This is a genomic window from Pseudomonas sp. 22490 (assembly GCF_052044465.1).
Classification (GTDB): domain Bacteria; phylum Pseudomonadota; class Gammaproteobacteria; order Pseudomonadales; family Pseudomonadaceae; genus Pseudomonas; species Pseudomonas aeruginosa.
This window is the reverse complement of record NZ_JBQENS010000006.1, coordinates 1-56,108: the sequence shown is the minus strand read 5'-3', so window position 1 is coordinate 56,108 and position 56,108 is coordinate 1. Positions and strand designations below refer to the sequence as shown.

The window sequence follows — 56,108 nt, the reverse complement described above, 5'->3', positions numbered from 1 at the left end:
GGACGCGGAACACGCCGTCGGCGTCCGCCGCGTTGAACAGGCTGTCGCCCTGGAAGTCCAGGACCTGGCTATCCCCAGCGTAGCGCAAGGCGTTGCCGTCTTCGCCGATACGGTTCACCGCCACCACGTAGCAAAGGTTCTCGATCGCCCGCGCCGGCAGCAGGCGGTTCCAGTGCTGTCGACGAGGCGCGGGCCAGTTGGCGGTGTAGAGCAACAGGTCGGTGTCGTGCGGGTCGCGGCTCCACACCGGGAAACGCAGGTCGTAGCAGATCAGCGGGCGCACCCGCCAGCCCTTGAGTTCGAACAGTTCCTGGCGTTCGCCGGGACTGTAGTGCTCGTGTTCGCCGGCCATGCGGAACAGATGGCGCTTGTCGTAGTGCAGCATCTCGCCGTCCGGACGCGCCCAGAGCAGGCGGTTGCGATGGCTGCCGTCGGCGAGCTGGACGATCAGGCTGCCGGTGACCACCGCGCCAAGGCGCCGGGCCTGCTCCAGCAGCCAGGCATGGGTCGGCCCCAGTTCGGGCTCGGCCTGCTCGGCCGAAGCCATGCTGAAACCCGTGGTGAACATCTCCGGGAGGACCACCAGGTCGGCACCGGCGGCGCTCTCCAGCAGGGCGGCGAAATGCTCGCGGTTGGCCTGGGCGTCGTGCCAGACCAGGGAGGATTGGACCAGGGCGATGTCCAGGTCCGGCAGAACCGTCAGATCGCGCATAGCTTTTCCGCTGCCTGACGCAGCGTCTCCTCGCGTTTGGCGTAACAGAACCGGACCAGCCGCATGGCGTCCGGAGCCTTTTCATAAAACACCGAAACCGGGATCGCCGCCACTCCGTGTTCGCGGGTCAGCCACTCGGCCATGGCCACGTCGTCCAGGTCCGGACGGATGGCCGAATAGTCCACGCACTGGAAGTAGGTGCCCGGCGCACGGGTAAAACGGAAGCGAGAGTCCAGCAGCAGGTCGCAGAACAGGTCGCGCTTGGCCTGGTAGAAGCCGGGCAATTGCCGCAAGTGCTCCGGATGGCCGGCCATGTAGTCCGCCAATGCCCATTGCAGCGGCGTGACGCCACAGAAGTTGACGTACTGGTGAACCTTGCGCAGCTCCGCGCTGAGCGCCGGCGGCGCGACCACGTAGCCGGTCTTCCAGCCGGTGACGTGGTAGGTCTTGCCGAACGAACTGACCACGAAGGAACGCGGATACAACTCGTCGTGGGACAGCACGCTGGTATGGGCGACACCGTCGAACACCAGGTGCTCGTAGACCTCGTCGCTGATCAGATAGATATCCCGGTCGCGGATCAGCGCGGCCAGGCGGTCCAGTTCCTCGCGGCTGATCAGCGCGCCGCTGGGGTTGTGCGGGGTATTGATGATGACCAGCCGGGTACGCGGCCCGATGGCCTCGGCCATGCGCTGCCAGTCGATGGAGAAGTCCGGCAGCGCCAGCGGCACGTGCACGCAACGCCCGCCGGCGAGTTGCACGGAGGGTTCGTAGCTGTCGTAGGACGGGTCGAGTACCACCACTTCGTCGCCCGGATGGACCAGCGCCTGGATCGCGCTGAAGATCGCCTCGGTCGCCCCCGGCGTGATGGTCACCTCGCTGTCGGCGCTCACCCGGCGTCCATAGAACTGCTCGATCTTCTTCGCCACCTGCTCGCGCAGGGCCGGCAAGCCGGTCATCGGCGCGTACTGGTTGTGCCCGGCGGCGATATGCCGGCCTACCGCCTCGCGCAGCTCCGGCGGACCGTCGAAATCGGGAAAGCCCTGAGAGAGGTTGATCGCGCCACACTCGGCGGCCAGTTGCGACATGCGGGTGAAGATGGTGGTGCCGACATTCGGCAGCTTGCTCTGAATCATCGGGACTTCCTGCAGAGACTCGCCGGACGACAGCCCGGCCAGACGGGTGGCAGGGCAGGATAGCCGATCCGGGAGCGACGCTGCAGGGGCACGCCTTAGAAAAAACCGCGCCCGCTTCAGGTCAGAGGGGAATATGCGCCAGGCGATGGCGCAGGACGAATAACCACCTCGCGATCATTCGTCGCCACGACAGGGAATCGGCGGTCAACGCCGGCGGCCAGTTCGTCCCGCGGGCTACACAGCCGCGGCCAATGAAAAAGGCCCGACAGGGATACCCGCCGGGCCTTTCGACGAAGGAAACGCCACCCTCAGCGGCGCTTGTCCTTCTTCTTTTTCTCGGCTTTCTTGTGGTGCGACATCAGCCGGCGCTTCTTGTTGACCTGGCGCGCGGTCAGCGAGTTCTTCTTGCCCTCGTAGGGGTTCTCGCCGCCCTTGTACTCGATGCGGATCGGCGTACCGACCAACTTCAATACCCGCCGGTAGGTCTTCTCCAGGTAGCGGGTATAGGCCTTCGGCACCGCGTCCACCTGGTTGCCGTGGATCACGATCAGCGGCGGATTGGCGCCGCCCAGGTGGGCGTAGCGCAGCTTGATCCGGCGACCGTTGACCATCGGCGGCTGGTGCACCTGCACGGCGTCCTCGAGGATGCTGGTCAGGCGGCTGGTCGGCCAGCGGGTCACCGCCGAACGGAAGGACTCCTGGACCGACTTGTAGAGATGGCCGACGCCGGTGCCATGCAGGGCCGAAATGAAATGGATGTCGGCGAAGTCGACGAACAGCAGGCGCCGCTCCAGCTCGGTCTTCACGTAGTCACGCTCGGCCGCCTCCATGCCATCCCACTTGTTCAGGGCGATGACCAGGGCACGGCCGGTCTCGAGGACGAAGCCGAGCAGGTTGAGGTCGTGCTCGACCACCCCTTCGCGGGCGTCCATGACGAAGATCACCACGTTGGCGTCCTGGATCGCCTGGAGGGTCTTCACCACCGAGAACTTTTCCACCGCCTCGAAGATCTTGCCGCGACGCCGCACGCCAGCGGTGTCGATCAGGGTGTACTTCTCCTCGTTGCGCTCGAACGGGATGTAGATGCTGTCGCGGGTGGTGCCGGCCTGGTCGTAGACGATCACCCGCTCTTCGCCGAGCATGCGGTTGACCAGGGTCGACTTGCCCACGTTGGGCCGGCCGATGATGGCGATCTTGATCCCGTCCTTCTCGCTGGGACCGGGAATCCGGGTCGGTTCCTCGCCTTCGGCGACCTCTTCGCTCGCCGGCTCGCCCTCGCCTTCTTCCTCCGCGTTGTCCTTGGGGAAGATCCCCAGGGCTTCCTGCAGCATATGGTTGATGCCGCGACCGTGGGCGGCGGCGATCGGCAGCGCATCGCCCAGGCCCAGCGGGCTGAACTCGGCGCGAGCGAGATCGGGATCGATGGTGTCGACCTTGTTGGCGATCAGGAAGCTGCGCTTGTTCCGCTTGCGCAGGTGCTCGGCGATCATCTGGTCGGCGGCGGTCATGCCGGCGCGCGAATCGACCAGGAACAGGACGGCATCCGCCTCCTCGATGGCCTGCAACGATTGCTCGGCCATTTTCGCATCGATGCCTTCCTCATCGCCGGAGATGCCTCCGGTATCGATGACGATATAGGTGCGGCCCTGCCAGCGCGCCTCGCCGTACTGGCGATCGCGAGTCAGGCCTGCGTACTCCGCCACGATGGCGTCGCGCGACTTGGTCAGGCGGTTGAACAGAGTGGACTTGCCGACGTTCGGGCGACCCACCAGGGCAATAACGGGAACCATGCGGCTCTCCACGAGAATTCAGAAAACACAAAGGCCGCTGACGTCGGACGGCAGCGGCCGGACACTTGAAACCCAGTCTAGCGGATGGTGTAGGCGACGAGCTTGCCACCGTTGCCGAACACGTACATCCAGCTCCCGACCACCAGCGGACGAACCCGCACGCCATCGCTGTCGACCCGCTCGCGACCGACGAAGCGACCGTCCACCTGGCTCAGCAGATGCACGTAGCCTTCCAGGTCGCCGACCACCACGTTGCTGGAGAACACCGCCGGAGCCGACAGTTGGCGACGCGCCAGGGCGTCGTTGTTCCACAGCGAAGAGGCACCGCGCGAGTCCAGGCCTTCCACCGAACCGCTGGCCTGGCTGACGTAGATATTGCCGAAGCCTTCGGCGACGCCGACGTAGCTCGACGCTTCGCGCTGCCAGAGCAGGCGGCCGCTGTTCACGTCCAGCGCCGCGGCACGGCCCTGGTAGCTGACCACGTAGAGGGTGTCGCCGGACAGCAGGAGGCCGCCGTCGATGTCCACCACGCGATCCAGTTCGGAACGCCCCTGGGGAATCGCTACCCGCTGCTCCCAGATCGGCAGGCCGCGCTGTACGTCGACCGCCACTACCTTGCCGCTGGCCAGGCCAGCCAGGGCCATGTTGCCGGCAATCAGCGGCGCGCCGGTGCCGCGCAGGGTCAGCACCGGCACGGTGCTTTCGTAGATCCAGCGCTGGTCGCCGCTGGCCGCATCGAGGCCGATCAGCTTGTCGTCCTGGGTCTGCACCACCACCACGTCGCCATTGGTGGCCGGCGCCGACAGCACTTCGCTGTTGACTCGCTTGGTCCACTTCTTCTTGCCGGTGGCTTCGTCGAGGGCGATCACGTCACCGCGCAGGGTACCCACCAGCACCAGGCCGTAGCCAACGCCGACACCGCCGGAAACCGGACGCTCGAGGTCCTTCTTCCAGAGCACGTCGCCGGTCTCGCGCTGGATCGCCATCACCCGCCCTTCGGCGGACGCGGCGTAGATGGTGGAACCATCGACGGCCGGTTCGAGCAGGTTGTACAGGTCGCCCTGACCATCACCGACCGAGCGGCTCCACTGCTTGCTCAACACGACTTCCTCTTTGAAGTCGGTCAGTTCGGCGGGCGGGAGTTCCTTCTTGCTGTTGCTGCTGCAACCCACGACCGCCAGGGCCAGGGCGAGCAGCGCCGCGTGTTTCCATTGCACCATCTCAGGCCTCTCCCTTGGACAGGTCGTCGAGCTTGATCTGCAGGGCATCGCCGGCACCGTCTTCGGGCAGCGACTGCTTGGCTTTCTCGTAGGCCGCGCGCGCCTCGTCGGTGCGCTTGAGCTGCACCAGCAGGTCGCCCCTGAGCTCCTCGCGGGTCGAGACGTAGGCCTTGTCGGCATCGCCATCGAGCAGCTTCAGGCCTTCCTCGACCTTGCCCTGGGCCGCCAGGACCCGGGCCAGGCGCTGCCGCGCCAGTTCGCCGAGGGTGGCGTCGGCCGGCTTGTCCATGACCGCCTTCAGCTCGGCAACGGCGTCATCCAGCTTGCCGCTGTCGACCGCGACCTTGGCCACGAACAGGCTGCCGTACTGGGCATAATGGGTGCCGCCGAACTCGCTCTTCAGCTTGCCGGCCAGCTCCGCCACCTTCGCCGGATCCGGCTGGCCGGCCGGATTCAGCGCGGTTTCGATCAGTTGCTGGTAGACGATCGAGGCGCCCTGCGCCTGGTTGGTCTGGTACTTCTGCCAGGCCTGCCAGCCGAATACCACTGCCAGCGCGAGGATGCCGCCGGTGACCAGGGGCTTGCCGTTGCGCTGCCACCAGTCCTTGATCTGCGCCAGGTCTTCGTCTTCGGTACGCGATGTCACCCCAATCACTCCTATTCTTTATGTTCTCAAGCCTGTTCCAGACAGGCTGCCAGGTGCTCGGGCAGAGCATCCCAGGCAATGCTTTGTTGCTCGCCCTCGTCACGCAGGGGCTTGAAACCTACCACGCGATTGGCCACCTCGTCCTCCCCGAGGATCAGGGCAAAGCGCGCGCCGCTCTTGTCGGCCTTCTTGAACTGGCTCTTGAAGCTGCCGGCGCCGGCGTTGACCAGCAGGCGTATGCCGGGAATGGCGCTGCGCAACTGTTCGGCCAGGGTCAGGGCGGCCAGCTCGGCCGGTTCGCCGAAGGCGCAGACGTAGAGGTCGGCCGGACGGTTCAGTTCGGCGGGGATCACCCCCAAGGTTTCCAGCAGCAGCACCAGGCGTTCCACGCCCATGGCGAAACCGACACCCGGGGTCGGCTTGCCGCCGAACTGGCTGACCAGCCCGTCGTAGCGGCCACCGCCGCAAACGGTGCCCTGGGCGCCAAGCTTGTCGGTGACCCACTCGAAAGCCGTGCGGCAGTAATAGTCCAGGCCGCGCACCAGCTTCTGGTTGATTTCGTAGCGAAGTCCGACAGCATCCAGGCGGGCCTTGAGACCCTCGAAGTGGGCGATCGATTCTTCGTCGAGATAGTCGTGCAGGGTCGGCGCGCCAACCAGCAACGTCTGGGTGCTCTCCACCTTGCTGTCGAGGATTCGCAGCGGATTGGTGGTCATGCGCCGCTGGCTGTCTTCGTCGAGTTGCTCGAAGCGCTCCTGCAGATAGGCCACCAGGGCCTCGCGATAGCGTGCGCGGGCCTCGCTGGAGCCGAGGGTGTTGAGCTGCAGGGTCACCGCGTCGGCCATGCCGAGCTTCTGCCACAGGCGCCAGGTGAGGATGATCAACTCGGCGTCGATGTCCGGACCGGGCAGGTTGAAGACTTCCACGCCGATCTGGTGGAACTGCCGGTAGCGACCTTTCTGCGGTTTCTCGTAACGGAACATCGGCCCGGTGTACCAGAGCTTCTGCACCTGGCCACCGCCGCTCAGGCCGTGCTCCAGCACGGCGCGCACGCAACCGGCGGTACCTTCCGGACGCATGGTCAGGGATTCGCCGTTGCGGTCGAGGAAGGTGTACATCTCCTTGTCGACCACATCGGTGCCTTCGCCGATGCCGCGGGCGAAGAGTTCGGTGAACTCGAGGATGGGCAGGCGGATCTCGCTGTAGCCGTAACCGTCCAGCAGGCCGGCGAAGGTGCGTTCCAGATAGCGCCAGGCCGGAGTCTGTTCCGGCAGGATGTCGTTCATGCCACGAATGGCTTGCAGGGACTTGCTCACGTAGGGTCCTTAAACGGGTCAGCCGCGGGCGATCAGGCTCGCATCGGCCTCGGCCTTCTCGGCCGCCTTCTGGCGGATCAGCCGTTCCAGCTCGTCCACCAGGTTGTCGTTGGTCAGTTTCTGCGACGGCTTGCCGTCGATATACACCAGGTTCGGAGTGCCGCCGGTGAGGCCGACATGGGCCTCCTTGGCTTCGCCCGGACCGTTGACGACGCAACCGATCACGGCCACGTCCATCGGCACCAGCAGGTCCTCCAGGCGCCCTTCCAGCTCGTTCATGGTCTTCACCACGTCGAAGTTCTGCCGCGAACAGCTCGGGCAGGCGATGAAGTTGATGCCACGGGAGCGCAGGTGCAGGGACTTGAGGATGTCGAAACCGACCTTGATCTCCTCGACCGGATCGGCAGCCAGGGAAATCCGGATGGTGTCGCCGATTCCCTCGGCCAGGAGCATGCCCAGCCCCACCGCCGACTTCACCGTGCCGGAGCGCAGGCCGCCGGCCTCGGTGATGCCCAGGTGCAGGGGTTGCTCGATCTGCCTGGCCAGCAGGCGATAGGCGGCGACGGCCATGAAGACGTCGGAGGCCTTGACGCTGACCTTGAAGTTCTGGAAGTCCAGCTTGTCGAGATGATCGACGTGGCGCATGGCCGATTCGAGCAGGGCTTCCGGGGTCGGTTCGCCGTATTTCTTCTGCAGGTCCTTTTCCAGCGAACCGGCATTGACGCCGATACGGATCGGGATGTTGCGCTCGCGCGCGGCATCGACCACGGCCTTGACCCGGTCCTCGCGACCGATGTTGCCCGGATTGATGCGCAGGCAGTCCACTCCCAGCTCGGCGACGCGCAGGGCGATGCGATAGTCGAAGTGGATGTCGGCGACCAGCGGCACGTTGACCTGCTGCTTGATCTTGCCGAATGCCTCGGCGGCGTCCATGTCGGGGACGGAAACCCGCACGATGTCCGCGCCGGCATCTTCCAGGCGGCGGATCTGCGCGACGGTGGCAGCGACGTCGCAGGTCTCGGTGTTGGTCATGCTCTGCACGGCGATCGGCGCATCGCCGCCCACCGGGACGTTGCCGACCCAGATTTTCCGAGACTTGCGGCGAATGATCGGAGAAGCGCTATGAATGCTCATTGTCCTACCTTCAGACGGGCCGTTTCGCCGCGGACGAAGGGGGTCACGTCCACCGGCTGGCCGTTGTAGCTGACCTGGGCGCCGCGAGCGAAACCGAGGCGCAGCTCCAGCGGGGCCTTGCCGGCCAGTTCCAGGCTGTCGCCCTTGCGCTTCAGCGCGCTGACCAGGACCTTGCCGTTGGCGTCGGTGACCTGGGTCCAGCAATCGGCGACGAACTGTACCTTGACCACCCCCTGGCCCTCGCCGGCCACCACGGGCGCGGCGGCAGGTTCGCTCGGCGCTGGCGGGGCGGCCGGACTGGCCGTCGCTGGAACGGCTGGAGCAGTACCGGGAGCGGGAGCCGTGCCGGCAGGCGCGGCGGTAACGGGCTGCTGGGGTGCGGCGGGGGTGCCCTGGGCCGGAGCGGCGGGAACCTGCGCGCCCTCGCTCGCCACCGGCGGCGCTCCCTCGGCCTGGGCAGCGACTTCCGGAGAAACCTCGGCGGGCGCTTGCTCGCCTTCCTTCTGCGCTTCGATCACCGCCTGGTCTTCAGGCTCGTCCAGGGTATGGATCTCGGTGGTGCCGTCGGCGCTTTCCACTTCGACATGCTCAAGGCTCAGACCGGCGGTTTCCGGCGTGCGCGCGGAATGCTCCTGCCACCAGAAGTAGCCGAAGCCGATCAGCAGGGCGAGCAGTAACAGACTGACGATACGCAGCACGTTGCGCGACAGGCGCACCGGCTCGGCGACCCGTCCCAGGCTCTGTACGGTGCTGCCGCTGGCATTGGTGCCGGTGAAATGGTCGAAGCTGTTGACCAGCTCGGCCTGGTCGAGGCCCATGAGCTTGGCGTAGGCGCGGATGTAGCCGCGCGAGAAGGTGTGCCCCGGCAGCTTGTCGAACGCGCCGTTTTCCAGCTGACGCAGCGAATTCTCGGTCAGGTTCAGTTGCCCGGCCACCTGCGACAACGACAAGCCCTTCTGCTCGCGCGCCTGGCGCAGGGTTTCCCCGGGGTTCTGACGGGAAGCGGTGGCTACGACTTCGGGCTGCGGCGCTTTCATCATTTTTCCGCCTGGAATTCCTGATATTCGGGAGAGCCTGGGTACAGGCGTTTCAACTGCAGGCCATAGCTGGCGGCCGTGTCGCGGTCCTCGAAGACCTTCGCGAGACGAATGCCCAGCAACAGGCTGCGGGCGTTCTGCCCGCCGCCCTGGGCAAAGAGATCATAGTACTGGCGAGCCGGCACGTACTCGCGCTCCTTGTAGAGCAGGTCGGCCATCTCCAGCGCGACGCTGGGCTGGTTACGGTTCAGACGCAGGGATTTCTCGAAGTACTCCTTGGCCTGGGCCGGTTTCTTCATTTGCAGCGAAACCAGGCCGAGGTTCTCGAAGACCCGCGAGCGCTCGGGATAGAGGGTGTCCTGGCTGGCCTCCAGGAGACGCTGATAGGCCTCCTCGTAGCGCTTCTGCTCGTAGAGGAAACCGCCGTAGTTGTTCAGTACCCGGGCATTGCGGCTATCGCTGGCGAGCGCCTTGCGGTACTCCTCGTCGGCCAGCTTGGGCTCCATCTCGGTCTGGAATACCACCGCCAGCGCGGCATGCGCGTCGGCGCTGGAAGGGTCGATCTCGAGGGCCTTGCGCAGCGGCACCTTGGCCTGCTCGGTGTTCCCCCGCTGGAGATAGCCGAGGCCGAGCTGGATATAGGCATCGCGCGCCTCGTCACGGCCCTTGTCGGTTTTCAGGGGATTCTGATCTCCGCTCGTCACGCAGCCTGTCAGCCCAACTGCCAACAGGAACACCAGCGCGGCGCGTACAGTCATCGGAACCCTCCTCTCACTCAATTTCGATTCGCCGCCGACTCGGACTCGGCCAGTTGGCGCACGGCAATATAACGTTCGCTCCGGCGGGTACGATCCATGACCTGGCCGACCAGCTGGCCACAGGCTGCGTCGATGTCGTCGCCGCGGGTGGTACGCACGGTCACGTTGAAGCCGCCCTTGTGCAACATGTCCTGGAAACGCCGGATGGCATTGTTGCTCGGGCGCTCGTAGCCGGAGTGCGGGAATGGATTAAACGGAATCAGGTTGATCTTGCAAGGCGTGTCTTTCAGCAATGCGATCATCTGCTCAGCATGCTCGGGCTGATCGTTGACATCCTTGAGCAGGGTGTACTCGACGGTCAGCACGCGCTTCTCGCCGAGCCGGGAAATATACCGGCGGCAGGCATCCAGCAGCATGCCCAGCGGATACTTCTTGTTGATCGGCACCAGCTTGTTGCGCAACTCGTCGTTCGGTGCGTGCAGCGACAGGGCCAGGGACACGTCGATCACCTCGCCGAGCTTGTCGATCATCGGCACCACGCCGGAGGTGGACAGGGTCACCTTGCGCTTGGAAATACCGTAGCCGAGGTCGTCCATCATGATGTTCATGGCGGCGACCACGTTGTCGAAGTTCAGCAGCGGCTCGCCCATGCCCATCATCACGACATTGGTGATGGCGCGGTCGATCTTGGCCGGAACGGTACCGAACGACTTGTTGGCGATCCACACCTGGCCGATCACCTCGGCGGCGGTGAGGTCGCTGTTGAAACCCTGCTTGCCGGTGGAGCAGAAACTGCAATCCAGGGCGCAGCCCGCCTGGGAGGACACGCACAGGGTGCCGCGTCCGCCCTGGGGGATGTACACGGTCTCGACGCAACTGCCGGACGCCACCCGGACCACCCACTTGCGGGTGCCGTCGGCGGAGATGTCCTGGCTGACGATCTCGGGACCGCGTATCTCGGCTGAGGCCTTGAGCTTTTCGCGCAAGGCCTTGCCGACGTTGGTCATGGCGTCGAAATCGTCGACGCCAAAGTGGTGAATCCACTTCATGACCTGGCCGGCCCGGAAACGCTTCTCGCCGATGGACTCGAAGAACTGTTCCAGCTGCGGCTGGGTCAGGCCCAGCAGGTTCACCTTGCCGGCGGTGGTCGTTGTCATGGCTTCACCCTCACCCACGCTCGATCAGCGAATGCGCTCGCAGACTTCGGTAGCCGCGAAGAAGTAGGCGATCTCGCGAGCGGCGGAAGCTTCGGAATCGGAACCGTGGACGGCGTTCTCGTCGATGGAGACGGCGAAGTCGGCGCGGATGGTACCGGCGTCGGCTTTCTTCGGATCGGTGGCGCCCATCAGCTCGCGGTTCTTGGCGATGGCGTCCTCGCCTTCCAGGACCTGGACTACAACCGGACCGGAAGTCATGAAGGAAACCAGGTCCTTGAAGAACGGACGCTCTTTGTGCTCGGCATAGAAGCCGCCGGCTTCACGCTCGGACAGCTGAACCATTTTAGCGGCGACGACGCGCAGGCCGGCTTTCTCGAAGCGGGTCAGGATTTCGCCGATCACGTTCTTGGAAACGGCGTCCGGCTTGATGATGGACAGGGTGCGTTGCAGTGCCATTGGTAAAACTCCGAAACAAGGTTGTCTAGCATGGGCGGCCCCGCCAGCGGGGCGGGACGCCGTGATTCGTTCAGGACGCTGACGAAAACGGCCCGAAAGGGCCGGAATCAGCGTGGCTGCGCCTGGCATCGGGCCCGGCGCGCCTAGCCTGGAATGCGCCCGCGGGCGATTTCAGGCCTTACCTAAAATAAAACCCGCGAATTATACGCGGGTTCCCGGCAAATGCGTAGGGCGGGCCTATGGCTAGTCCCGTTCCTCGATCCAGGCGGCCTGGATGGCCTCCAGGACTTTCTCCCCGCTACGCTGAGGATCGTCGGAGAACTCTGGAAGTTCCACCACCCAGCGCCGCAGATCGACGAAGTTGACGTATCGCGGATCGACCTCCGGCTTGCTTTCGTCGAGCTGGATGGCGATTTCCAGCACATCGGTCCATTTCAGGCTCATTGCACGCTCCTCTCTACCGCCGGGCTCAGTGGCCTTCCGACACCTGGTTGATGGTGTACTTGGGAATCTCGACCACCAGGTCTTCGTCGGCCACCACTGCCTGGCAGGATAGCCGCGAATCGGGCTCCAGGCCCCAGGCCTTGTCCAGCATGTCGTCTTCGAGTTCGTCGGACGGCTCCATGGAGTCGAGGCCTTCGCGGACGATTACGTGGCAGGTCGTGCAGGCGCAGGATTTCTCACAGGCATGCTCGATCTCGATGCCATTGCGCAACGCGGCATCCAGGATGGTTTCGCCGGGCTTCGCCTCGAATACCGCCCCCTCGGGGCAGTGATCGGCATGGGGCAGAATCACGATCTGCGGCATCTTCGCTTATTCCTCGATTTCGTTGAGCCGGCGGCCGGAGAGCGCGGCCTTGACGGTCGCGTCCATCCGCCGCGCGGCGAAAGCGTCGGTCACCTGGGACAGGCGCTTGATCTGGTTCTCGATGGCCGCGGTGTCGCTACCACCGGCCAGTTCACGCAAGGTGTCCATCTGCGCCGCGATGGCCAGGCGCTCCTCTTCGTCCAGGAGCCGCTCGCCGTCGACGTCCAGCGCCGACTGCACGGCCTCCAGCAGCCGCTGCGCCTCGACCTGCTGTTCGCGCAGGGCGCGGGCAGCCTTGTCGTCGCCGGCGTAGTCGAAGGAGTCCTTGAGCATCCGCGCGATCTCGCCGTCGGTCAGCCCATAGGACGGCTTGACCTGGATGCTGGCCTCGACGCCGGAACTCAGTTCGCGTGCGGACACGCCGAGCAAGCCGTCGGCGTCGACCTGGAAGGTCACCCGGATTTTCGCCGCGCCCGCCACCATCGGCGGAATGCCGCGCAGCTCGAAGCGCGCCAGCGAACGACAATCCTTCACCAGCTCGCGCTCGCCCTGCAGCACGTGGATCATCATGGCCGTCTGGCCGTCCTTGTAGGTGGTGAACTCCTGGGCGCGCGCCACCGGGATGGTGGTATTGCGCGGAATCACCTTCTCCATCAGCCCGCCCATGGTTTCCAGGCCGAGCGACAGCGGAATGACGTCCAGCAGCAGCAATTCCTCGCCGCGCTTGTTGCCGGCCAGGGCATCGGCCTGGATGGCCGCGCCGATGGCGACCACCTGGTCCGGATCGATATCGGTCAGCGGCTCGCAGCCGAACAACTCGCCAACCGCCGTGCGCACACGGGGCACGCGGGTCGAGCCGCCGACCATCACCACCGAGCGGATTTCTTCCAGATCGACACCGGAGTCGCGCACCGCTCGGCGGCAGGACTTCAGGCTGCGAGCGACGAACGGCTCGATCAACTCGTCGAGCGTCGCCCGGCTCAGCTCGCCGCTCCAGTCGCCATAGGCGACCCGGACCGACGCCTCGTCGGTAAGACGCTCCTTGGCCGCACAGGCGATTTGCAGCAACTGCCGCTGGCTGCCCGGGTCCAGATCGGCAGAAAGGCCAGCCTGCTCGATCACCCAGCCAGCGATGGCATGGTCGAAGTCGTCGCCACCCAGGGCCGTATCGCCGCCGGTGGCCAGGACTTCGAAGACACCGCGGGTCAGGCGCAGGATGGAAATGTCGAAGGTTCCGCCACCCAGGTCATAGATGGCCACCAGGCCTTCCGCGCCCTTGTCCAGGCCGTAGGCCACGGCGGCGGCGGTCGGCTCGTTGAGCAGGCGCAGGACGTTCAGTCCGGCCAGGCGCGCGGCATCCTTGGTAGCCTGGCGCTGGGCGTCGTCGAAATAGGCCGGCACAGTGATCACCGCACCCACCAGCTCGCCACCGAGGGTGGTTTCGGCGCGCTGGCGCAGCTCACGCAGGATGTCCGCCGAGACTTCCACAGGACTCTTCAACCCCTGTACGGTCTCGATGAAGGGCATGTGCGACTCGCCCTGGCGGAAGCGGTAGGGCAATTGCTCGCCCAGTTGCTTGACGTCCTCCAGGCCGCGCCCCATCAGGCGCTTGACCGAAATGACGGTATTGAAGGGATCCTCCGCGGCGGCCGCGCGGGCGCTCTCGCCCACTTCCGCCCGCTCGGCGTGATAACGCACCGCGGAAGGCAGGATCAGGCGTCCCTGCGCATCCGGCAAGGGCTCGGCGACGCCGCTACGCACCGCGGCGACCAGCGAATTGGTGGTACCCAGGTCGATCCCAACCGCCAGGCGACGCTCATGGGGCTTGGGACTCTGACCGGGCTCGGCGATCTGCAGTAGGGCCATGCTCTGTCTTAACTATGGGGTGCGGCCCGGGGGCCGCAGGGATTAATCGTCGAGTCGCTCTTCCAGCTGGCGCACTTCCTGCGCGAGCTTGTCGAGGAACTGCATGCGACGGACCAGGCGTTCGGCCTCTTCGCGGCGCTGCGCATCGTCCCAGCACGCGGCGAACTCACGCTCCAGCTCGGCCTGGGCGGCCTTGAGCCGACGCTTGAAGGTCGCCACGCCGGCCAGGTCGGCGCTGTCCTGCAACTCCTCCAGTTCCTCGCGCAGTTGCATCTGCTGCAGGAGAAACTCCGGATCCTGCACCGTAGCCTCCAAGGGCAACTCGTGACCACTCAGGGTCAACAGGTACAGGGCCCGGCGTGGAGCGCTCTTCAGGGTCTGGTAGGCCTCGTTCAGTTGCGCCGCGCGTTCCAGGGCGAGACGCTGCTCGCGCTCGGGAGCGTCGGCGAAACGGTCGGGATGGACGCTGCGCACCAACTCGCGATAGCGCTGGCCGAGCTCGTCGAGATCGACCAGGAAAGCCGGTTGCAGGTCGAACTGGGCGAAATGACAGGGTTTACCCACGCCGGCCTCAGACGTTGAAGCTTTCGCCGCAGCCGCATTCGCCACGAACGTTGGGATTGTTGAACTTGAAGCCTTCGTTGAGCCCTTCGCGAGTGAAGTCCAGCTCGGTGCCATCGAGATAGACCAGGCTTTTCGGGTCGATGATGACCTTCACGCCATGGCTCTCGAAGACCAGGTCCTCGGCCGCCAGTTCATCGACGAATTCGAGGACATAGGCAAGCCCGGAACAGCCAGTGGTGCGCACGCCAAGACGGATACCCTCGCCCTTGCCGCGCCCCTCGAGGGAGCGCTGCACGTGTTTGGCGGCGGCTTCGGTCATGCTGATGGCCATTGCAACTCCTTACTCGTCACGAGCGGCTTAGAGCAAACCCTTCTTCTGCTTGTAGTCGCGAACGGCGGCCTTGATGGCGTCTTCGGCGAGAACGGAGCAGTGGATCTTCACCGGCGGCAGGGCCAGCTCTTCGGCGATGGTGGTGTTCTTGATGGTTTCCGCCTCGTCCAGGGTCTTGCCCTTCATCCACTCGGTGGCGAGGGAGCTGGAGGCGATCGCGGAACCGCAACCGTAGGTCTTGAACTTGGCGTCTTCGATCACGCCCTGCTCGTTGACCTTGATCTGCAGGCGCATCACGTCGCCGCAGGCCGGCGCGCCGACCATGCCGGTGCCGACGTTGGGATCGGCAGCGTCGAGCTTGCCGACGTTGCGCGGGTTTTCGTAGTGGTCGATGACCTTTTCGCTATATGCCATGGCTAATCCTCACGTTTTTCCGGGGCACGAGGCGCTCAGTGCGCCTGCCATTCGACCTGGGACAGGTCGACGCCCTCTTTGTACATATCCCACAGCGGCGACAGTTCGCGCAGCTTGGAAACGGCCTCGACCACCTTCTTCGCGGCATAGTCGATCTCTTCCTCGGTGGTGAAGCGACCGAAGGTGAAGCGGATGGAGCTATGCGCCAGTTCGTCGTTGCGGCCCAGGGCGCGCAATACGTAGGACGGTTCCAGGGACGCCGAGGTACAGGCCGAACCGGAGGAGACCGCGAGGTCCTTGAGCGCCATGATCAGCGACTCGCCCTCGACGTAGTTGAAGCTGACGTTGAGGTTGTGCGGGACGCGGGAGGTCATGCTGCCGTTGATGTAGAGCTCTTCCAGGCCGTCGATCTGCGCGAAGAAGCGGTCGCGGAGCGCCAGCACGCGGGCGTTCTCCTGGGCCATTTCTTCCTTGGCGATGCGGAACGCCTCGCCCATGCCGACGATCTGGTGGGTGGCCAGGGTGCCGGAACGCATGCCGCGCTCATGGCCGCCACCGTGCATCTGACCCTCGATGCGGACGCGCGGCTTGCGCCGGACGTAGAGCGCGCCAATGCCTTTCGGGCCGTAGGTCTTGTGCGCGGAGAAGGACATCAGGTCGACCTTGAGCTTGTCCAGGTCGATCTCGACCTTGCCGGTCGACTGTGCGGCGTCGACGTGGAACAGCACGCCGCGGGAGCGGGTCAGCTCGCCGATGGCGGCGATGTCGTTGACGGTGCCGATCTCGTTGTTCACGTGCATGACCGAGACCAGGATGGTGTCGTCACGCAGCGCCGCCTCGACCAGAGCCGGAGTGATCAGGCCATCTTCGCCCGGCTCCAGGTAGGTCACTTCGAAACCTTCGCGCTCCAGCTGGCGACAGGTGTCGAGGACCGCCTTGTGCTCGATCTTCGAGGTGATGATGTGCTTGCCCTTGCCCGAGTAGAAGTGCGCGACGCCCTTGATCGCCAGGTTGTCGGACTCGGTGGCGCCGGAGGTCCAGACGATCTCGCGGGGATCGGCGTTGACCAGTTCGGCCACCTGGCGACGGGCGTTCTCCACGGCTTCTTCGGCTTTCCAGCCGAACACGTGGGAACGCGAAGCTGGGTTGCCGAAGTTGCCGTCCATCAGCAGGCATTCGCTCATTTTCTGGGCGACGCGGGGATCGACGGGAGTGGTCGCGGAGTAATCGAGGTAGATCGGCAATTTCATCAGGTAACTCCTACAGGCTGGCGCCCTGCTCAGTCGATGGCGGACGCTTCAATCTTGTCGAGACGAGGCGTCTTGCCTGAGCAACGGCGTTCGTCCTGGCGCAGCGCGACCTCCTGGACCTCCTGGCGGCTGACCAGATCGGCCAGGCTGATGCCGCTGAGGAACTCATGGATCTGCAAACTGAGGTCGCACCACAGGTGGTGGGTCAGACAGGTATCGCCGGAGTGGCAATCGCCCTGCCCCTGGCAGCGGGTCGCGTCGACGGATTCGTTGACCGCGTCGATCACCTGCGCCACATGGATGCCCGACATATGGCGGGACAGCTGGTAGCCGCCGCCCGGGCCGCGCACGCTGGTCACCAGGTTGCCACGGCGCAACTTGGCGAACAGCTGTTCGAGATAGGACAGGGAAATGCCTTGGCGTTCGGAGATATCGGCCAGCGAGACCGGACCTTGCTGAGCATGCAGCGCCAGGTCGAGCATGGCGGTTACGGCGTAGCGGCCTTTGGTGGTCAGACGCATGGGCTTTTCCCATCGGGATCATTCGGGGTTGACGCGGATTATGCTCTTATCCGAGTAATTAGGTCAACTATAAGACCGATCAAATTACTCAGGATTAGGCAAATTCAGGGCGCTACATGCTAGCAGAAAGCCGCCGGCCGCGCATTACGCGGCCGGATTGCCGTCCTCGTCCTTGACTCCGGCGAAATCTTCCTCGCGCAATACCGGCAGGTCCTTCGCGCAGTAGTCGCTACCCAGGGCGGTGAGCGCCTGGCACATGCCCTCGAGCCGGCCGTCGACGGCCTGCAGGTGATCGAGCAACTGACCAATGGCACGCGCCACCGGGTCCGGCATGTCCTGGCTGACCCCATAGGCATCGAAGCCGAGCTTCTCCGCCATCGCCTGGCGCTTGGCCTGCTGCTCGGAGTCCTCGCGCATGATGATCCGCCCGGGAATGCCGACCACGGTGGCACCCGGCGGGACTTCCTTGGTCACCACGGCGTTGGAGCCGACCTTGGCGCCCTCGCCGACGGTGAACGGGCCGAGCACCTTGGCACCGGCACCGACCACTACGTTGTTGCCGAGGGTGGGGTGGCGCTTGCCCTTGTTCCAGGTGGTGCCGCCCAGGGTAACGCCCTGATAGAGGGTGACGTCGTCGCCGATCTCGGCGGTTTCGCCGATGACGATGCCCATGCCGTGGTCGATGAAGAAGCGCCGGCCGATCCTGGCCCCCGGGTGGATCTCGATGCCGGTCATCCAGCGGCCGAAATTGGACACCAGGCGCGCCAGCCACTTCCAGCCGGACGTCCACAAGCCGTGGGCCAGCCGATGCAGCCAGACGGCGTGCAGGCCCGGATAACAGGTGAGGACCTCGAGTGCGTTGCGAGCCGCCGGATCACGGTGGAATACGCTTTGGATATCTTCACGCACACGTTCGAACATCAGTCGTCACTCCGCTTGTAGGACAGGCCTCGGGCCACCTTCTGGGTTTCGGTCAGGATCCCGCGCAGGATATTCATTTCCAGCTTGCTGATCGCGCTGCGCCCATACAGGCGCCGCAACCGCGACATCAGGTGGCGCGGCTTCTCCGGATCGAGGAAGCCGATATCGATCAGCGTCCTCTCCAGATGCGCGTAATAGAGTTCCAGCTCGTCGGCCGTCACCAGCTCGGTGTTGAGCATCGAGGTGGACTCGAACTTTTCCATCTTGGTCGGCTTGCCCTGGGCCGCCAGCCACGCCATGCGCACCTCGTAGGTGAGCACCTGGACCGCGGCCGCCAGGTTCAGCGAGCCGAACTCGGGATCGGAGGGGATATGCACATGGAACTGGCAGCGCTGCAATTCTTCGTTGGTCAAACCCGCATATTCGCGCCCGAATACCAGGGCCACCTCGCCATTCGCCTCCAGGTGCTCCAGGCAGGTCGTCGCGCACTCGCGCGGATCCAGCAGCGGCCAGGGAATCCGCCGGTCGCGGGCGCTGGTGCCGAGCACCACGCTGCAGCCGCTCAGGGCCTCTTCCAGGGTGTCCACCACCCTTGCGGCGTCGAGGATGTCGGTGGCGCCGGAAGCCCGCGCCACCGCGTCGCCGTGGGGAAAGCTTTCCGGCTGCACCAGCACCAGTTGCGACAGGCCCATGTTCTTCATGGCACGGGCCGCCCCGCCGATGTTGCCGGGATGACTGGTGTTGACCAACACCACACGAATACGGTCGAGCAACGCCGATGCTCTCCAACGCCAAGTTACTGAAGGGTGTGAAATCCTACAGCAGAGGTCAGCTTTATACCATGCGGCCGACAGGTCGCCCTTCAAACGCCATCGGTTTCTGCTAGAATGGCCGGCTTTCTTTAACGACCCAGGTGACCTCTCCATGCAGCCTATGCTGAATATCGCCCTGCGCGCCGCTCGCAGCGCCGGTGAACTGATTTTCCGCTCCATCGAACGCCTGGATGTCATCTCGGTCAACGAGAAGGATGCCAAGGACTACGTCACCGAAGTCGATCGCGCCGCCGAGCAGACCATCGTCGCCGCGCTGCGCAAGGCCTATCCGACTCACGCGATCATGGGCGAGGAAGGCGGCTTCATCGAAGGCAGCGGCGAGGGCGCCGATTACCTCTGGGTGATCGATCCGCTGGACGGCACCACCAACTTCATCCATGGCGTACCGCACTTCGCCGTGAGCATCGCCTGCAAGTACAAGGGCCGCCTGGAGCACGCCGTGGTCCTCGACCCGGTACGCCAGGAAGAATTCACCGCCAGCCGCGGTCGCGGCGCCGCCCTCAACGGTCGCCGCCTGCGCGTCAGCGGCCGCAAGAGCCTGGAAGGCGCCCTGCTCGGCACCGGGTTCCCGTTCCGCGACAACCAGATCGACAATCTCGACAACTACCTGAACATGTTCCGCAGCCTGGTCGGCCAGACCGCCGGCATCCGCCGCGCCGGCGCCGCCAGTCTGGACCTGGCCTACGTCGCCGCCGGACGCTACGACGCCTTCTGGGAATTCGGCCTGTCCGAATGGGACATGGCGGCAGGCGCCCTGCTGGTACAGGAAGCCGGCGGCCTGGTGAGCGACTTCACCGGCAGCCACGAATTCCTCGAGAAGGGTCACATCGTCGCCGGCAACACCAAATGCTTCAAGGCACTGCTGACCACCATCCAGCCGCACCTGCCGCCGTCGCTGAAGCGCTGATCCGCCGCTGACGAAGAACCCGGCCTGGCGCCGGGTTTTTCATCTCCATGAAAATGCACAAGGGCGCCCGCGGGCGCCCTTGTGCATCATTGCGACAGTCAGGCTCAGCGCAGCGTTTCGCCCTGGCTGAGGATCAGCCGGCCATTCTTGTCGACCGGGATCTGGCTGCCCGGATCGCGCTCCATGCGGATCTGCCCGGCCTTGCCGTCGAGCATGTACTTCACGTCATAGCCGACGACCTTCTCGCTGCTGTCGTGCACGGTGCTGCAGCGGGTTTCGGTGGTGGTGTAGGTGTCACGCTCCTGCATGCCTTCCTGCACCTTGTTGCCGGCGTAGCCGCCGCCGACGGCGCCGGCCACGGTGGCGATCTTCTTGCCGGTACCGCCGCCGATCTGGTTGCCCAGCAAGCCGCCGACCACCGCACCGATGGCGGTACCGGCGATCTGGTGCTGGTCCTTGACCGGACGCTGGCGGGTCACGGCCACGTCCTTGCAGACCTGGCGCGGCGTCTTGATGGTTTCCTTGACCGGCTGGACAGCGACGACCTCGGCGTAGTCGGGACCGCGATCCACCAGGCTATAGGTGGCTACCGCGCCACCTGCGGTCACGCCTACGGCACCCAGAACGGCCCCGACGAGCATCGACTTGTTCACATGTACCTCCTGGCTTTCATCCAATGCGGGCTATGTTCGCCCTTTGCCTTGCCTAGGACTGGGCAAAAACCACCAAGTTCCAGGCTCCCGACAAACGTTTCGTTGGCGCAGATACGAAAACTCCCGCCAAAAGCGGGAGTCCTCGAGTGACCGGCAGGCGCCGGAGTGCCGAACCAGAGCGCCTCAGGGGCGATCGTCGACGGTGTCCTTGGCCTGCGGCGGGATCAGGTCCTCGCTGGTCAGGTTCAGCCAGATCAATACCACGTTGGCGATGTAGATCGACGAGTAGGTACCCGCCATTACACCGACGAACAGGGCGATGGAGAAACCGAACAGGTTGTCGCCGCCGAAGAACAGCAGCGCGGCGATAGCCAGCAGCGTGGAAACCGAGGTGGCGATAGTACGCAACAGGGTCTGGCTGGTGGAGATGTTCAGGTTCTCGACCAGATCGGCCTTGCGCAGCACGCGGAAGTTCTCGCGCACCCGGTCGAAGATCACGATGGTGTCGTTCAGCGAGTAACCGACCACCGCCAGCACAGCGGCGAGGACGGTCAGGTCGAAGGTCACCTGGAAGAACGACAGCACGCCCATCACGATGATCGCATCGTGCACCAGCGAGAGGATCGCACCGAGGGCGAACTTCCACTGGAAGCGGAAGCCGACGTACAGCAGGATGCCGCCCAGCGCCAGGAGCATGCCGAGGCCGCCCTGGTCGCGCAGTTCTTCACCCACCTGCGGGCCGACGTACTCGACCCGCTTCAGGTTCGCCGGGTTGCCGGCATCGGCCTGCTGCAAGGCGGTAGCGACCTTCTTGCCCAGTTCCGGGTCCTCGCTGGGCATCCGCACCAGCACGTCGCGGGCGTCGCCGAAGCTCTGCACCACGGCGTCCTCGTAGCCGGCGCCGACCAGTTGACCACGCACCTTGCCGAGATCGGCCGGTTGTTCGTAGGTCAGCTCGATCAGCGTACCGCCGGTGAAGTCGAGGCCGAAGTTGATGCCCTTGGTGAACCAGCTGCCCAGGGCGATGACGGTCAGGATCAGGGTGACGGCAAACGCGACGTTGCGGATGCCCATGAAGTTGATGGTACCGATCTTGATATTCATCTCAGTCCCCTTAGATCCACAGCTTCTTGAAGTCACGCCCGCCGAAGATCAGGTTGACCATTGCGCGGGTGACCATGATGGCCGTGAACATCGAGGTGATGATGCCGAGCGACATGGTCACGGCAAATCCTTTCACCGGGCCGGTGCCCATGGCGTAGAGGATGCCGCCGACCAGCAGCGAGGTCAGGTTGGCGTCGAGGATCGCGGTGAAGGCACGGTTGAAGCCTTCGTGGATCGCCCTCTGGACCGACATGCCATTGGCCAGTTCCTCGCGTATCCGCGAGAAGATCAGCACGTTGGCGTCCACCGCCATGCCCATGGTCAGCACGATACCGGCGATGCCCGGCAGGGTCAGGGTCGCGCCGAGGATCGACATCAGCGCCACCAGCATGACCATGTTGAAGGCCAGCGCAACGGTGGCGATCACGCCGAAGAAACGGTAGATGACGATGATGAACAGCGATACGAAGAGCATGCCCCAGAGCGACGCATCGATACCCTTGGCGATGTTGTCCGCCCCCAGGCTCGGGCCGATGGTGCGTTCTTCGGCGAAGTACATCGGCGCAGCCAGGCCGCCGGCACGCAGCAGCAGGGCCAGCTCGGAGGACTCGCCGGGGCCATCGAGGCCGGTGATACGGAACTGGTTGCCCAGCGGCGACTGGATGGTCGCCAGGCTGATGATCTGCTTCTCTTCCTTGAACGCCGGAACCGCGACCTCCTTCTCGACGCCATCGACCATCTGCTTGGTGTAGCGGGTCACCGGCTTCTGCTCGATGAACACCACCGCCATGCTGCGGCCGACGTTGTTGCGGGTGGCGCGGTTCATCAGCTCGCCGCCATGGCCATCCAGGCGGATGTTCACCTGCGGGCGGCCGTTCTCGTCGAAACTGGCGCTGGCGTCGGTGACCTGGTCGCCGGTGATGATCACCCCGCGCTCCAGCGGCACCGGCGGCCGGCGCGGCTCGCGGAACTCGAAGGTCTCGGTGGCGGACTTCAGGGCGTCCGGCTCGGCGGCCAGGCGGAATTCTAGGTTGGCGGTCTTGCCGAGGATCCGCTTGGCTTCCGCGGTGTCCTGCACGCCCGGCAGCTCGACCACGATGCGATTGGCGCCCTGGCGCTGAACCAGCGGCTCGGATACGCCCAGCTCGTTGACCCGGTTGCGGACGGTGGTGAGGTTCTGCTTGATGGAGTATTCGCGGATTTCCGCCAGTTTGGCCTGGGTCAGGGCGACGCGCAGGACCTGCAGGCCGTTGCGCTCTTCGGGCACGACCTCGAAATCGCGGAAGTCCTTGGCGATCAGGCTGCGCGCCTTGTCCAGGGATTCGCTGTCGGTGAAACCGAGCTGGATCGCGCGATCCTGGATCGGCAGGCTGCGGTAGCGCACGCGCTCCTTGCGCAGCAGGCTCTTCACTTCGCTTTCATAGACCTTCAGGCGGGCATCGACCGCCTTGTCCATGTCCACTTCCAGCAGGAAGTGCACACCGCCGGACAGATCCAGGCCGAGCTTCATCGGGCTGCCGCCCAGCTTGCGCAGCCACTCGGGAGTGGTCTGGGCCAGGTTCAGCGCCACCACGTAGTCGTCGCCCAGGGTCCGGCGCACCACTTCCTTGGCGGGAAGCTGGTCGTCCTGCTTGACCAGGCGGATCAGGCCGCCCTTCTTCGACAGGCTGTCGGCCTTCACCGCGATACCGGCGTCGGTCAGCGCCTTGGCAGCGCGGTCGACATCGGCCTGGGTGACCTGCAGCGCCGTGCTGGCGCCGCTGATCTGCACCGCCGGGTCGTCCGGGTAGAGGTTGGGTGCGGAATAGATGAACCCGACGGCGAGGACCGCCAGGATCAGCAGATATTTCCACAGAGGATACTTGTTGAGCATGACACCGCCCGTTATGACGCGGGGCGCCTTGCGCGCCCCGTCATGTGTTTAGGTGAAAATCAGATCGCTTTCAGGGTGCCTTTCGGCAGGGTCGCGGCAATCGCGGCCTTCTGGAACTTCAGCTCGACGTTGTCGGAAACCTCGACGACGACGAAATCGTCGGCGACCTTGGTCACCTTGCCGGCGATACCGCCGGAAGTGACGACTTCGTCACCTTTTTGCAGGTTGCCCAGCAGGTTCTTGTGTTCCTTGGCGCGCTTGGCCTGGGGACGCCAGATCATCAGGTAGAAGATGACCAGGAAACCAACCAGGAAGACCCACTCGAAACCGGTGCCGGCCGGGCCAGCGGCTGCCGGAGCGGCTGCGTCGGCGTAGGCAGCGGGAATTAGAAAGCTCATGTAGCACTCCTGTCACAAAGCAATAGAGTTGGATAAAGGAAAGTCAGGCATCCAGCGGCGGCGTGGGAAGGCCGCGCTTGGCATAGAAGGCATCGACAAAGGCGGCCAATGTACCCTGTTGGATTGCCTCGCGCAAACCAGCCATAACCCGCTGATAATGCCGCAAGTTGTGGATGGTATTGAGCATGCTACCGAGCATTTCCCCGCACTTGTCCAAGTGGTGCAGATAGGCGCGGGAAAAATGTTTGCAGGTGTAACAGTCGCAGGTCGGGTCGAGCGTGGAGTCGTCGTGCTTGTGTACCGAGTTGCGGATCTTGATCACCCCGCTGTCGACGAACAGGTGGCCGTTGCGCGCATTGCGCGTCGGCATCACGCAGTCGAACATGTCCACGCCGCGGCGCACGCCTTCCACCAGGTCTTCCGGCTTGCCCACGCCCATCAGGTAGCGCGGCTTGTCGGCCGGCATCTGCGGCGGCAGGAAATCGAGCACGCGGATCATCTCTTCCTTCGGCTCGCCCACCGACAAACCACCGATGGCCAGGCCGTCGAAGCCGATCTCCTGCAAGCCATCCAGCGAGCGCAGGCGCAGGTCCTCGTGCATACCGCCCTGGACGATGCCGAACAGCGCCGACGGGCTATCGCCATGGGCGATCTTCGAGCGCTTGGCCCAGCGCAGCGACAGCTCCATGGAGCGCTTGGCGACGTCATGGTCGGCCGGGTACGGCGTGCATTCGTCGAAGATCATCACGATGTCCGAGCCCAGGGCGCGTTGCACCGCCATGGACTCCTCCGGACCCATGAAGACCTTGGCGCCGTCCACCGGCGAGGCGAAGGTCACGCCCTCCTCCTTGATCTTGCGCATGGCTCCCAGGCTGAACACCTGGAAACCGCCGGAATCGGTGAGGATCGGGCCTTTCCACTGCATGAAGTCGTGCAGGTCGCCGTGGCGCTGGATCACCTCGGTGCCCGGGCGCAACCAGAGATGGAAGGTGTTGCCGAGGATGATCTGCGCGCCGATGTCCTCGATGTCGCGCGGCAACATGCCCTTCACCGTGCCGTAGGTGCCCACCGGCATGAAGGCCGGGGTCTCGACCACGCCGCGGGGGAAGGTCAGGCGGCCGCGACGGGCCTTGCCGTCGGTCGCCAGCAGCTCGAAGTTCATGAAGCTCATGGATCAGTCCTCGGGTCCGCGGGGCGCGGGATTGCGGGTGATGAACATGGCATCACCGTAACTGAAGAAGCGATAGCCCTGCGCCACCGCCGCGGCGTAGGCGGCCATGGTCTCCGGGTAGCCGGCGAAGGCCGAGACCAGCATCAGCAGGGTGGATTCGGGCAGGTGGAAGTTGGTGACCAGGGCATCGACCACATGGAACGGCCGGCCCGGGTAGATGAAGATGTCGGTGTCGCCGCTGAAGGGCTTCATCTCACCGTCGCGTGCCGCGCTTTCCAGCGAGCGCACGCTGGTGGTGCCGACGGCGACTACCCGGCCGCCGCGGGCCCGGCAGACGGAAACCGCGCCCACCACGTCCTGGCCGACCTCCAGCCATTCGCGGTGCATCACATGGTCCTCGATACGCTCGACACGCACCGGCTGGAAGGTACCGGCGCCGACATGCAGGGTAACGAAGGCGGTATCCACCCCCTTCGCGCGGATCGCCTCGAGCAGCGCCTCGTCGAAGTGCAGGCCGGCGGTCGGGGCCGCCACCGCACCGGCGCGCTGGGCGTAGACGGTCTGGTAGCGCTCGCGGTCGGCCGCATCGTCCGGTCGGTCGATATAGGGAGGCAACGGCATGTGCCCGACCCGCTCCAGCAAAGGCAGCACAGGCTCGGCGAACGCGAGTTCGAACAGGGCGTCGTGGCGTTGCAGCATCTCCGCGCTGCCACCGCCTTCGACGAGGATCCGCGTACCGGGCTTGGGCGCCTTGCTGGCGCGTATGTGGGCAAGCACCCGGTGCTGGTCGAGCACGCGCTCGACCAGGACTTCCAGCTTGCCGCCGGATTCCTTCTGGCCGAACAGGCGCGCCGGGATCACCCGGGTATTGTTGAACACCATCAGGTCGCCCGGACGCAGGTAGTCCAGGAGATCGGCGAATTGTCTGTGGGCGAGGGTTCCCGTCGGGCCATCCAGCGCCAACAGGCGGCTTGCGCGGCGTTCAGGCAGGGGATGACGGGCGATCAGGGCCTCGGGCAAGTCGAAATGAAAATCGGCGACACGCATGGGGAGACTCTCGAAAGGCCGCGTAGCTTACCGGAAATGTGTTTTCCCCGCCACGAACCCGATTGACCAACGGTAGGCGCCTCCCTATACTGCGCCGCCATTGCCTCGGTGGCGGAATCGGTAGACGCGGCGGATTCAAAATCCGTTTCTGGCGACAGAGTGAGAGTTCGAGTCTCTCCCGAGGCACCAAAAAAGCCCGCAAATATTTGATTTTGCGGGCTTTTTCGTTTCTGGCGGCGTAAACATGGCGTAACCAGAAAAAGAGCCGTCCGACACACAGGTTAAATCCCGTCGAACAATCCGCCGAGGGCGTCAAGCTCCCACTTCATGATTACCAGTTCGCCAGTGACCTCGGCCGCTGCTGGCCGCTAGTCGGTGTTGCTGTAGCGGATATCCAAGCGTTTCATATGGAAGGGATCAAGGCAGTGCGCCTGTGGGCCAAGGATCTGCCTGTGAAGTGAGGCGCTCGCAAGAGGGGGCCTCGATGGGAATGAAGCATCGACGTCATGCCGATATCCATTGTCCATAACACGAGAAACGGCAGGGTCACACTGTCCGAACGGTGATTTCGGAGCGTCGCACGCCATCGCTGCTCTTCGTACGCATGGCGTGAAGCGCTTCGCACCCAGGTATCCGGACATTGCCCCAAAGACTGGTCCGTTACTCTTTCCCTGAATGGGGTGGGGCATCTTTACCACCGCAAACCGCCTGGTCGGAACAGACGCGAATGGAAAACGCCTGATCACCGCCAGGGCCGGAGCACGCGGGGCCCCCTGTTGTGTAGATCCTTACGGGATTCCTCATTTCAATCGCGTTCTGAATGGTGGAAAGTAGTCGAGCCTGCGCTTGCCAAGCCTCGGGCCAGTTTCCCGGATACGTAGCGATCGTTATTACTTTTCCTGCATCGGTGCCATCTATCCAAGAGTCGAAGGAGTTCCCTGTGGGCTGGTCGAACCCCTCAGTATCCAGCTTAATTTTCGTGGTTATGGTATTCGAGGCGTAAGGTTCGCCAACCGCGTAATCGGTTATGTAACCCGCACCGCACAGCCAGAACTGAGTACTGTCCTTGGCGGATTTTTTATTCTCTGTCAATGGCAACGCCAGTGCTTGGGAGACAATTACACTAAGTAGCAGGCTGATGCTCAAGGTGCTGAGAGTCTTTTTATGTTTCTTGACGAGAGCCACCTGCTTGAGTGAATAATTTACCTGCAACTTGTGAAAGCTTTCCATAATCTGACTCCTCATCTTCAAATGGCTTGAACGCTTGGAATGCAGCGATTACTCTATATGTTGGGCAGGAGGTTGAAAGTAATTTATCGCTAGCTGCTAGATGATTTAAAGGGTCTCTATGTTGCGGACTAGATAATCATGAACGTCGGAGTGTAATCCCATCTAGCCGCATCCGAAATTTTTCCATTTTGCGGCTCTATAATCTTCAACTCTCCAGAGTAGTTGACGAAAAAGTTGACTGCATGACCATCCCCTCCCGTCTTGGATGCACCGAAAAGTATGCCGACTGCATAGGCGCGCTGGAGTTTCAAGGTCTGACTGTCTTTGTATGCCTGCAATGATGCATAGGCTTTGAAGGCAAAGCTAAAGTCATCACACTCAAAAATATCATTTTTATACGAAACAGATGTCGATGAGCGGAAATTTTTATATATTGAATTTATTTTATTCTCATCCACGAGCTCGCATTCATAATTCGCTAGCTGCACGTTCACCTGCGAAAAGCTTATGTCTGGCCAGGTAGCCTGGCCTAGTGCAAAGATGGCAGGGTTGGCAAGGAAGAAAGTATGGATCGTGAATCTTATAGGTGTGTAACTTGTTTTACTCCCTATATAGACGTCTCCATCGTCTTCGCACAGAGCCATTGTTCCGTCGCTCGTTGTAAGAGAATTATCGCTCGCTAGATAGAACCTGAGGTCTGGGGTTGAGGAGTTCGAGTATTTTTCACCGCCCCAGAATGCCCACTGCCAACTGGCGGGCAAGGTACCATTTGAATGAAGCCAGACATGATTGTATGGCCAGCCTAGTAAAATTGTCGACGGGCTTTCTTGGGTCGGAGGAGAACTGAAAGTAACGCCGAATATCCAGTTTCCATGTTCCTCCTTATCCACCATCTGCGCCCAATTCCAATCACTGGACTCTGTCTTTCCATTTTTGGCAGCGAGAATACGCCCCTGAGAATCAGCGAGTAGATATGCTCTGTTGGCATCCAACTGCTCGAGGGTCAACGGTTCGCTGAGAATTAGAGGTATGCCGAGGGACTGGAAGATGCTTGGCTCTTCCTTGGTTTCATGCTTCTCTTGAAGAGTTTCGCATGGAGCTCGCTCTGCCTGACCTGGCTCTGGCTTTTGCATATATGCCTCTTTTTGTATGGGTGTCATTTTTCTTTTTGGCCGTCGAGAATTTTTATACCTTTCCTTGATTTTCGCTTTTTTCAAGGACTGGGGAAGCCGTTAATTTTCACAGGGATATTTTCATTTTAATATATCGAATCGACTATTAATAGCATTTCGTTTGCTAGAGCAAGGGAGGTTCTCTTTGCGCCTTTGACTTGAACTCTCTATATAAGCTTTTTTGCTTTCTGAGTTTTAGTGACTCTATCCGAGCGGCACTTACTTAACCATCCTTGAACTCCCCTTTTTTGGCTTCCGTACTCTTTGCTTAGCGCACTGGGATTAGTAGTGGATAGGGTTTTAGCCTTCGCTTGAGGGCTCTCTGAATCGCCCCGGGTTTCGTAGACACCTCTTTGCCTTAAACTGAGGCCAATTAGGAGGTGCCATGAGCAACCCGCATTACCCCGAAGAATTCAAAATCTAAGCAGTCAATCAAGTGACCAAAAAGAAGCTGCCTGTCGCTGATGTAGCGGCCCGTCTCGGCGTGTCGACGCATAGCCTCTATGCCTGGATAAAGCGCTACAGCAAACCTCAAGAAGAACGGCAGCAGGACGATGATCAGCACGCTGAACTGCGTCGTCTGCGAGCCGAACTAAAGCGCGTCACTGAAGAGCGAGATATCTTAAAAAAGGCCGCCGCGTACTTTGCCAAGGAGTGCGGTTGAGGTACGCCTTTATCAAGCAGCGAGCCGGCAACTATTCCATTCGACGGCTTTGCCTGACGCTGAAGGTCCATCCCAGCGGTTATTACGCCTGGTTGTCTGAGCCGCAATCGGCACGCGCTAAAGACGACCAGCGACTGCTGGGTTTGATCAAGCATTCTTGGCTGGAGAGCGGCACCGTTTATGGCTATCGCAAAATCCATGACGATCTGCGCGAGGTCGGTGAAGTTTGCGGGCGCCATCGTGTGGCAAGGCTGATGCGTCTTGAAGGACTGCGCTCTCAGACAGGTTATCGACGCCGCCCTGGAAAGTACGGCGGTAAGCCAGCGGTCGCCTCGCCCAATTTGCTGAAGCGCCAATTCGATGTAGTGGAACCCAACAAGGTTTGGGTAACCGACATCACCTACATTCGTACGTATGAAGGCTGGTTGTATTTGGCGGTGGTGTTGGATCTTTTTTCTCGTCAGGTCGTTGGCTGGTCAATGAAGGCGCAGATGACCAGTGATTTGGCTATTAATGCGTTGTTGATGGCGGTTTGGAGGCGTAAACCGAAGCAAGAGGTGATGGTTCATTCCGACCAGGGCAGCCAGTACAGCAGCTCCGATTGGCGCAGCTTTTTGAAGGCAAACAATTTGGCTGCCAGCATGAGTCGTCGAGGCAACTGTCATGACAACGCCGTGGCCGAGAGCTTTTTCCAGCTTCTGAAACGAGAACGGATCAAGCGGAAAATTTACACCACGCGGGAAGATGCTCGTAGCGATGTGTTCGATTACATCGAAATGTTCTACAACTCAAAACGCCGACATGGTTTCAACAATCAGCTGTCACCGCTAGAGTTTGAAAAGCGTCATGCAATGAGCTTGCAATGTGTCTAGAGAATCCGGGGCGATTCAGCCAACTGCGCACTGCCGAGCGTAGCTCGCATTCCTGACCGGCATCTGACCCAACGAAGACTCTAGATCAAACACATGGTTTCTGTAAGTATGCAGGCGCGGTTCAATCTGTAGGAGTCGTAACCACTCCAGCAAAGTGAGCCTGGCTATCGAGCAACTTTCGACATGGGGGTATTGCAAAATAAAAAATAGATTTACATCTAATTTAAGTCCCTCCCGAGCACCATCCTAACTTCCCAAGCGTTTCCAGGGGGAGCACAGGACAGCAGAGAAACCGGCCTTCGCGCCGGTTTTTTGTTGTCTGCGATCTGATCCGGCCTGCAAATAAAAAAAGGCAGCGCTGGAGTCGAGACGCTGCCTTTACCCGAACTGCTGTCTTCCCAGCTCGGCGAAAAAAATCTACCACAGCCGAAGCAAAAAAATAGCCCCGCGGATGCGAGGCATTTTGTCGTGCCAGAGGCGATGCAGGGCTTGCACCTGCTCGACCTGCGGGCCTTTTGTCCCATCCGTAACGAAGAAGCTGAGTGGCTGCCCCTCGCCGATGGACTTGTAGCCGCTAGCCTCGATCTGCCGGAAGTGCGACGACGGAAGCGTCCTGCCCCTCCTGCACAGTCAGGCTGGAAAGCAAACTCTCCAGCGGCATCGGCCGGCCGATCAGGTAGCCCTGCAGGTAATCCACCCCGCGGGCGGCCAGGTAGTCACGCTGCTCGGGAGTCTCCACGCCTTCGGCGACGATATCCAGGTCGAGCTTGGCGGACAGCTCGACGATGCTGTCGAGAATATGCCCGGAAAGGGTATCGATGCCGATGCGGGCGACGAAGCTCTGGTCGATCTTCAGGCAGTCCACCTGGAACTTGCGCAGGTAGGCCAGGCTGGAATGTCCGGTGCCGAAATCGTCGATGGCGATCTTCACTCCCAGGGCATGCAATTCGTCGAACAGGCGGTCGGTGACTTCGCTCGACTCGATCAGCTCGCGCTCGGTCAGTTCCAGGACCAGGGTGATGTGCCCGGGCGGAAACGCCGCCAACAGCTCGCGACAGTCGTCCACCAAGGCCAGATCGTGGCAATGGGTGGCGCTGATGTTGAAACCGATGTGGAAGCCCGGCTCCAGCTTCCCGGCATGCCCGCCGAGGTCTTCCGCGACCTGGCGCATCAGCGCGCGCGTCATCGGTACGATCAGTCCCGAGCGCTCGGCGAAAGGTATGAACAGGTCGGGCCGGATCAGTCCCTCGCGCGGATGACGCCAGCGCATGAGCACCTCGACGCCTATCCAGCGTCCACCCTGGCCGGGACTCAGCGGCTGGTAGTAGGGAATGAACTCGTTGGCCTCCAGGGCCCGGCGCAGTTCGCTGCTGGGCGAGGCGACCCGCCTGGATAGCCAGTAGCACAGAGTGCCGGCCAGCAGTCCGAAGAACAGTAGCAGGCCGAACATCGCCGGGTTCTGCGAGCGGATCGATCGCCATTCCTCGCCCTCGGGGAAGCCCGACAGCACCCGCAACGGATAACGCTGCGAAGCGAGCGATACGGCGGCGACCTCATAGGTGGGCGGCGCGTCGCGGTGAGTGTGGCCCTCGGCATCCAGCCAATTGGGACCGACCACCAGCACCTGGCGGCTGCGTCGGTCAACGAGGTCCAGCACGTAGCTCAAGTAGCGCCCGTCGATCGCCGCCAATACCCCGCGCTTGCCGTCGAAGTCCCGCAGGACCAGCAGCGCGGCGTCCGGCGTGACCTGGTTGCCGGGCATCAGCAGGAGGCGTCCGTCGACATAGTTCTCGATCCGCACCGGCTCGTCGAAGCCGCCGAACAACGACGTGCAATAGATCGTATTGTCGCGCGTCAAATTGACCGAGCGCACGAACGGCATGATCGCCACTTGCTCGCGCAGCGCCAGCTCGGCCTCGGGACAAGGACGCCCCGCCACCGGCATGACCTTGCGCGCCGCCAACGCAGCGTTGTCGAGCATCCGTTCGAACTGCCGCACCGCATTCCCGGCTGCCTGCTCGGACGTCTCCTGGAGGCTTCGCTCGGCCTGCCAGTAGAGGATGAGCAGCCCCAGGACGATCGGCATCACCCCGACCAGCACGGACAACGACAGCCGGAGCGCCTTTCTCCTGGCTCGCTTCACCGGAATCGGCATAGAAAAGACTCGTAATGATTGGGGTCTGCGCAAAGACTAGAACAGCCGGGGAAAAGCGTTGCCCGGGTGGGCGGCGCAAGCTGCGGATGGACGTATAATCCCCGGCTTTGCCCCGCACGGAACACGCCGATGCCGAAACACATGCTTTCTCCCCAGGGCGACTATGCCCCTGCCGGTCTGATCCGCCGCCTGGCGGCGATGTTCTATGACTTCCTGCTCTGCGTGGCGCTGATGATGGTGGTCACCCTGGTCTACCAGCAAGGCATCCTTCGACTAATCTACGGCAGCGACCATCTGCGCGAACTGGCCGACCGCGGCGCGCTGATCGGCGACCCGCTGCTCTCGACCTTGCTGGTGTTCGCCCTGTTCGGCTTCTTCGCCAAATTCTGGACCCACAACGGCCAGACCCTGGGCATGCAGGTCTGGGGACTGCGCGTGCAGAACCGCGACGGCAGCGCCATCAGCCTGCTCCAGGCGCTGCTGCGCTTCATGATCGCCATCGCCTCCTGGCTGTGCCTCGGCCTCGGCTTCCTCTGGATGCTCTGGGACAAGGACAAGCGTACGTGGCACGACCGCTATTCGGAGAGCCAGGTGGTCAGGCTGCCGAAGAACACTCACAAGAAGTGAGCGAAACAGGTCCGCAGAACGCGCTGTTTTGGCCTTTGTCGCGCCGGCGGCCAGGCTACAGCCCGACGCGACAAGGAAGCACAAAGGCCACCCGTGGGTGGCCTTTTTTCATACCCGGCCTGCCGGGCCTGTCAGCCCGCCCGGCGTAGCAGCCAGACACCCGCCAGTGCGCAGATCGAGGCGGGGATCACCACCGCCAGCAGCGGCGGGAAGTCGAACACCAGGCTGGAGGGTCCGAGCAGGTCCTGGGCGATGCGGAAGACGAAGCCCACCAGCACGCCGGTGAAGATCCGCTGGCCCAGGGTCACCGAGCGCAACGGACCGAAGATGAAGGAAATCGCCATCAGCACCAGCGCGGCGGTCACCAGCGGTTGCAGGACCTTGGTCCAGAACGCCAGCCAGTAGCGGTTGTTGTTCAGGCCCTGGTCGGCGAGATAGTGGATGTACTGCCAGAGACCGCTGATAGACAGCGCCTCGGGCTCCATCACCACAGTGTTCAGCAGTTGCGGGCTGAGCTGGGCATCCCAGCGTTCGGTCGGCAGCTTGACCACCTCGGAACGCTTTTCCCTCGGATGCAGCAAGGTGGTGGTGACCTCTTCCAGTTGCCAGTGATCGGTCTCGAAGCGCGCGCGCTTGGCGAAACTGGCCGATTCCAGGCCACGCTGCTCGTCGAAGCGGTAGCGGGTCACGCCGTACAGCACGCCATTGGGCTGCACCGCGTTGATGTGGATGTACTCGCGCCCCTGGCGATGCCACAGACCGCGCTTGGAGCTTTGCGAATCGCCGCCGCCCTGGGCCAGGGCGCGGCCGCTCTGGGCGATGTTCTCGGTCCAGGGCGCGACGTACTCGCCAACCAGGATGCCGGCCAGCATCAGCACCAGCATCGGTTTCATCACCGCCCAGACGATCCGCGACAGGGATACCCCGGCCGCGCGCATGATGGTCAGTTCGCTGTTGCTGGCCAGGGTGCCGAGGCCGACCAGGCAGCCGATCAGCGCCGCCATCGGCAGCATGTCGTAGGCGCGCCGTGGCGCGGTGAGGAAGATGAAGCGCAGGGCATCGCCAATGCCGTAGCTGGCGCTGATGTCGTTGAGTTCGTCGATGAAGGCGAACAGCAGCGCCAGGCCGAGGATCACCCCGAGCACCGCGAGGATCGCGACGAAGACGGTGACACCGATGTAACGATCGAGCTTAACCATGCGCCACCTCGCGACCGGCACGGGAGGACGCCAGCTTCAGGCGCAAGGGTTCCCAATAGAACAGAAGAAGACCGATCGCCAGGAATAGTCCGTGGACCCACCACAGGCCGATGGCCATGGGGATCTTGCCTTTGTCCAACTGGCCACGGACAGCGATCAGCAGGGCCAGGTAGCCCATATAAAGGAGGATCGCCGGCAGCAGCTTGAGGAAGCGCCCCTGGCGTGGGTTGACCCGCGACAGCGGCACCGCCAACAGGGTCACCACGAACACCAGCAGCGGGGTCGACAGGCGCCACTGCAATTCGGCCTGGTAGCGTGGGTTGTCGCTGCCGAACAGGTCGGCGGTGGGCACCGCGTCGCGCTCGCTCACCTCGCTGCTGGCCTCGGGCTTGGGCAGCATCACGCCATAGGTGTCGTACTGGATCGCCCGGTAGTTGGCCTGCCCGGGATTACCGTCGTAGCGGTAGCCATTGTGCAGGATCAGGTAACGGCTGCCATCCGCCTGGATGTTCTGGGTGCCCTTCTCCGCCACCAGGATGGAGATGCCGCGTTCCTGGTTGCTGCTGTTGAGGTCCTTCTGCGAGATGAAGATGCCGGCCAGTTCGCCGCGATCCTTCGACAGTTCCTCGGTATAGGTCACCCGGGTACCGTCGCGCATTGCCTGGAAACGGCCCGGGACCAGGGTGTCGAACTCGGTCAGGGTGTCCTGCTTGTTCAACAGCAGGGCGAACTGGTTGATGCCCTGGGGCGCCAGGAACAGGCTCAGCCAGGCCACCAGGATCGCCACCAGCAGCGCCGGCGCCATGGTGTAGCCGAGCAGGCGCTTCTGGCTCATGCCGGTCGCCGAGAGCACGGTCATCTCGCTTTCCAGGTAGAGCCGCCCGTAGGCCAGGAGGATGCCGAGGAACAGGCCAAGCGGCAGGATCAGCTGCAGGAAGCCGGGAATCCGGAACGCCATGATCAGGAACAGCGAACCGGGGTCGAGCAACCCCTGCGCCGCTTGCGCCAGGTACTTGATGAAACGGCCACTCATGATGATCACCAGCAGCACGGCGCTGACGGCGCTCATGGTGACCAGCACTTCACGGGACAAATAACGGAAAACGATCAATCCGGACACTCCTGGGTTGCCAGGCTCTGACGGGGCCCGTCGGCCCCGTCATCACGCGTTTCCGGCCATGGCGGCATGGCGCGGAGAAAATAGCCGGCATTATCCTGCGATTCGGCGGGCCTGTCACTGCGCAGGCCGAACCAAGAGCCCGATAGACCGTCGAGGCGAACGCTCGTTCAGCGCTTGCCGATTTATTCGACGACTGTCGCTAGCTGCTCGCCGCCCTCTCCGAGATGACGGACGAACCAGTCTGCCGCAGCCTGGCTGGTGGCGTCGAAATGCTCGATGTACGGCGTGAAATGGCCGCCGGCGAGCATCAGCAGCCGCTTGGGCGGCAACGCCCGCTGGTAGGCCTCCAGGCAAAGGTCCGTGGGCGTAAGCAGGTCCCGGTCGGCAACGATCATCAGCAGCGGCGTGGGGCTGATCCGCCCAATGTGAATGCCCGGCTCGTTCTCTCGCGCCAGCTCGGCGCTACGCAGGGTCACCCGGTTGCACCAGTTCGGTGCCAGCGCCGCGCTGTCGGTGAAGAACCGGTGGGCGTCCGCGCCGGCCATCGCGCAAGGCTCGTCGGGGCTCGCGGCGACCGCCGGCAACAGCGCCGGCGGCAAGCCCTCGAAGCGCCGCTGGCGGTCCGCGTCGAAGCTTGCCAGCAATGCCGGCAACTGCTCGGCGCGGGTCCGGCGCAACGCCGAGGCATGGCCGCTGACGGTCGGCACCTGCGCCACCACGCATTTCACCCGCCGATCCAGTGCGGCCACTTCCAGCACATGTCCGCCGCTGTAGCTGGTTCCCCAGATGCCGATGCGCCTCGCGTCGACCCGTGCCTGGGCGCCCAACCAGGTGATCGCGTCGCGATAGCCGCGACGCTGCATCACCGGATCGATTTCCTGGCGCGGCTCGCCGTCGCTGTCGCCGAAGTTCGGATGATCGTAGAGGAGCACGACGAAGCCGGCGGCGGCGAATACCTCGGCGTAACGGTCCAGGTACTGCTCCTTCACCCCGGAAAAACCGTGCGTCATGACGATCGCCGGCCGCTCGGCACGCGCTTCCGGCAAATACAGCCAGCCGCGCAGGGCGACACCCTCGGAGCGGAATTCCACGTTCAGTCGTTGCATGCTTGCCTCCCGGGGCGGTCGTCTGGAAACGGGCCCAGCATAGGAATCCTGCCGCGTCGGCGCCGTCCGCCAACGGACGAAGGCTACGCCGAATCGGACAAGGCGAAGTAGCGGCTCGGCGTGCTCCCGGTCAGGCGTCGGAACATGGCACTGAATGCGCTGGGCGTCTGGTAGCCGAGATCCACGGCGATCCGCGCCACCGCTTCGCCAGCCGCCAGGCGTGGCAGGGCGGCGGCCAGGCGCACCTGGTGGCGCCAATGGACGAAGGTCACTCCCAGTTCGGAGAGAAACAGCCGTGCCAGGGTCCGCGAGGACGCCCCCACGCAGCGCGCCCACTCCTCCAGCCCGCGAGGGTCGGCCGGGTTCTCCAGCAGCGCCTGGCAGATTCTTCCCAGGCGTCGGTCTGCGGGGTCGGGCAAGGCCAGGGGCTGTTCCCGCGACCACTCCAGTTCGTCCAGCAGCACCGCCATCAACCGCCCCTCCCGGCCGCGCTCGTCGTACAACAACGGCAGGCCGGCGGCGCGCACGATCAACTCGCGCAACAATGGGCTGACCATCACTCCGCGCGGCACCCGGGGGAATTCCGGCGGGCAGGACTGCGGCCGGACATAGACAGTGTGCAAGCGGACCTCGCCGCGCGCCAGCATCGCGTGCGCCATCCCCGCCGGCATCCATACCGCGCGCTGCGGCGGGACCAGCCATAGCGTGCGACCGACATGCAGTTCGATCACGCCCGACAGGGCATGGATCAACTGCGCCCGCTCGTGCCGGTGCTCGGCGACCACGAACCCCGCCGGGAAGGTCTTGGCCATGACCCCGAGCGGCCGGCCGACTCGCTGGTAATCGCGTGGGTCGGTACTCCGGGCGGGATCCGCGACTGGTTTGCTGGCGGGCACGGTGCGACTCCTGCGGAACGAAACGTTCATTATAGGGACGCGGCATGGCCGCGGGTTCCCATGCGTACACAGTCGTGCCAGACACGCCGCAGTTGTGCGACCATGTGCGGCAACGGCCGGGAGGCACCGCCAACCCGGCTCCGGCGCTGTAGAACCTCGGTTGCCATCCTCGGCATGGAACGACCCCCGCCGCAACGACTAAGCTGTCGCTGCCTGCGTCACCGCCCCGGCGGCGACCGTCAGTCCTCGGGACGAATCGTGCTCGGAACAATCGCTTACCGCTAACGGATGCCGCCCCTTGCGCCATCCCGACTGTCTGTATTGGGGACCTCTTCCATGGAATTCCTTGTTAAAAGCGTACGCCCGGAAACCCTGAAAACCGCCACCCTGGTGCTCGCCGTAGGCGAAGGCCGCAAGCTCGGCGCCAGCGCCAAGGCGGTCGACGACGCCACCGGCGGCGCCATCAGCGCAGTGCTCAAGCGTGGCGACCTGGCCGGCAAGGTCGGCCAGACCCTGCTCCTGCAGAGCCTGCCCAATCTCAAGGCCGAGCGCGTGCTGCTGGTCGGCGCCGGCAAGGAGCGCGAACTGGGCGACCGCCAGTACCGCAAGCTGGCCTCCGCCGTGCTGTCGACCCTCAAGGGCCTGGCCGGCGCCGATGCCGTGCTGGCCCTCGGCGATCTCGCGGTGAAAGGCCGCGATGCCCACGCGAAGGCGCGTCTGCTGGTGGAAACCCTGGCCGATGGCCTGTACGTGTTCGATCGCTACAAGAGCCAGAAAGCCGAGCCGCTGAAACTGAAGAAGCTGACCCTGCTCGCCGACAAGGCCGACAGCGCCGCCGTCGAGCAAGGCAGCAAGGAAGCTCAGGCCATCGCCAATGGCATGGCCCTGACCCGCGATCTCGGCAACCTGCCGCCGAACGTCTGCCATCCGACGTTCCTCGGCGAGCAGGCCAAGGGCCTGGCCAAGGAGTTCAAAGGCCTGAAGGTCGAGGTCCTCGACGAGAAGAAACTGCGCGAGCTGGGCATGGGCTCGTTCCTCGCCGTCGCCCAGGGCAGCGACCAGCCGCCGCGGCTGATCGTCCTGCAATACAACGGCGCGAAGAAGGACCAGGCCCCGCACGTGCTGGTCGGCAAGGGCATCACCTTCGACACCGGCGGCATCAGCCTCAAGCCGGGCCTGGGCATGGACGAGATGAAGTTCGACATGTGCGGCGCCGCCAGCGTCTTCGGCACCTTCCGCGCGGTGCTCGAACTGCAGTTGCCGATCAACCTGGTCGGCCTGCTCGCCTGCGCCGAGAACATGCCCAGCGGCGGAGCCACCCGTCCGGGCGACATCGTCACCACCATGAGCGGGCAGACCGTCGAGATCCTCAACACCGACGCCGAAGGGCGCCTGGTGCTGTGCGATGCACTGACCTACGCCGAGCGCTTCAAGCCTCAGTCGGTGATCGACATCGCCACCCTCACCGGCGCCTGCATCGTCGCCCTGGGCAGCAACACCTCGGGCCTTATGGGCAACAACGAAGCGCTGGTCAGGCAACTGCTCAAGGCCGGCGAGTTCGCCGACGACCGCGCCTGGCAATTGCCGCTGTTCGACGAATACCAGGAACAGCTGGACAGCCCGTTCGCCGACATCGCCAACATCGGCGGGCCGAAGGCCGGCACCATCACCGCCGGCTGCTTCCTCTCGCGCTTCGCCAAGAAATACCACTGGGCGCACCTGGACATCGCCGGCACCGCCTGGATCAGCGGCGGCAAGGACAAAGGCGCCACCGGCCGCCCGGTTCCGTTGTTGACCCAGTACCTGCTGGAACGGGCCAAGTGACCCGGGTCGATTTCTACGTGATCCCCAGCGCCGATCCGTCGGCGCGCCTGCAGGTCGCCTGCCGCCTGGCCGAGAAGGCCTGGCGGCAGGGCATGCAGGTCTACCTGCATTGCGCCGACGAGGCGCAGCGCAGCGAGTTGGACGGCCGCCTGTGGAGCTTCCGCGGCGAGGCCTTCATTCCTCACAGCCTGGCCGAGGAAGACGCCGAGGCGCCCGTCGCCCTGGGCCTGGGCGAGCCCCCGGGGAACCATCGCGACCTGCTGATCAACCTGACCCTCGAGGCCCCCGGCTTCGTCCCGAACTTTTCGCGGGTGGCCGAACTGGTGGTCGAGGAGCCGGCGATCCGCCAGGCGGCACGGGATAAATTCCGCTTCTACCGGGAGCAGGGCTATCCTCTACAGGACCATCGCCTGCCGCGTATCTGAAGTGCACGACCATGGACAGCCACAAACCGACACAACCCCCGGAGCAGTTGCTCGATGACCTGGAGTCGATCCACGACCTGCTCTACGAACGGAACGAGCCGCCCTTGCTGACCGAATCCTTCGAGCCGGACAACATTCCCCTGCTCTCCGACGTCGTCTCCCCCGGTACCGCCCCGCGCGCGCCAGAGCCGCAGACCGCGGCAGCCACCACGGCAGGGCTGGCGCCCGCCGAACAGGAGCGCCTGGACGACGAGTTGCGAGCGTCCGCCGAACTGATCCTGCAGGAAGTCATCGACGACTTCGCCCCGCAGATCGAAGCCGAACTGCGCCGCCGCCTGCAAGCCCGCCTGGGTCGCCTGCTCGGCCAACGCAACGGCTGATCCGGACGNCGCGGCCTTACCCCCGGGCTGCCATCCCCGCTATACTCCCGGACTTTCTTCGCATTTTCCCCAGCCATATTCAGCTTTGGTCCCCTTTCGCATGGACAAGACTTACCAGCCGCACGCCATCGAGACTTCCTGGTACGAGACCTGGGAGTCCAACGACTACTTCGCTCCGAGCGGCGAAGGCCAGCCCTACACCATCATGATCCCGCCGCCGAACGTGACCGGCAGCCTGCACATGGGCCATGGCTTCAACAACGCGATCATGGACGCGCTGATCCGCTACCGCCGCATGCAGGGCCGCAACACCCTGTGGCAGCCGGGCACCGATCACGCCGGCATCGCCACCCAGATGGTGGTCGAGCGCCAGCTCGGCGCCCAGGGCGTGAGCCGCCACGACCTCGGCCGGGAGAAGTTCCTGGAGAAAGTCTGGGAATGGAAGGAACAGTCCGGCGGCAACATCACCCGGCAGATTCGTCGCCTGGGCTCCTCGGTGGACTGGTCGCGCGAGCGCTTCACCATGGACGACGGCCTCTCCGAAGCGGTCAAGGAAGCCTTCGTGCGCCTGCATGAAGACGGCCTGATCTACCGCGGCAAACGCCTGGTGAACTGGGACACCAAGCTGCACACCGCGATTTCCGACCTGGAAGTGGAAAACCACGACGAGAAGGGCCACCTCTGGCACCTGCGCTACCCGCTGGTGAACGGCGCGAAGACCAGCGAAGGCCTGGATTACCTGGTGGTCGCCACCACCCGTCCGGAAACCCTGCTAGGCGACGCCGCGGTCGCGGTGCACCCGGAAGACGAGCGCTACGCCAAGCTGATCGGCCAGTTCGCCGAACTGCCGATCGTCGGCCGGCACATCCCGATCATCGCCGACGAGTACGTCGACCGCGAATTCGGCACCGGCTGCGTGAAGATCACCCCGGCCCACGACTTCAACGACTACGAAGTGGGCAAGCGCCACGACCTGCCGCTGATCAACATCTTCGACAAGAACGCCGCGGTGCTGGCCCAGGCCCAGGTGTTCCACCTCGACGGCAGCGTCAACCCGAACCTCGACCCCAGCCTGCCGCAGAGCTACGCCGGCATGGACCGCTTCGCCGCGCGCAAGGCCATCGTCGCCGAGTTCGAGGCCATGGGCTTGCTCGAGAAGGTCGACGACCACGCGCTGAAAGTACCGAAGGGCGACCGCTCCGGCACCGTCATCGAGCCCTGGCTGACCGACCAGTGGTACGTCAGCACCAAGCCGCTGGCCGAAGACGCCATCGCCGCCGTGGAAGACGGCCGTATCCAGTTCGTGCCCAAGCAGTACGAGAACATGTACTTCTCCTGGATGCGCGACATCCAGGACTGGTGCATCAGCCGCCAGCTCTGGTGGGGCCACCGCATCCCGGCCTGGTACGACGAGGCCGGCAACGTCTACGTCGGCCGCGACGAGGTCGAGGTGCGCACCAAGCACAAGCTCGGCAACGAGGTCGAGTTGCGCCAGGACGAAGACGTTCTCGACACCTGGTTCAGCTCCGGCCTGTGGACCTTCTCCACCCTCGGCTGGCCGCAGCAGACCGAGTTCCTCAAGACCTTCCACCCCACCGACGTACTGGTCACCGGCTTCGACATCATCTTCTTCTGGGTCGCGCGGATGATCATGCTCACCATGCACCTGGTGAAGAACCCCGACGGCACCCCGCAGATCCCGTTCAAGACCGTCTATGTCCACGGCCTGGTGCGCGACGGCCAGGGCCAGAAGATGTCCAAGTCCAAGGGCAACGTACTCGACCCGCTGGACATCGTCGACGGCATCGACCTCGATACCCTGCTGCAAAAGCGCACCAGCGGCATGATGCAGCCGAAGCTGGCGGAGAAGATCGCCAAGCAGACCCGCGCCGAATTCCCCGAAGGCATCGCCAGCTACGGCACCGACGCCCTGCGCTTCACCTTCTGCTCGCTGGCCTCCACCGGCCGCGATATCAAGTTCGACATGGGCCGCGTCGAAGGCTTCCGCAACTTCTGCAACAAGATCTGGAACGCCGCCAACTTCGTCATCGAGAACACCGATGGCCAGGACACCGGGGTCAACGGCGAGCCGGTCGAGCTGTCCTCGGTCGACCGCTGGATCATCTCCCAGTTGCAGCGCACCGAGCAGGAAGTCACCCGCCAGCTCGACGCCTTCCGCTTCGACCTGGCCGCCCAGGCCCTCTATGAGTTCATCTGGGACGAGTACTGCGCCTGGTACCTGGAGCTGGTCAAGCCGGTGCTGTGGGACGAGAACGCCCCCATCGAGCGCCAGCGCGGCACTCGTCGCACCCTGATCCGCGTGCTGGAGACGGCCCTGCGCCTGGCGCACCCGTTCATGCCGTTCATCACCGAGGAAATCTGGCAGCGCATCAAGGGCCAGGCCGGCAAGGAAGGTCCGACCCTGATGCTGCAACCCTGGCCGGTGGCCGACGAAGGCAGGATCGACGCCGCCGCCGAAGGCGACATCGAGTGGGTCAAGGCGCTGATGCTCGGCGTGCGGCAGATCCGCGGCGAGATGAACATCTCCATGGCCAAGCGCATCGACATCATCCTCAGGAACGCCTCGCCCAGCGACCACCGCCGCCTGGCCGACAACGAGCCGCTGCTGATGAAACTGGCCAAGCTGGAAAGCATCCGCGTGCTGGAAGCCGGCGAGGAAGCGCCGATGTCCGCCACCGCCCTGGTCGGCGACATGGAAGTATTGGTGCCGATGGCCGGCCTGATCGACAAGAGCGCCGAACTGGGGCGCCTGGACAAGGAGATCCAGCGCCTGGAAGGCGAGGTCAAGCGCGTCGGCGGCAAGCTGTCCAACGAAGGCTTCGTCGCCAAGGCCCCGGCCGACGTGATCGAGAAGGAACGCGCCAAGCTCGCCGAGGCCGAACAGGCCCTGGCCAAGCTGGCCGAGCAACGGCAGAAGATCGCCGCGCTCTAACTCCAGCGCCCGCCTCCCAGAGGCGGGCGTTTTGCTTTCACTCGCTTAGAGGCATCGGTACTTCGCTGCGGAAACCGCAGACCTCGCACACCAACCGACGCCGGATCGGCCACAGCGGTACGTTGAGCAGCAGGATCCCAAGGAAGGCCAGGCGGCGGCCGTCCACCTTCCAGGCCACCTGGTCGCCGCCACAACGCAAGCACTGGAACTCGCTGCTGCCCTGCTCGGCCCGCAGCGCCTCGCTTTCATCGGTGGCCAGCAGCGCCACCGCGTCTTCGCGACAGACCATGGGCACTTGCAGGCGCACGCCGCCCAGTGCGTTGGAGTACAGCCACTGCATGTTGATGGTGTGCTCGTCGGCGACGAACGCCGGAATTCCAGCGGCCTTCAGGCGGGCGCGAGCGATCTGCGCCTCCAGGGGATGGGAAAAACGGCCGATGGTCGTGAGCATGTCGCCTCCTTTCGGTCACGGTCCGACGCCGACACCTTACCCGGATCACCCCCAGCGGTAATCCCACCGCAAGAAAAAACATCAAACCTGCTGACGACTTGCGCGAAAAATGCGATGTTTCGGCCACGCTGTACCCGCACCGCCCAATCAGAACAATTCGCTACAGCGCGCCAATACAATCAGGAGATCGCCGCATGATGCAGGCCTATAAGAATAAATGGTTGCCCCTCAGTGCCCTGGCCCTTGGCATGGCCCTGTCCTTCGGCGCCAACGCCGAAGAGCAGAAGTCGGTGGCCGTGACCGCCATCGTCGAGCACCCGGCGCTGGACGCCGCTCGCGACGGGGTCAAGGAGGCCCTCCAGGAGGCCGGCTACGAAGACGGCAAGAACCTCAAGTGGCAGTACCAGAGCGCCCAGGGCAACACCGGCACCGCCGCGCAGATCGCCCGCAAGTTCATCGGCGACAAGCCCGACGTGATCGTCGGCATCGCCACTCCATCGGCCCAGGCGCTGGTGGCCGCGACCAAGAGCATCCCGATCGTCTTCAGCACCGTCACCGACCCGGTCGGCGCGCACCTGACGCCGAGCTGGGAAGCCTCCGGCACCAACGTCACCGGGGTTTCCGACATGCTCGCGCTGGACAAGCAGATCGAGCTGATCAAGAAAGTGGTGCCGGGCGCCAAGCGCATCGGCATGGTCTACAACCCGGGCGAAGCCAACTCCGTGGTGGTGGTCAAGGAGCTGAAGGAACTGCTGCCGAAGATGGGCCTGAGCCTGGTCGAAGCCTCGGCACCGCGTTCGGTGGACGTCAGCTCGGCGGCGCGCAGCCTGGTCGGCAAGGTCGACGCGATCTACACCAACACCGACAACAACGTGGTGTCCGCCTACGAGGCGCTGGTCAAGGTCGGCAACGACGCGAAGATCCCGCTGATCGCCTCCGACACCGACAGCGTCAAGCGCGGCGCCATCGCCGCCCTCGGCATTAACTACAAGGAGATGGGCAAGCAGACCGGCCGCATGGTGGTGCGCATCCTCAAGGGCGAGAAGCCGGGCGAGATCAAGCCGGAGACCAGCGACAACCTGCAGCTGTTCGTCAATCCCGGGGCCGCGCAGAAGCAAGGCGTGACCCTGTCCGACGAACTGCTCAAGTCAGCCGCGGAAGTCATCAAGTAAAAAAAGCGGCCGCCGGCCGCGGGCGTTCCGCCCGTGGCCGGACGGCACGATAATCCTGCCTTCACGCACTCGGTTACGAAGTCATGTCTCTGTTTTCCCTGTTCGGTGCCCTGGAGATCGGCCTGATCTTCAGCCTCGTGGCACTCGGCGTGTTCATCTCCTTCCGCCTGCTGCGCTTCCCCGACCTCACGGTGGACGGCAGCTTCCCGCTCGGCGGCGCGGTCTGCGCGACCCTCATCGCCCTTGGCTGGGACCCGTACAGCGCGACCCTGGCGGCCACCGCCGCCGGTGCACTGGCCGGGCTGGCCACCGGCCTGCTCAACGTCAAGCTGAAGATCATGGACCTGCTCGCCAGCATCCTGATGATGATCGCGCTCTACTCGATCAACCTGCGCATCATGGGCAAGCCCAACGTACCGCTGATCGCCGAGCCGACATTGTTCACCCTGCTGCAGCCGGAATGGCTCAGCGACTACGTGTTCCGGCCGCTGCTGCTGGTGTTCATCGTGATCGCCGCGAAGCTGCTGCTGGACTGGTTCTTCACCACCCAGAAAGGCCTGGCGATCCGCGCCACCGGCTCCAACCCGCGGATGGCCCGTGCCCAGGGGGTCAACACCGGCGGCATGATCCTGCTCGGCATGGCCATCTCCAACGCGCTGGTGGCGTTGGCCGGCGCGCTGTTCGCGCAGACCCAGGGCGGCGCCGATATCTCCATGGGTATCGGCACCATCGTCATCGGCCTGGCGGCGGTGATCGTCGGCGAGAGCATCCTGCCCTCGCGCCGGCTGATCCTGGCGACCCTCGCGGTGATCCTCGGTGCCATCGTCTACCGCTTCTTCATCGCCCTGGCGCTGAACAGCGATTTCATCGGCTTGCAGGCCCAAGACCTGAACCTGGTCACCGCGGTGCTGGTCACCGTCGCCCTGGTGATTCCGATGATGAAGAAACGCCTGCTCGGCAAGAAGGGAGCCTGACCATGCTCAGCGCGAAGAACCTGAAGATCACCTTCAACCCCGGCACCCCCATCGAGACCCGCGCCCTGCGCGGCCTGTCGCTGGACATCCCGGCCGGCCAGTTCGTCACCGTGATCGGCTCCAACGGCGCCGGCAAGTCGACCTTCCTCAACGCAGTCTCCGGCGACCTGCCGATCGACAGCGGGCAGATCCTGATCGACGACGAAGACGTCACCCGCAAGCCGGTCTGGGCCCGCGCCAACCGCGTCGCGCGGGTGTTCCAGGACCCCATGGCGGGTACCTGCGAGGACCTCACCATCGAGGAGAACATGGCCCTGGCGCAGCGTCGCGGTGCCGGTCGCGGCCTCGGCAGGGCGGTGCAGGCATCGATGCGCGACGGTTTCCGGGAAAGCCTGGCGACCCTCGGCCTCGGCCTGGAGAACCGCCTCGGCGACCGCATCGGCCTGCTCTCCGGCGGCCAGCGCCAGGCCGTCAGCCTGCTGATGGCGGCGCTGCAGCCGTCGCGCATCCTGTTGCTCGACGAACACACCGCGGCGCTCGACCCGCGCACCGCCGACTTCGTCCTGCATCTCACCGCACGGATCGTCGCCGAGAAGAAACTCACCACCATGATGGTCACCCACAGCATGCGCCAGGCGCTGGACGTGGGCGAGCGCACGGTGATGCTGCACCAAGGCCAGGTGGTGCTGGACGTCTCCGGCGAGCAACGCAAGGGCCTCGACGTACCGGACCTGCTGGCGATGTTCGAGAAGGTGCGCGGCGAGAAGCTCGCCGACGACGCCCTCCTCCTCGGCTGACAGGGCCGCGGCGCCTCTCCGCGGCGAAGCGGGGAGGCGCCGTCGACCTGCAGCAGATCAAGGCGCGATCCGCGTCCGTCTGCCACACTCGCAGGCATCCTCCCGCTCAGATGCCCGCATGAACCTCGAACTGCTCTGGGTGGTCGGCCTGCTCGCCACCACCGTCGCCCTCTTCATCCACAACCGCCTGCGCCTGGACGTGATCGCCCTGCTGGTGATCATGGCCTTCAGCGTCAGCGGAACCCTTACCCTCAACGAAGCCCTGGCCGGCTTCAGCGATCCCAGCGTGATACTGATCGCCGCGCTGTTCGTGATCGGCGAAGGCCTGGTGCGTACCGGGGTGGCCTACCAGGTCGGCGACTGGCTGATCGCCCGCGCCGGCAGCAGCGAAGCGCGCCTGCTGGTACTGCTGATGCTGGCGGTGGCCGGGTTGGGCTCGGTGATGAGTTCCACCGGGGTGGTGGCGATCTTCATCCCGGTGGTCCTGAGCATCGCCGCCAAGCTGAAGATCCCTCCGGGCCGGCTGATGATGCCGCTGGCCTTCGCCGGACTGATCAGCGGCATGATGACCCTGGTCGCCACGCCACCGAACATGGTGGTCAACAGCGAGCTGGCGCGCGAGGGTCATGCCGGCTTCGGCTTCTTCGCCTTCACCCCGATAGGCCTCATGGTGCTCGCCATCGGCGTGGCCTACATGCTGCTCACGCGCAACTGGCTGAACGCCGCCAGCCCGGCGGAAGTCGGCGCGCCGAAGGCACGGCGGACCCTGCGCGACCTGATCCGCGACTATCGCCTGGCCGGCCGCGAACGGCGCCTGCAGGTCCAGCTCGGCTCGCCGTTGATCGGCAGCACCCTGGAAGAACTGCAACTGCGCACCCGCCTGGGCGCCAACGTGGTCGGCCTGGAGCGGGTACGCAAGTTCCACAGCGAGGTGGTCAAGGTCGGCGGCAGCACCGAGCTGAAGGCGGGCGACGTGTTGCTGCTGGACGTCTTCGCCCCTCCGGAGGACATGGACCGGCGCTGCGCCGAGCTGAACCTGGTGCGCCTGCCGTTCCGCGCCAGCTACTTCATCGACCAGTCGCGGGAGGTCGGCATGGCCGAGGTGACTCTGCCGCCGGACTCCACCCTGCTCGGCAAGAGCGTCCTGGAGCTGGGCTTCCGTTCGCAGTACGGGCTCAACGTGGTCGGCCTGCGTCGCGACCACGAAGCGCTCACCGACGGCATGCTGGAAGAGAAGCTGCGCCTGGGCGATACCCTGCTGGTGATCGGCGCCTGGAAGGCGATCCGCCAGTTGCAGGGACGCAACCGCGATTTCCTGGTGCTCAGCCTGCCGGCGGAGATCGACGAGGTGGCGCCGGCCCTGAGCAAGGCGCCGCACGCCCTGCTCAGCCTGGCCGTGATGGTGGCGCTGATGGTCAGCGGGGTGGTGCCCAACGTGGTCGCGGCACTGGTCGGCTGCCTGTTGATGGGCCTGTTCCGTTGCATCGACATGGACGGCGCCTACCGCGCCATCCATTGGCAAAGCCTGGTCCTGATCGTCGGCATGCTGCCCTTCGCCCTGGCCCTGCAGAAGACCGGCGGTATCGACCTGGTGGTCTCGCTGCTGGTCGACGCCCTCGGCGACGCCGGCCCGCGCGTGCTGCTGGCCAGCCTGTTCCTGCTCACCGCGGCCATCGGCCTGTTCATCTCCAACACCGCTACCGCGGTGCTGATGGCGCCGATCGCCATCGCCACCGCCAAGCAGATCGGCGCCTCGCCCTACCCCTTCGCCATGGTGGTGGCGGTGGCGGCCTCGGCAGCCTTCATGACGCCGATTTCCTCGCCGGTGAACACCCTGGTGCTGGGCCCTGGCCAATACCGCTTCGGCGACTTCGTCCGGATCGGCGTGCCATTTACCCTGCTGGTGATGTTCGTCTGCGTGCTGGTGATTCCGTGGCTGTTTCCATTGTGACCGGGCCAGGAGCGCGCCGCTCGGCAGAAACACTGGCCAGCCTCCGGCGGATGTGAATAATGCCCGCCTCGCCGTCACGGAAACCGAGAACATGCCCCGCCCGACCAGCCCGCATCCCGACGCCGAGCGCAAGAGCGCCAGCCCGCTGCACCCGCGCAATCGCCACCTGGGACGCTACGACTTTCCGCGCCTGATCGCCGGCAGCCCGGAACTGGAGCGCTTCGTCATCCTCAATCCGTACGGCAGGCAGAGCATCGACTTCGCTGATCCGGCGGCGGTGAAAGCCTTCAACCGCGCGCTGCTACAACAGTTCTACGACGTACGCGAGTGGGATATACCCGATGGTTACCTGTGCCCGCCCATCCCCGGTCGCGCCGACTACCTGCACTACCTGGCCGACCTGCTCGGCACCAGCCACGATGGCCTGATTCCACGCGGTCCCGGCCTGCGTGCGCTGGACGTCGGAACCGGAGCCAACTGCATCTACCCGCTGCTCGGCCACCACGAATACGGCTGGCGCTTCGTCGGCGCCGACATCGACCCGCAATCGCTGGCCTCGGCCGCTGCGATCCTCGCCGCCAACCCACGCTTCGCCGCTGCCATCGAGTTGCGCCGGCAGCCTGATCGCAGGCAGATATTCCAGGGCCTGATCGGCGTCGATGAGCGCTTCGACATGACCCTCTGCAACCCGCCCTTCCACGCCTCGCTGGACGAAGCCACGCGCGGCAGCCGGCGCAAGTGGAAGAACCTCGGCAAGCTCGACCCGACCCGTACCCTGCCGCTACTGAACTTTGGCGGCCAGGGCGCCGAGCTGTACTGCGAGGGCGGCGAAGCGGCCTTCCTGGCCGGCATGGCCGAGGAAAGCCGGGCGTTCGCCACGCAGGTGTTCTGGTTCACCACCCTGGTATCCAAGGCGAGCAACCTGCCGAACCTCCAGGAGCGCCTGAAGACGTTGGGCGCCAGCGATATCCGCGTGGTGGACATGGCCCAGGGACAGAAGCAGAGCCGCTTCGTCGCCTGGACCTACCTCGACAAGAAGCAGCGCCGGGCCTGGCGCAAGGAGCGTTGGACAGCAGCCCTCCTGGAACCACTGGGCGAATAGCCAGCACGCCTCTCCACCCGGATCCGCTGCCGAGCCAAGAATCGGACACCCCAAGGTGTCCGTTCGTGACGTCTTTCTTTTACGACCGGTCAGGCCAGATCAAGGCCGCGCATCCTCAGGCGTACATCCTGTTCCTGGACCTCGCCTGAACGTTCCGGTTTGCTTGCCAGGTCGAGAGCATCGAGCAGTCCCTGGCTATGGCCACTCTGCTCCCCCAGGGCCGCCTCTTCGAGAACCCGGCGGGTCACTCCCTGCTCATCGCTGGCGCTCAGCAGCACGCGCATGTCGGTTTCTTTGTTATAGAGAATCTCTTTTTCATTCTTGTAGTTCGATATCCCGCTGACATCGATTCCGGACCTGCCGAACACGGTGGATATCGTGCCCTGCCCGAAGCTCCTCGCGACACCGGGGTTCAGGGAGGTGGAGAGATAGCCGTCGTCGTGGCCAACCTTGCCCTCTTCCACTGCGTTGAAGGCATCCCCGCCACGGGTGCCACGGAAAGTCTTCACTACCTGTTCAGCCTGTCCGCTCTTCTCGAAGGCCGCGGACATACCTTGGTCGATCAGCTTTTGTCCCGCATCCAGCTCCTGCCCCTGACGCAGAGCGCGATTCAGGTCCGCGTAGTGAATGCCGGTGTAGAGACCAAGCGCCATCACTTCGGCGTCACTGTGGATGCCACCAGGCTGTCTGCCCAGGTACTTTTCCGCATCCGCCCCGAACCGCTTCACCAGGCCATCCGCCAGCGCCTTGTCGGCCGATACTCTGCTGACCTCGCTCTCTACCGCTTGGCGCAACAGTGCGACCTCGCTCATTACCTGATGCAACTGGTCGGTGATTTCGCGCCGCAGTTCCGGGCTTGCGTCGAGCACCAGTTGACTCGCGGCACCGCCGGTGGTGCCCCACTGCTGCAGCGCGATCCCGCCGATGCTCCGTTCGAGCAGGCGGCCAGCCTGGATACGGGACTCCTCGACCTGGCTGCCGGCACGAATGCCGGCCAAGGCGGTGCTCAGCGAACGCAGCGCCCCATCTCCGCTGGCCAGGCGGGAGTGCTCCCGGGCCAGTCCTTCCGGTGTCAGGGTCGCCAGCTCGCTCGCCTTGTCGAGTCCCTTCAAGGTCATGGGCAATGCCTGCTGCAGCACCATCTGCTTGAACACGACGGCCGAGGACATGACCGCAGGCTGCGCGTCCTGACTGGGCTGCGGGCCGGTGCGGGCGTGGGAGCCCAACAGTTTGCCCAGCCAGTCCATGATCGCCACGAACGGACGCACGAGCGCCGCGCCCAGGCGAGCGAGCAGCCCCTCACCCTTCGGCGCGTCCTGGCGCTGGGCCAACTGCTGCGCTTCACTGGGGGTGGCGACCTGGCGGGCCTCAATCTGTCCCAAACGCCCACTGGCGGCCTGGTGCAATTCGACGGCGAAAGACGGACTCTGCTGAAGCGATTGAATATGCATGATGGTTGCCTTCTCCTGATGTTTCTCCGCCAGTCTAGGAACGGGAAACCCCATCGCCTATCAGGATTGGCCGCCGTTTTTTCACTGGAATCGGCAGCGGCAAAACCTAAAAAAAGAGAACCACGATTAACAGTCTCTCCGGGCTGGCACTGCTCTAATGGCCGCCTCCAGTGACTCGGAACACGCCATGAATCCACTCTACCGCGCCGCCATCCACCAGCTTTTTCTCGCTCTCGATCTCCCGACGCCCAATGACGAGGAGAGCGTACTCAGCCTGCAGGTGGGCCCGCATCTCTGCCATCTGGCAGAACATCCGACCGATCACCTGTTGATGTTCACCCGCCTGGAAGGACAAGGAGACGCTACGGCCAGCGAGCAGAACCTGTTCAGCCAGGACCCTTGCAAGCCGATCCTGGGCCGCGACCCCGAAAGCGGCGAACGGCTGCTCTGGAACCGCCAGCCCTTGCAGTTGCTGGACAGGGCCCAGATCCACCATCAACTCGAACAACTGGTCGCCGCCGCCGAAGAGCTACGCTGAGCCCAGTCGGGCGAAAGGAGCCGATGCCGCAGGTTCTGCTTTCCTCGAAGCCCCCGGGGCTTAACTCCATTGACCATGCCGAGCCAGCCGGAGCACCTGCCCTCGAGGCAGCCGGCTGCCACTGCCCGGGGGCAGTTCCAACTGCGTCATCCCATGCAACGCGTGCGAACAGAGGGGAGCCGAGGGACCGGGTGGCAGGAGCGAGATGCGACTTCGCGCTATCGACGGGCGTCCGGCTCGCTCCACTGTCGCCGTCCTCGCGCCCTGCTCCCCATACCGGCAGTCCCCATCAGTTCCAGCGGACGTTGAGCACGAAGAAGTTCGCCAGCACCCAGACCACCAGCAGCAGGTGGGTCAGTTGCAATCCCTCCTGGCGGATCCAGTAGCCGAACCAGAGCCCGCCCAGCAGCATGCCGAAGAGCAAGCCGAGGGCCGCGCTCAGGACCAGGCTGAGCCAGGGCCGGGCCGCCTCCAGGCCGGCGCCGAACAGCAGTTCGCAACAACCGGTCCGGGCCGTGACGACGGCAGCGACCTACAGCTAACCGAGGCCGGGCGCAGGCGGAATCGAGCCGTTCGAGGGGCGCCAGCCTGGCGCCTCGCGGGCTCAGACCGGCGGCGTCTCGAGGAACACCGGCAACCCCTCCGCATAATCCGAATAGCTTGCCAGTTCCGGGTATTCGCTGGCGGCGACCCGCTCCGCGACCACCAGTTGGCTGAAGCGCCAGGCCACCGCGACGGTCACCCCGACCAGCTCGATGCCACCGTCGCGTGCCAGCGGCTCCTGGCGCAGCGCTGCCTCCAGCCAGTCGTAGGCCGCCAGCAACTGCCCCTCCACCCGCTCCAGCCAGGGGCCGTGGCGGCGTTCCTCGGGACGCAGGTTCAGTTCGTAGTAGATCTGCACGGATTTCTCGCAGGCCACCAGCGCCGCGCCGATCAGACTCAACGCCCGTGCACGGGCCTGCGGCCGTTGCGGCAGCAGACTGCGTTCGCGGCCGGCCAGGCACTCCAGGTAATCGAGGATCAGGCTGGAGTCCATCAGCACGGTGCCATCGTCCAGCACCAGCGTGGGCGCCTTGACCATCGGGTTGAACAGGCTGAACGCCTGGAAATTGCGGAACACCGACAGCGGCCGGTGCTCGTAGGGCAGGTCCAGCAGGCGCAGGGCGATGGCGACCCGGCGCACAAAAGGCGAATCCAGCATACCGATCAGTTGCATCGCGGCATCCTTTGTCGATGATTAAGCGCCGCTAAGAGGGCGACGCCTGGGAAAATCACTCTAGTCGTTGCACAACGCGAAAAATATCGAGATAAATTCAGCGAATCCTTTAGAAAAACTTACATGAGCGACCTCCCTCCCCTCACCGCCCTGCGCAGCTTCGAAGCGGTCGCCCGGCTCGGCAGCATCAGCCAGGCCGCCAGCGAGCTGCACGTCACCCACTCAGCGATCAGCCAGCAGATCAAGCTGCTGGAAAACCTCCTCGGCCTGGCCCTGTTCGTCCGCGAGGGGCGCGGCCTGCGCCTGAGCGAGAACGGCCGGTTCTACGCCCTGCAGGTACGCGCCTCGCTGGGCGAGATCGCCGACGCCACGCGGGTGGTGCGGGCGCGTCCACGGGAGGGTGAGCTGGTGGTCACGGTGATGCCGTCCTTCGGCCTGAACTGGCTGCTGCCGCGCCTGCCGCGCTTTCGCGAGCGCCATCCGCACTGTCGCGTGCGGCTGGTCGCCAGTCTTGACGTGCAGAACCTGCGCCAGGGCCTGGCCGACCTCGGCGTACGCATCGGCAAGGGCGACTGGGAAGGGGTCGGTCGGGAACGCCTGTTCGACGACGAGTTGCTGATGGTCGCCGCGCCCGACTTCAACGGCGGCCGCCTGCCGCGCACGCCGAGCGAGATCGTCGCCTGCCCTACACTGCGCTCCACCGAATCCTGGGCGCTCTGGTGCCAGCGCGCCGGCGTGGCGGAACCGCAGCACGGACTGCTGATCAATGACTCGAACCTGCTGCTGGAAGCCGTGCGCCTGGGCCAGGGCATCGCCCTGGAGCGTCGCAGCCTGGTCGCCGGCGCCCTCGCCGAGGGCCGCCTGGTGCAACTGGGCGACATCCGCGTGCCCTACCCCTATCCCTACTGGCTGGTCTGGCCGCAGCGCGAGCCGCCGAGCGACCGCCACCAGGCCTTCGCCGACTGGCTGCGCGAGGAGGCCCGGCGCTACCAGGCCGAGCAACCGCCGCTCAGCGAATGAAGTTGCGGCTGATCTCGCGGAAGCGGTCGCTGCCGGCGCGTTCCATCCATTCGAAGGCGACCATCTCCCGCGACACGATCATCGCCCCGGCCTGGCGCATCCGCTCCACGGCCAGCGCCTTGTCGCTCGGCCGCCGCGAGCCGATCGCCTCCTCCACGACGAACACTTCGCGACCACGGCCAAGCAGGTCGAGCACGGTCTGCAGCACGCAGACGTGCGCCTCGCTGCCGCAAACCACGAACTGCCGGCGGTCGCCGCCGGGCGCGCGCAGCAGGGCGCCGTCGGCGGCGGCCGAGAAGTCCAGCTTCTCGAGGATCTGCGTGGGCTCCAGCTCATCGCGCAGGGCCGCCACCGTCGGCCCCAGGCCCTTGCTGTACTGCTCGCTGGCCAGCACCGGCACGTCCAGTGCGCGGGCCACGCGCAACAACCACTGGCTGTACTCGACCAGCGCCGGACCGTCGTCGATGGCCGGCAGCAGGCGTTCCTGGATATCGACCACCAGCAGGGTCGAGGTTGCGGCGCGGATCAGCATGGCGTCCTCCTTCGGTTCGACGTCTCGGTTCGTCTGGCTTAGGCTTGCACGGCACGGGCGCCATGGACAGCGCGTCCTCCCACAACCCTAGCAGGAGCCTGCGATGAATATCAGCCTGCATTTCGAATCGCGCCTGCAGGCCAGCCCCGAACAGCTCTGGCGGTGGATCACCTCGGTGGACGGGATACTCCGCGAGATACGCCCGTTGCTGAGCATGAGCGTACCGCCCGGTATCCGCAGCCTCGAAGACCTGGAGGTGGTGCCCCGGCGCCCGCTGTTCCGCAGCCACATGCGCCTGTTCGGCTTGCTGCCGCTGGGCACTTCGCAACTGACCCTGCTGGAGTTGACGCCCGGCCGCGGCTTCATCGAACAGTCGCCGATGACCGGCATGCGCCTCTGGCGCCACGAGCGACGCATCCTGCCGACACCGGGCGAGGCCGGGGAATGCCTGCTGGTCGACCAGTTGACCGTGCGCCCGCTATTCGCCGCCGGACTGGTACGCTGGTTCCTCACCCGCATCTTCCGGCATCGCCACCGGGTGCTCTGCCGGCAGTTCCGCACGGACCGCCGGTGACCCTCGGCTACGCTGAGGAGTGCGCCCGCCCGCATCCGTCATACCCTTCTGGAGAGCAGCACAAGGACCGCTCATGAATCGCATCAAGCACCTGCTCAAGGACCTCGCCATCCTGATCCGCGCCAACCTCTGGCTGATCCCGGTGATCGCCGCCCTGGTCGCCGCGGTGTTCTATTTCGTCGCCCCGCCGCCGCCGATGAGCGCGACCATGGCCACCGGCGCCGAGGGCGGCGGCTACGCCGTGTTCGCCGGCAAGCTCCGGGAAAAGCTCAAGGAGCAGGGCTTCGAACTGAAGCTGGTGCCCAGCGCCGGCTCGCGCGACAACCTGGAGCGCCTGCTCGGCACCGGCGAGGTCGACATCGCCCTGGTCCAGAGCGGCCAGGAGCGCCAGCTCGAAGCCGGGCAGGCGCGCCAGTTGCAGACCCTCGGCGCGGTCTACCAGGAACCGCTCTGGCTGTTCCACCGCAGCAACGTGCACATCGACCAGCTCAGCGACCTGCTGCACCTGCGCCTGGCCATCGGCAGCGACGGCAGCGGCACCCGCGCCGCCACCGAGGCGATCCTGCAGGCTAACGACATCGCCCCGGGACACTATCCGATCACCTGGGAAGCCCGCGGCGGCAACGCGGTGGTCGACGACCTGCTGGCCGGCAAGCTGGACGCGGCGTTCATCGTCGGCCCGGCGGAGAACCCGGCGATCCAGAAATTGGCCGACAACGACCAGCTTCGCCTGGTCAACTTCCGCCGCAGCGCCGCCTACGAGGCGCGCCTGCCGTTCCTCAAGCGGGTCGAGGTCGGCGAGGGCCTGCTCAACCTGCCGCGCAACGTGCCGGAACGAAACATCAGCACCCTGTCGCCGGTGGCCACCCTGGTGATCAACGAACGCTTCCACCCGGCGCTGATCCCGCTGGTGCTGGAAGCCGCGCGCGAGGTGATGAAGGACGGCAGCCTGCTCGACAAGCCCGGCGCCTTCCCCAGCGCCGAGCCGCGCACCCTGCGCCTGCACGAGGACGCCGAGCGCTACTACAAGAGCGGCCTGCCGCTGCTGCAGCGCTACCTGCCGTTCCGCATCGCCTCCCTGGCGGACCGCTACATCATCCTGCTGATCCCGTTCATCGCCATCCTCATCCCGCTGATGAAGTCCATCGGCCCGCTGTATCGCTGGCGCATCCGCGCGCGCATCTACCGCTGGTACCGCTACATCCGCGACATCGACCGCAAGCTCGACAGCGGTACCGACGCCGAGCAACTGAGAAGCGAGATCGAGCGGCTGGAGAAACTGGAGAGCGAGCTGAACACCGTGGAGGTGCCGCTCTCCTACTACCACGAGCTGTACGAGCTGCACCTGCACCTGAACTTCGTGATCAAGCGCCTGCACGGTCTGCAGGAACGCCAGGCGACGCAGGCAGAAGCCGGCAACCTCGGGTAAACTGGCCGATCCGCGGGCGCGCCAGCGGCGTGTCCCGCAGCGTCGCGGAAACCTGCGCGGCGCCGCCGATTACCTGAAAGGTCGAACCTGACATGCCGATCCATCACGCCATCGTCCACCTGATCGAGAAGAAGCCCGACGGCACCCCGGCCGTGCTCCACGCGCGCGACGCCGAGCTGGGCGACTCCCAGGCCATCGAGAACCTGCTGGCCGACCTCAACGAAAGCTACAACGCCAAGAACAAGGCCTGGGGCT

At 64.5% G+C, this 56,108-nt stretch carries 54 protein-coding genes, 1 tRNA gene and 2 pseudogenes (1 of these 57 running past the window's edge); 18 read left to right on the top strand and 39 right to left on the bottom strand.

What is annotated here, in order from left to right; all coding sequences use genetic code 11:
- From ACTJJX_RS08500 to trmJ, 21 genes are all read right to left on the bottom strand, one after another.
- A protein-coding gene (locus ACTJJX_RS08500; protein ID WP_003106646.1) for an amidohydrolase crosses the window boundary here: on the bottom strand, window positions 1-712 show its 5' portion. It extends 83 nt beyond the left edge of the window; 712 of the gene's 795 nt are visible here — the first part of the coding sequence; it begins with the start codon at window positions 710-712; the stop codon falls past the left edge of the window.
- Window positions 700-1,848 (bottom strand): pyridoxal phosphate-dependent aminotransferase, encoded by a 1,149-nt coding sequence (locus ACTJJX_RS08495; protein WP_003106648.1) that lies wholly within the window; start codon window positions 1,846-1,848, stop codon window positions 700-702. Before ACTJJX_RS08495 ends, ACTJJX_RS08500 begins: the two co-directional genes overlap by 13 nt.
- A 308-nt stretch (window positions 1,849-2,156) precedes the next feature.
- Complete coding sequence (gene der / locus ACTJJX_RS08490; RefSeq protein ID WP_003092786.1) at window positions 2,157-3,638, bottom strand: ribosome biogenesis GTPase Der; 1,482 nt, start codon at window positions 3,636-3,638, stop codon at window positions 2,157-2,159.
- Window positions 3,639-3,715: 77 nt separating this feature from the next.
- Complete coding sequence (bamB, locus tag ACTJJX_RS08485) at window positions 3,716-4,858, bottom strand: outer membrane protein assembly factor BamB (RefSeq protein WP_003092789.1); 1,143 nt, start codon at window positions 4,856-4,858, stop codon at window positions 3,716-3,718.
- Between the two features lies 1 nt (window position 4,859).
- The gene (locus tag ACTJJX_RS08480; RefSeq protein ID WP_003106650.1) at window positions 4,860-5,504 is read right to left on the bottom strand and encodes a YfgM family protein; all 645 of its coding nucleotides are present in this window, start codon (window positions 5,502-5,504) and stop codon (window positions 4,860-4,862) included.
- A 26-nt stretch (window positions 5,505-5,530) separates the two neighbouring features.
- Complete coding sequence (gene hisS / locus ACTJJX_RS08475) at window positions 5,531-6,820, bottom strand: histidine--tRNA ligase (RefSeq protein WP_016852503.1); 1,290 nt, start codon at window positions 6,818-6,820, stop codon at window positions 5,531-5,533.
- An 18-nt stretch (window positions 6,821-6,838) separates the two neighbouring features.
- Window positions 6,839-7,954: a flavodoxin-dependent (E)-4-hydroxy-3-methylbut-2-enyl-diphosphate synthase gene (ispG, locus tag ACTJJX_RS08470; RefSeq protein ID WP_003092800.1), complete on the bottom strand. Its 1,116-nt coding sequence runs from the start codon at window positions 7,952-7,954 to the stop codon at window positions 6,839-6,841.
- Window positions 7,951-8,994, bottom strand: a complete 1,044-nt coding sequence (locus ACTJJX_RS08465) for a RodZ domain-containing protein (protein WP_003115257.1) — start codon at window positions 8,992-8,994, stop codon at window positions 7,951-7,953. The genes ispG and ACTJJX_RS08465 overlap by 4 nt, the downstream gene beginning before the upstream one ends.
- Complete coding sequence (gene pilF, locus ACTJJX_RS08460) at window positions 8,991-9,749, bottom strand: type 4a pilus biogenesis protein PilF (protein ID WP_003092804.1); 759 nt, start codon at window positions 9,747-9,749, stop codon at window positions 8,991-8,993. Before pilF ends, ACTJJX_RS08465 begins: the two co-directional genes overlap by 4 nt.
- 17 nt (window positions 9,750-9,766) lie before the next feature.
- On the bottom strand, window positions 9,767-10,906 hold the full coding sequence (gene rlmN, locus ACTJJX_RS08455; protein WP_003092809.1) for a 23S rRNA (adenine(2503)-C(2))-methyltransferase RlmN: 1,140 nt from the start codon (window positions 10,904-10,906) through the stop codon (window positions 9,767-9,769).
- A 24-nt stretch (window positions 10,907-10,930) separates the two neighbouring features.
- Window positions 10,931-11,362, bottom strand: coding sequence for a nucleoside-diphosphate kinase (gene ndk / locus ACTJJX_RS08450; protein ID WP_003092811.1), 432 nt, complete (start codon window positions 11,360-11,362; stop codon window positions 10,931-10,933).
- Window positions 11,363-11,605: 243 nt separating this feature from the next.
- Window positions 11,606-11,806: a Fe-S cluster assembly protein IscX gene (gene iscX / locus ACTJJX_RS08445; protein ID WP_003092814.1), complete on the bottom strand. Its 201-nt coding sequence runs from the start codon at window positions 11,804-11,806 to the stop codon at window positions 11,606-11,608.
- A 25-nt stretch (window positions 11,807-11,831) separates the two neighbouring features.
- A complete protein-coding gene (gene fdx, locus ACTJJX_RS08440; protein ID WP_003092818.1) occupies window positions 11,832-12,170 on the bottom strand; it encodes an ISC system 2Fe-2S type ferredoxin in 339 nt (112 codons plus the stop codon).
- A 6-nt stretch (window positions 12,171-12,176) separates the two neighbouring features.
- Window positions 12,177-14,036: a Fe-S protein assembly chaperone HscA gene (hscA, locus tag ACTJJX_RS08435; RefSeq protein WP_003100622.1), complete on the bottom strand. Its 1,860-nt coding sequence runs from the start codon at window positions 14,034-14,036 to the stop codon at window positions 12,177-12,179.
- A 42-nt stretch (window positions 14,037-14,078) separates the two neighbouring features.
- Window positions 14,079-14,600: a co-chaperone HscB gene (gene hscB / locus ACTJJX_RS08430; RefSeq protein ID WP_003092824.1), complete on the bottom strand. Its 522-nt coding sequence runs from the start codon at window positions 14,598-14,600 to the stop codon at window positions 14,079-14,081.
- A gap of 7 nt (window positions 14,601-14,607) precedes the next feature.
- Window positions 14,608-14,931 (bottom strand): iron-sulfur cluster assembly protein IscA, encoded by a 324-nt coding sequence (gene iscA, locus ACTJJX_RS08425; protein ID WP_003100617.1) that lies wholly within the window; start codon window positions 14,929-14,931, stop codon window positions 14,608-14,610.
- A gap of 27 nt (window positions 14,932-14,958) precedes the next feature.
- Window positions 14,959-15,345 (bottom strand): Fe-S cluster assembly scaffold IscU, encoded by a 387-nt coding sequence (gene iscU / locus ACTJJX_RS08420; protein ID WP_003092829.1) that lies wholly within the window; start codon window positions 15,343-15,345, stop codon window positions 14,959-14,961.
- 35 nt (window positions 15,346-15,380) lie between these two features.
- A complete protein-coding gene (locus ACTJJX_RS08415) occupies window positions 15,381-16,595 on the bottom strand; it encodes an IscS subfamily cysteine desulfurase (protein WP_003092832.1) in 1,215 nt (404 codons plus the stop codon).
- A gap of 29 nt (window positions 16,596-16,624) precedes the next feature.
- Entirely contained in the window at window positions 16,625-17,116 is a 492-nt protein-coding gene (iscR, locus tag ACTJJX_RS08410) for a Fe-S cluster assembly transcriptional regulator IscR (RefSeq protein ID WP_003092836.1), read from the bottom strand.
- A 144-nt stretch (window positions 17,117-17,260) separates the two neighbouring features.
- Window positions 17,261-18,037: a serine O-acetyltransferase gene (cysE, locus tag ACTJJX_RS08405; protein WP_003100615.1), complete on the bottom strand. Its 777-nt coding sequence runs from the start codon at window positions 18,035-18,037 to the stop codon at window positions 17,261-17,263.
- A complete protein-coding gene (gene trmJ / locus ACTJJX_RS08400) occupies window positions 18,037-18,810 on the bottom strand; it encodes a tRNA (cytosine(32)/uridine(32)-2'-O)-methyltransferase TrmJ (RefSeq protein ID WP_003092842.1) in 774 nt (257 codons plus the stop codon). The genes cysE and trmJ overlap by 1 nt, the downstream gene beginning before the upstream one ends.
- A 151-nt stretch (window positions 18,811-18,961) precedes the next feature.
- On the opposite strand from trmJ, the gene suhB reads away from it, so the two are divergent.
- Window positions 18,962-19,777, top strand: a complete 816-nt coding sequence (suhB, locus tag ACTJJX_RS08395; protein ID WP_003092845.1) for a type III secretion system regulator SuhB — start codon at window positions 18,962-18,964, stop codon at window positions 19,775-19,777.
- Between the two features lie 104 nt (window positions 19,778-19,881).
- On the opposite strand, the gene ACTJJX_RS08390 is transcribed toward suhB, so the two are convergent.
- From ACTJJX_RS08390 to queA, 6 genes are all read right to left on the bottom strand, one after another.
- Window positions 19,882-20,430 carry a glycine zipper 2TM domain-containing protein gene (locus tag ACTJJX_RS08390; protein WP_003092848.1) on the bottom strand — a complete coding sequence of 183 codons (549 nt, stop codon included), beginning with the start codon at window positions 20,428-20,430 and terminating at the stop codon, window positions 19,882-19,884.
- A gap of 183 nt (window positions 20,431-20,613) precedes the next feature.
- Window positions 20,614-21,534, bottom strand: a complete 921-nt coding sequence (gene secF, locus ACTJJX_RS08385; protein ID WP_003100612.1) for a protein translocase subunit SecF — start codon at window positions 21,532-21,534, stop codon at window positions 20,614-20,616.
- A 10-nt stretch (window positions 21,535-21,544) separates the two neighbouring features.
- Window positions 21,545-23,407, bottom strand: a complete 1,863-nt coding sequence (secD, locus tag ACTJJX_RS08380) for a protein translocase subunit SecD (RefSeq protein WP_003100609.1) — start codon at window positions 23,405-23,407, stop codon at window positions 21,545-21,547.
- Window positions 23,408-23,466: 59 nt separating this feature from the next.
- Window positions 23,467-23,805, bottom strand: coding sequence for a preprotein translocase subunit YajC (yajC, locus tag ACTJJX_RS08375; RefSeq protein ID WP_003092856.1), 339 nt, complete (start codon window positions 23,803-23,805; stop codon window positions 23,467-23,469).
- 43 nt (window positions 23,806-23,848) lie between these two features.
- On the bottom strand, window positions 23,849-24,967 hold the full coding sequence (gene tgt, locus ACTJJX_RS08370; RefSeq protein WP_003100607.1) for a tRNA guanosine(34) transglycosylase Tgt: 1,119 nt from the start codon (window positions 24,965-24,967) through the stop codon (window positions 23,849-23,851).
- A gap of 12 nt (window positions 24,968-24,979) precedes the next feature.
- Window positions 24,980-26,023: a tRNA preQ1(34) S-adenosylmethionine ribosyltransferase-isomerase QueA gene (queA, locus tag ACTJJX_RS08365; protein ID WP_016852502.1), complete on the bottom strand. Its 1,044-nt coding sequence runs from the start codon at window positions 26,021-26,023 to the stop codon at window positions 24,980-24,982.
- Window positions 26,024-26,125: 102 nt separating this feature from the next.
- Here queA and ACTJJX_RS08360 point away from each other — a divergent pair.
- Window positions 26,126-26,212, top strand: a tRNA-Leu gene (locus ACTJJX_RS08360).
- Window positions 26,213-26,683: 471 nt separating this feature from the next.
- On the opposite strand, the gene ACTJJX_RS08355 is transcribed toward ACTJJX_RS08360, so the two are convergent.
- Together ACTJJX_RS08355 and ACTJJX_RS08350 are read right to left on the bottom strand one after the other, a co-directional pair.
- Window positions 26,684-27,253 (bottom strand): hypothetical protein, encoded by a 570-nt coding sequence (locus tag ACTJJX_RS08355; RefSeq protein WP_320535437.1) that lies wholly within the window; start codon window positions 27,251-27,253, stop codon window positions 26,684-26,686.
- Between the two features lie 128 nt (window positions 27,254-27,381).
- Entirely contained in the window at window positions 27,382-28,386 is a 1,005-nt protein-coding gene (locus ACTJJX_RS08350; protein ID WP_023082206.1) for a lectin MOA-related protein, read from the bottom strand.
- A gap of 475 nt (window positions 28,387-28,861) precedes the next feature.
- Here ACTJJX_RS08350 and ACTJJX_RS08345 point away from each other — a divergent pair.
- A protein-coding gene (locus ACTJJX_RS08345; RefSeq protein WP_223656237.1) for an IS3 family transposase occupies window positions 28,862-29,961 on the top strand; the annotation gives its coding sequence in 2 pieces (ribosomal slippage) (window positions 28,862-29,045 and window positions 29,045-29,961; 1,101 coding nt in all).
- Window positions 29,962-30,535: 574 nt separating this feature from the next.
- Here the strand turns inward: ACTJJX_RS08345 and ACTJJX_RS08340 are convergent.
- Window positions 30,536-32,116 (bottom strand): EAL domain-containing protein, encoded by a 1,581-nt coding sequence (locus ACTJJX_RS08340; RefSeq protein ID WP_016852500.1) that lies wholly within the window; start codon window positions 32,114-32,116, stop codon window positions 30,536-30,538.
- A 129-nt stretch (window positions 32,117-32,245) separates the two neighbouring features.
- Here ACTJJX_RS08340 and ACTJJX_RS08335 point away from each other — a divergent pair, with 129 nt between their 5' ends.
- Complete coding sequence (locus tag ACTJJX_RS08335; protein WP_003100603.1) at window positions 32,246-32,743, top strand: RDD family protein; 498 nt, start codon at window positions 32,246-32,248, stop codon at window positions 32,741-32,743.
- A 131-nt stretch (window positions 32,744-32,874) separates the two neighbouring features.
- Here ACTJJX_RS08335 and lptG read toward each other — a convergent pair whose 3' ends face one another.
- From lptG to ACTJJX_RS08315, 4 genes are all read right to left on the bottom strand, one after another.
- Window positions 32,875-33,942 carry an LPS export ABC transporter permease LptG gene (gene lptG, locus ACTJJX_RS08330; protein WP_003092863.1) on the bottom strand — a complete coding sequence of 356 codons (1,068 nt, stop codon included), beginning with the start codon at window positions 33,940-33,942 and terminating at the stop codon, window positions 32,875-32,877.
- Window positions 33,935-35,053 (bottom strand): LPS export ABC transporter permease LptF, encoded by a 1,119-nt coding sequence (gene lptF, locus ACTJJX_RS08325; RefSeq protein WP_003092864.1) that lies wholly within the window; start codon window positions 35,051-35,053, stop codon window positions 33,935-33,937. The genes lptG and lptF overlap by 8 nt, the downstream gene beginning before the upstream one ends.
- A gap of 191 nt (window positions 35,054-35,244) precedes the next feature.
- Window positions 35,245-36,168 (bottom strand): alpha/beta hydrolase, encoded by a 924-nt coding sequence (locus tag ACTJJX_RS08320; protein WP_016852499.1) that lies wholly within the window; start codon window positions 36,166-36,168, stop codon window positions 35,245-35,247.
- An 83-nt stretch (window positions 36,169-36,251) separates the two neighbouring features.
- Window positions 36,252-37,064, bottom strand: a complete 813-nt coding sequence (locus tag ACTJJX_RS08315; protein ID WP_003119285.1) for an AraC family transcriptional regulator — start codon at window positions 37,062-37,064, stop codon at window positions 36,252-36,254.
- 336 nt (window positions 37,065-37,400) lie between these two features.
- On the opposite strand from ACTJJX_RS08315, the gene ACTJJX_RS08310 reads away from it, so the two are divergent.
- From ACTJJX_RS08310 to ACTJJX_RS08295, 4 genes are all read left to right on the top strand, one after another.
- Window positions 37,401-38,888: a leucyl aminopeptidase gene (locus tag ACTJJX_RS08310; RefSeq protein WP_014602536.1), complete on the top strand. Its 1,488-nt coding sequence runs from the start codon at window positions 37,401-37,403 to the stop codon at window positions 38,886-38,888.
- On the top strand, window positions 38,885-39,313 hold the full coding sequence (holC, locus tag ACTJJX_RS08305) for a DNA polymerase III subunit chi (RefSeq protein WP_003100593.1): 429 nt from the start codon (window positions 38,885-38,887) through the stop codon (window positions 39,311-39,313). The genes ACTJJX_RS08310 and holC overlap by 4 nt, the downstream gene beginning before the upstream one ends.
- 11 nt (window positions 39,314-39,324) lie before the next feature.
- Entirely contained in the window at window positions 39,325-39,693 is a 369-nt protein-coding gene (locus ACTJJX_RS08300) for a hypothetical protein (RefSeq protein WP_003100590.1), read from the top strand.
- A gap of 100 nt (window positions 39,694-39,793) precedes the next feature.
- Window positions 39,794-42,646: a valine--tRNA ligase gene (locus ACTJJX_RS08295; protein ID WP_003092872.1), complete on the top strand. Its 2,853-nt coding sequence runs from the start codon at window positions 39,794-39,796 to the stop codon at window positions 42,644-42,646.
- Window positions 42,647-42,683: 37 nt separating this feature from the next.
- Here the strand turns inward: ACTJJX_RS08295 and ACTJJX_RS08290 are convergent, their stop codons facing one another.
- Window positions 42,684-43,097: a putative signal transducing protein gene (locus ACTJJX_RS08290; RefSeq protein WP_016852498.1), complete on the bottom strand. Its 414-nt coding sequence runs from the start codon at window positions 43,095-43,097 to the stop codon at window positions 42,684-42,686.
- A gap of 194 nt (window positions 43,098-43,291) precedes the next feature.
- Between ACTJJX_RS08290 and ACTJJX_RS08285 the strand changes: the two genes are divergently transcribed.
- The 5 genes from ACTJJX_RS08285 (at window position 43,292) to rlmF (ending at window position 49,093) form a co-directional block, all read left to right on the top strand.
- Window positions 43,292-44,269, top strand: coding sequence for an ABC transporter substrate-binding protein (locus ACTJJX_RS08285; protein ID WP_003092876.1), 978 nt, complete (start codon window positions 43,292-43,294; stop codon window positions 44,267-44,269).
- Between the two features lie 83 nt (window positions 44,270-44,352).
- On the top strand, window positions 44,353-45,243 hold the full coding sequence (locus ACTJJX_RS08280) for an ABC transporter permease (RefSeq protein ID WP_003092881.1): 891 nt from the start codon (window positions 44,353-44,355) through the stop codon (window positions 45,241-45,243).
- Between the two features lie 2 nt (window positions 45,244-45,245).
- The gene (locus ACTJJX_RS08275) at window positions 45,246-46,040 is read left to right on the top strand and encodes an ABC transporter ATP-binding protein (RefSeq protein WP_003092883.1); all 795 of its coding nucleotides are present in this window, start codon (window positions 45,246-45,248) and stop codon (window positions 46,038-46,040) included.
- Between the two features lie 118 nt (window positions 46,041-46,158).
- Window positions 46,159-47,991, top strand: a complete 1,833-nt coding sequence (locus ACTJJX_RS08270; RefSeq protein ID WP_003100585.1) for an SLC13 family permease — start codon at window positions 46,159-46,161, stop codon at window positions 47,989-47,991.
- 91 nt (window positions 47,992-48,082) lie between these two features.
- Window positions 48,083-49,093 (top strand): 23S rRNA (adenine(1618)-N(6))-methyltransferase RlmF, encoded by a 1,011-nt coding sequence (rlmF, locus tag ACTJJX_RS08265; RefSeq protein WP_009876985.1) that lies wholly within the window; start codon window positions 48,083-48,085, stop codon window positions 49,091-49,093.
- Between the two features lie 89 nt (window positions 49,094-49,182).
- On the opposite strand, the gene exoS is transcribed toward rlmF, so the two are convergent.
- Window positions 49,183-50,544, bottom strand: coding sequence for a T3SS effector bifunctional cytotoxin exoenzyme S (gene exoS / locus ACTJJX_RS08260; RefSeq protein WP_003113791.1), 1,362 nt, complete (start codon window positions 50,542-50,544; stop codon window positions 49,183-49,185).
- A gap of 187 nt (window positions 50,545-50,731) precedes the next feature.
- On the opposite strand from exoS, the gene ACTJJX_RS08255 reads away from it, so the two are divergent.
- Entirely contained in the window at window positions 50,732-51,082 is a 351-nt protein-coding gene (locus ACTJJX_RS08255) for a CesT family type III secretion system chaperone (RefSeq protein WP_003111148.1), read from the top strand.
- A 289-nt stretch (window positions 51,083-51,371) separates the two neighbouring features.
- Here the strand turns inward: ACTJJX_RS08255 and ACTJJX_RS08250 are convergent.
- Together ACTJJX_RS08250 and ACTJJX_RS08245 are read right to left on the bottom strand one after the other, a co-directional pair.
- A pseudogene (locus tag ACTJJX_RS08250) lies at window positions 51,372-51,611 on the bottom strand (DUF2165 family protein); the annotation flags it as partial.
- Between the two features lie 75 nt (window positions 51,612-51,686).
- Window positions 51,687-52,298 carry a glutathione S-transferase gene (locus tag ACTJJX_RS08245; protein WP_003113789.1) on the bottom strand — a complete coding sequence of 204 codons (612 nt, stop codon included), beginning with the start codon at window positions 52,296-52,298 and terminating at the stop codon, window positions 51,687-51,689.
- 123 nt (window positions 52,299-52,421) lie between these two features.
- Between ACTJJX_RS08245 and ACTJJX_RS08240 the strand changes: the two genes are divergently transcribed.
- A complete protein-coding gene (locus tag ACTJJX_RS08240) occupies window positions 52,422-53,318 on the top strand; it encodes a LysR substrate-binding domain-containing protein (protein ID WP_003100573.1) in 897 nt (298 codons plus the stop codon).
- On the opposite strand, the gene ACTJJX_RS08235 is transcribed toward ACTJJX_RS08240, so the two are convergent.
- On the bottom strand, window positions 53,308-53,850 hold the full coding sequence (locus ACTJJX_RS08235) for a hydrolase (protein WP_003100571.1): 543 nt from the start codon (window positions 53,848-53,850) through the stop codon (window positions 53,308-53,310). The two genes, ACTJJX_RS08240 and ACTJJX_RS08235, sit on opposite strands and share 11 nt — an antisense overlap.
- Before the next feature lie 103 nt (window positions 53,851-53,953).
- Between ACTJJX_RS08235 and ACTJJX_RS08230 the strand changes: the two genes are divergently transcribed.
- The 3 genes and pseudogenes from ACTJJX_RS08230 to ACTJJX_RS08220 all read left to right on the top strand — a co-directional run.
- The gene (locus ACTJJX_RS08230) at window positions 53,954-54,424 is read left to right on the top strand and encodes a hypothetical protein (protein WP_003119281.1); all 471 of its coding nucleotides are present in this window, start codon (window positions 53,954-53,956) and stop codon (window positions 54,422-54,424) included.
- A gap of 73 nt (window positions 54,425-54,497) precedes the next feature.
- A complete protein-coding gene (locus ACTJJX_RS08225) occupies window positions 54,498-55,853 on the top strand; it encodes a TAXI family TRAP transporter solute-binding subunit (protein ID WP_003111143.1) in 1,356 nt (451 codons plus the stop codon).
- A gap of 92 nt (window positions 55,854-55,945) precedes the next feature.
- Window positions 55,946-56,108 (top strand): annotated as a pseudogene (locus ACTJJX_RS08220) (nucleoid-associated protein YejK); the annotation flags it as partial.

Coding starts and splice junctions, on each gene's coding strand:
- ACTJJX_RS08495 (WP_003106648.1), bottom strand. CDS start 1,848: ATGATTCAGAGCAAGCTGCCGAATGTCGGCACCACCATCTTCACCCGC.
- der (WP_003092786.1), bottom strand. CDS start 3,638: ATGGTTCCCGTTATTGCCCTGGTGGGTCGCCCGAACGTCGGCAAGTCC.
- bamB (WP_003092789.1), bottom strand. CDS start 4,858: ATGGTGCAATGGAAACACGCGGCGCTGCTCGCCCTGGCCCTGGCGGTC.
- ispG (WP_003092800.1), bottom strand. CDS start 7,954: ATGAGCATTCATAGCGCTTCTCCGATCATTCGCCGCAAGTCTCGGAAA.
- ACTJJX_RS08465 (WP_003115257.1), bottom strand. CDS start 8,994: ATGATGAAAGCGCCGCAGCCCGAAGTCGTAGCCACCGCTTCCCGTCAG.
- pilF (WP_003092804.1), bottom strand. CDS start 9,749: ATGACTGTACGCGCCGCGCTGGTGTTCCTGTTGGCAGTTGGGCTGACA.
- rlmN (WP_003092809.1), bottom strand. CDS start 10,906: ATGACAACGACCACCGCCGGCAAGGTGAACCTGCTGGGCCTGACCCAG.
- ndk (WP_003092811.1), bottom strand. CDS start 11,362: ATGGCACTGCAACGCACCCTGTCCATCATCAAGCCGGACGCCGTTTCC.
- iscX (WP_003092814.1), bottom strand. CDS start 11,806: ATGAGCCTGAAATGGACCGATGTGCTGGAAATCGCCATCCAGCTCGAC.
- fdx (WP_003092818.1), bottom strand. CDS start 12,170: ATGCCGCAGATCGTGATTCTGCCCCATGCCGATCACTGCCCCGAGGGG.
- hscA (WP_003100622.1), bottom strand. CDS start 14,036: ATGGCCCTACTGCAGATCGCCGAGCCCGGTCAGAGTCCCAAGCCCCAT.
- iscA (WP_003100617.1), bottom strand. CDS start 14,931: ATGGCCATCAGCATGACCGAAGCCGCCGCCAAACACGTGCAGCGCTCC.
- iscU (WP_003092829.1), bottom strand. CDS start 15,345: ATGGCATATAGCGAAAAGGTCATCGACCACTACGAAAACCCGCGCAAC.
- ACTJJX_RS08415 (WP_003092832.1), bottom strand. CDS start 16,595: ATGAAATTGCCGATCTACCTCGATTACTCCGCGACCACTCCCGTCGAT.
- iscR (WP_003092836.1), bottom strand. CDS start 17,116: ATGCGTCTGACCACCAAAGGCCGCTACGCCGTAACCGCCATGCTCGAC.
- cysE (WP_003100615.1), bottom strand. CDS start 18,037: ATGTTCGAACGTGTGCGTGAAGATATCCAAAGCGTATTCCACCGTGAT.
- suhB (WP_003092845.1), top strand. CDS start 18,962: ATGCAGCCTATGCTGAATATCGCCCTGCGCGCCGCTCGCAGCGCCGGT.
- secF (WP_003100612.1), bottom strand. CDS start 21,534: ATGAATATCAAGATCGGTACCATCAACTTCATGGGCATCCGCAACGTC.
- secD (WP_003100609.1), bottom strand. CDS start 23,407: ATGCTCAACAAGTATCCTCTGTGGAAATATCTGCTGATCCTGGCGGTC.
- yajC (WP_003092856.1), bottom strand. CDS start 23,805: ATGAGCTTTCTAATTCCCGCTGCCTACGCCGACGCAGCCGCTCCGGCA.
- tgt (WP_003100607.1), bottom strand. CDS start 24,967: ATGAACTTCGAGCTGCTGGCGACCGACGGCAAGGCCCGTCGCGGCCGC.
- queA (WP_016852502.1), bottom strand. CDS start 26,023: ATGCGTGTCGCCGATTTTCATTTCGACTTGCCCGAGGCCCTGATCGCC.
- ACTJJX_RS08355 (WP_320535437.1), bottom strand. CDS start 27,253: ATGGAAAGCTTTCACAAGTTGCAGGTAAATTATTCACTCAAGCAGGTG.
- ACTJJX_RS08350 (WP_023082206.1), bottom strand. CDS start 28,386: ATGCAAAAGCCAGAGCCAGGTCAGGCAGAGCGAGCTCCATGCGAAACT.
- ACTJJX_RS08340 (WP_016852500.1), bottom strand. CDS start 32,116: ATGCCGATTCCGGTGAAGCGAGCCAGGAGAAAGGCGCTCCGGCTGTCG.
- ACTJJX_RS08335 (WP_003100603.1), top strand. CDS start 32,246: ATGCCGAAACACATGCTTTCTCCCCAGGGCGACTATGCCCCTGCCGGT.
- lptG (WP_003092863.1), bottom strand. CDS start 33,942: ATGGTTAAGCTCGATCGTTACATCGGTGTCACCGTCTTCGTCGCGATC.
- ACTJJX_RS08320 (WP_016852499.1), bottom strand. CDS start 36,168: ATGCAACGACTGAACGTGGAATTCCGCTCCGAGGGTGTCGCCCTGCGC.
- ACTJJX_RS08310 (WP_014602536.1), top strand. CDS start 37,401: ATGGAATTCCTTGTTAAAAGCGTACGCCCGGAAACCCTGAAAACCGCC.
- ACTJJX_RS08300 (WP_003100590.1), top strand. CDS start 39,325: ATGGACAGCCACAAACCGACACAACCCCCGGAGCAGTTGCTCGATGAC.
- ACTJJX_RS08295 (WP_003092872.1), top strand. CDS start 39,794: ATGGACAAGACTTACCAGCCGCACGCCATCGAGACTTCCTGGTACGAG.
- ACTJJX_RS08290 (WP_016852498.1), bottom strand. CDS start 43,097: ATGCTCACGACCATCGGCCGTTTTTCCCATCCCCTGGAGGCGCAGATC.
- ACTJJX_RS08285 (WP_003092876.1), top strand. CDS start 43,292: ATGATGCAGGCCTATAAGAATAAATGGTTGCCCCTCAGTGCCCTGGCC.
- ACTJJX_RS08280 (WP_003092881.1), top strand. CDS start 44,353: ATGTCTCTGTTTTCCCTGTTCGGTGCCCTGGAGATCGGCCTGATCTTC.
- ACTJJX_RS08275 (WP_003092883.1), top strand. CDS start 45,246: ATGCTCAGCGCGAAGAACCTGAAGATCACCTTCAACCCCGGCACCCCC.
- ACTJJX_RS08270 (WP_003100585.1), top strand. CDS start 46,159: ATGAACCTCGAACTGCTCTGGGTGGTCGGCCTGCTCGCCACCACCGTC.
- rlmF (WP_009876985.1), top strand. CDS start 48,083: ATGCCCCGCCCGACCAGCCCGCATCCCGACGCCGAGCGCAAGAGCGCC.
- exoS (WP_003113791.1), bottom strand. CDS start 50,544: ATGCATATTCAATCGCTTCAGCAGAGTCCGTCTTTCGCCGTCGAATTG.
- ACTJJX_RS08255 (WP_003111148.1), top strand. CDS start 50,732: ATGAATCCACTCTACCGCGCCGCCATCCACCAGCTTTTTCTCGCTCTC.
- ACTJJX_RS08245 (WP_003113789.1), bottom strand. CDS start 52,298: ATGCAACTGATCGGTATGCTGGATTCGCCTTTTGTGCGCCGGGTCGCC.
- ACTJJX_RS08240 (WP_003100573.1), top strand. CDS start 52,422: ATGAGCGACCTCCCTCCCCTCACCGCCCTGCGCAGCTTCGAAGCGGTC.
- ACTJJX_RS08235 (WP_003100571.1), bottom strand. CDS start 53,850: ATGCTGATCCGCGCCGCAACCTCGACCCTGCTGGTGGTCGATATCCAG.
- ACTJJX_RS08230 (WP_003119281.1), top strand. CDS start 53,954: ATGAATATCAGCCTGCATTTCGAATCGCGCCTGCAGGCCAGCCCCGAA.
- ACTJJX_RS08225 (WP_003111143.1), top strand. CDS start 54,498: ATGAATCGCATCAAGCACCTGCTCAAGGACCTCGCCATCCTGATCCGC.